The 57,671-nt window shown below is 39.7% G+C and carries 42 protein-coding genes; 19 read left to right on the top strand and 23 right to left on the bottom strand.

Going from position 1 to position 57,671, the window contains the following annotated elements; translation table 11 throughout:
- Positions 1–367: 367 nt before the first annotated feature.
- The 3 genes from QWY93_RS14445 to QWY93_RS14435 all read right to left on the bottom strand — a co-directional run bounded on the left by QWY93_RS14445 (position 368) and on the right by QWY93_RS14435 (position 6,436).
- The gene (locus QWY93_RS14445; protein ID WP_290249077.1) at positions 368–3,076 is read right to left on the bottom strand and encodes a cation-translocating P-type ATPase; all 2,709 of its coding nucleotides are present in this window, start codon (positions 3,074–3,076) and stop codon (positions 368–370) included.
- 218 nt (positions 3,077–3,294) lie between these two features.
- On the bottom strand, positions 3,295–3,612 hold the full coding sequence (locus QWY93_RS14440; RefSeq protein WP_290249076.1) for a hypothetical protein: 318 nt from the start codon (positions 3,610–3,612) through the stop codon (positions 3,295–3,297).
- A 349-nt stretch (positions 3,613–3,961) separates the two neighbouring features.
- Entirely contained in the window at positions 3,962–6,436 is a 2,475-nt protein-coding gene (locus tag QWY93_RS14435; protein ID WP_290249075.1) for a T9SS C-terminal target domain-containing protein, read from the bottom strand.
- A gap of 607 nt (positions 6,437–7,043) precedes the next feature.
- Here QWY93_RS14435 and QWY93_RS14430 point away from each other — a divergent pair.
- The 4 genes from QWY93_RS14430 to QWY93_RS14415 all read left to right on the top strand — a co-directional run bounded on the left by QWY93_RS14430 (position 7,044) and on the right by QWY93_RS14415 (position 12,500).
- Positions 7,044–8,306, top strand: coding sequence for a hypothetical protein (locus tag QWY93_RS14430; RefSeq protein ID WP_290249074.1), 1,263 nt, complete (start codon positions 7,044–7,046; stop codon positions 8,304–8,306).
- A 391-nt stretch (positions 8,307–8,697) separates the two neighbouring features.
- Positions 8,698–9,753 carry a sensor histidine kinase gene (locus tag QWY93_RS14425; protein WP_290249073.1) on the top strand — a complete coding sequence of 352 codons (1,056 nt, stop codon included), beginning with the start codon at positions 8,698–8,700 and terminating at the stop codon, positions 9,751–9,753.
- A 21-nt stretch (positions 9,754–9,774) separates the two neighbouring features.
- Positions 9,775–10,542, top strand: a complete 768-nt coding sequence (locus QWY93_RS14420; protein ID WP_290249072.1) for a LytR/AlgR family response regulator transcription factor — start codon at positions 9,775–9,777, stop codon at positions 10,540–10,542.
- Between the two features lie 239 nt (positions 10,543–10,781).
- Complete coding sequence (locus tag QWY93_RS14415; RefSeq protein WP_290249071.1) at positions 10,782–12,500, top strand: polysaccharide lyase; 1,719 nt, start codon at positions 10,782–10,784, stop codon at positions 12,498–12,500.
- Positions 12,501–12,714: 214 nt separating this feature from the next.
- Here the strand turns inward: QWY93_RS14415 and QWY93_RS14410 are convergent, their stop codons facing one another.
- The 3 genes from QWY93_RS14410 to QWY93_RS14400 all read right to left on the bottom strand — a co-directional run bounded on the left by QWY93_RS14410 (position 12,715) and on the right by QWY93_RS14400 (position 16,024).
- On the bottom strand, positions 12,715–13,713 hold the full coding sequence (locus QWY93_RS14410; protein WP_290249070.1) for a 4-hydroxyproline epimerase: 999 nt from the start codon (positions 13,711–13,713) through the stop codon (positions 12,715–12,717).
- A gap of 308 nt (positions 13,714–14,021) precedes the next feature.
- Positions 14,022–15,854 (bottom strand): glycoside hydrolase family 2 protein, encoded by a 1,833-nt coding sequence (locus tag QWY93_RS14405; RefSeq protein WP_290249069.1) that lies wholly within the window; start codon positions 15,852–15,854, stop codon positions 14,022–14,024.
- Between the two features lie 29 nt (positions 15,855–15,883).
- Positions 15,884–16,024, bottom strand: a complete 141-nt coding sequence (locus QWY93_RS14400) for a hypothetical protein (RefSeq protein ID WP_290249068.1) — start codon at positions 16,022–16,024, stop codon at positions 15,884–15,886.
- Positions 16,025–16,165: 141 nt separating this feature from the next.
- On the opposite strand from QWY93_RS14400, the gene QWY93_RS14395 reads away from it, so the two are divergent.
- The 5 genes from QWY93_RS14395 to QWY93_RS14375 all read left to right on the top strand — a co-directional run bounded on the left by QWY93_RS14395 (position 16,166) and on the right by QWY93_RS14375 (position 21,078).
- Complete coding sequence (locus QWY93_RS14395; RefSeq protein ID WP_290249067.1) at positions 16,166–17,596, top strand: circularly permuted type 2 ATP-grasp protein; 1,431 nt, start codon at positions 16,166–16,168, stop codon at positions 17,594–17,596.
- Between the two features lie 7 nt (positions 17,597–17,603).
- Positions 17,604–18,584, top strand: coding sequence for an alpha-E domain-containing protein (locus tag QWY93_RS14390; protein ID WP_290249066.1), 981 nt, complete (start codon positions 17,604–17,606; stop codon positions 18,582–18,584).
- A complete protein-coding gene (locus QWY93_RS14385; protein WP_290249065.1) occupies positions 18,581–19,324 on the top strand; it encodes a proteasome-type protease in 744 nt (247 codons plus the stop codon). Before QWY93_RS14390 ends, QWY93_RS14385 begins: the two co-directional genes overlap by 4 nt.
- Positions 19,314–20,192: a transglutaminase family protein gene (locus QWY93_RS14380; protein WP_290249064.1), complete on the top strand. Its 879-nt coding sequence runs from the start codon at positions 19,314–19,316 to the stop codon at positions 20,190–20,192. Before QWY93_RS14385 ends, QWY93_RS14380 begins: the two co-directional genes overlap by 11 nt.
- A 109-nt stretch (positions 20,193–20,301) precedes the next feature.
- A complete protein-coding gene (locus tag QWY93_RS14375) occupies positions 20,302–21,078 on the top strand; it encodes an endonuclease/exonuclease/phosphatase family protein (RefSeq protein ID WP_290249063.1) in 777 nt (258 codons plus the stop codon).
- 205 nt (positions 21,079–21,283) lie between these two features.
- Here QWY93_RS14375 and QWY93_RS14370 read toward each other — a convergent pair whose 3' ends face one another.
- Entirely contained in the window at positions 21,284–21,943 is a 660-nt protein-coding gene (locus QWY93_RS14370) for a metal-dependent transcriptional regulator (protein WP_290249062.1), read from the bottom strand.
- Positions 21,944–22,059: 116 nt separating this feature from the next.
- Here QWY93_RS14370 and QWY93_RS14365 point away from each other — a divergent pair, with 116 nt between their 5' ends.
- Both QWY93_RS14365 and QWY93_RS14360 read left to right on the top strand, forming a co-directional pair.
- A complete protein-coding gene (locus QWY93_RS14365; protein ID WP_290249061.1) occupies positions 22,060–24,327 on the top strand; it encodes a TonB-dependent receptor in 2,268 nt (755 codons plus the stop codon).
- Positions 24,328–24,336: 9 nt separating this feature from the next.
- On the top strand, positions 24,337–24,810 hold the full coding sequence (locus QWY93_RS14360) for a thioredoxin family protein (protein ID WP_290249059.1): 474 nt from the start codon (positions 24,337–24,339) through the stop codon (positions 24,808–24,810).
- Positions 24,811–24,978: 168 nt separating this feature from the next.
- On the opposite strand, the gene ygiD is transcribed toward QWY93_RS14360, so the two are convergent.
- On the bottom strand, positions 24,979–25,812 hold the full coding sequence (gene ygiD, locus QWY93_RS14355) for a 4,5-DOPA-extradiol-dioxygenase (protein ID WP_290249058.1): 834 nt from the start codon (positions 25,810–25,812) through the stop codon (positions 24,979–24,981).
- A 301-nt stretch (positions 25,813–26,113) separates the two neighbouring features.
- On the opposite strand from ygiD, the gene QWY93_RS14350 reads away from it, so the two are divergent.
- The 4 genes from QWY93_RS14350 (at position 26,114) to QWY93_RS14335 (ending at position 31,451) form a co-directional block, all read left to right on the top strand.
- Entirely contained in the window at positions 26,114–27,163 is a 1,050-nt protein-coding gene (locus QWY93_RS14350) for a hypothetical protein (protein ID WP_290249057.1), read from the top strand.
- 57 nt (positions 27,164–27,220) lie between these two features.
- The gene (locus tag QWY93_RS14345) at positions 27,221–27,904 is read left to right on the top strand and encodes a 2'-5' RNA ligase family protein (RefSeq protein ID WP_290249056.1); all 684 of its coding nucleotides are present in this window, start codon (positions 27,221–27,223) and stop codon (positions 27,902–27,904) included.
- Between the two features lie 26 nt (positions 27,905–27,930).
- Positions 27,931–28,362 (top strand): NUDIX domain-containing protein, encoded by a 432-nt coding sequence (locus QWY93_RS14340; RefSeq protein ID WP_290249055.1) that lies wholly within the window; start codon positions 27,931–27,933, stop codon positions 28,360–28,362.
- A 218-nt stretch (positions 28,363–28,580) separates the two neighbouring features.
- On the top strand, positions 28,581–31,451 hold the full coding sequence (locus QWY93_RS14335) for an FAD-dependent oxidoreductase (protein ID WP_290249054.1): 2,871 nt from the start codon (positions 28,581–28,583) through the stop codon (positions 31,449–31,451).
- A gap of 295 nt (positions 31,452–31,746) precedes the next feature.
- On the opposite strand, the gene QWY93_RS14330 is transcribed toward QWY93_RS14335, so the two are convergent.
- The 3 genes from QWY93_RS14330 to QWY93_RS14320 are packed head-to-tail and all read right to left on the bottom strand — an operon-like array spanning position 31,747 to position 33,476.
- Positions 31,747–32,799 carry a RagB/SusD family nutrient uptake outer membrane protein gene (locus tag QWY93_RS14330; protein ID WP_290249052.1) on the bottom strand — a complete coding sequence of 351 codons (1,053 nt, stop codon included), beginning with the start codon at positions 32,797–32,799 and terminating at the stop codon, positions 31,747–31,749.
- Positions 32,800–32,823: 24 nt separating this feature from the next.
- Positions 32,824–33,096 carry a RagB/SusD family nutrient uptake outer membrane protein gene (locus QWY93_RS14325; RefSeq protein ID WP_290249051.1) on the bottom strand — a complete coding sequence of 91 codons (273 nt, stop codon included), beginning with the start codon at positions 33,094–33,096 and terminating at the stop codon, positions 32,824–32,826.
- The gene (locus QWY93_RS14320) at positions 33,093–33,476 is read right to left on the bottom strand and encodes an RNA polymerase sigma factor (RefSeq protein WP_290249050.1); all 384 of its coding nucleotides are present in this window, start codon (positions 33,474–33,476) and stop codon (positions 33,093–33,095) included. The genes QWY93_RS14325 and QWY93_RS14320 overlap by 4 nt, the downstream gene beginning before the upstream one ends.
- A gap of 398 nt (positions 33,477–33,874) precedes the next feature.
- Here QWY93_RS14320 and QWY93_RS14315 point away from each other — a divergent pair, with 398 nt between their 5' ends.
- A complete protein-coding gene (locus QWY93_RS14315) occupies positions 33,875–34,951 on the top strand; it encodes a fatty acid desaturase family protein (RefSeq protein WP_290249049.1) in 1,077 nt (358 codons plus the stop codon).
- A gap of 162 nt (positions 34,952–35,113) precedes the next feature.
- On the opposite strand, the gene QWY93_RS14310 is transcribed toward QWY93_RS14315, so the two are convergent.
- The 7 genes from QWY93_RS14310 to QWY93_RS14280 all read right to left on the bottom strand — a co-directional run bounded on the left by QWY93_RS14310 (position 35,114) and on the right by QWY93_RS14280 (position 42,698).
- The gene (locus tag QWY93_RS14310; RefSeq protein ID WP_290249048.1) at positions 35,114–35,902 is read right to left on the bottom strand and encodes a gluconate 5-dehydrogenase; all 789 of its coding nucleotides are present in this window, start codon (positions 35,900–35,902) and stop codon (positions 35,114–35,116) included.
- Positions 35,903–36,145: 243 nt separating this feature from the next.
- Positions 36,146–36,985 (bottom strand): 5-dehydro-4-deoxy-D-glucuronate isomerase, encoded by an 840-nt coding sequence (kduI, locus tag QWY93_RS14305; RefSeq protein WP_290249047.1) that lies wholly within the window; start codon positions 36,983–36,985, stop codon positions 36,146–36,148.
- A gap of 417 nt (positions 36,986–37,402) precedes the next feature.
- A complete protein-coding gene (locus tag QWY93_RS14300) occupies positions 37,403–38,659 on the bottom strand; it encodes a BT3233 family polysaccharide utilization protein (RefSeq protein ID WP_290249046.1) in 1,257 nt (418 codons plus the stop codon).
- Between the two features lie 184 nt (positions 38,660–38,843).
- Positions 38,844–39,863: a LacI family DNA-binding transcriptional regulator gene (locus tag QWY93_RS14295; protein WP_290249045.1), complete on the bottom strand. Its 1,020-nt coding sequence runs from the start codon at positions 39,861–39,863 to the stop codon at positions 38,844–38,846.
- A 790-nt stretch (positions 39,864–40,653) separates the two neighbouring features.
- Entirely contained in the window at positions 40,654–40,851 is a 198-nt protein-coding gene (locus QWY93_RS14290; protein ID WP_290249044.1) for a hypothetical protein, read from the bottom strand.
- 96 nt (positions 40,852–40,947) lie between these two features.
- Positions 40,948–41,589 carry a carboxypeptidase-like regulatory domain-containing protein gene (locus QWY93_RS14285; protein WP_290249043.1) on the bottom strand — a complete coding sequence of 214 codons (642 nt, stop codon included), beginning with the start codon at positions 41,587–41,589 and terminating at the stop codon, positions 40,948–40,950.
- Between the two features lie 20 nt (positions 41,590–41,609).
- The gene (locus tag QWY93_RS14280) at positions 41,610–42,698 is read right to left on the bottom strand and encodes a phytase (protein ID WP_290249042.1); all 1,089 of its coding nucleotides are present in this window, start codon (positions 42,696–42,698) and stop codon (positions 41,610–41,612) included.
- A gap of 450 nt (positions 42,699–43,148) precedes the next feature.
- On the opposite strand from QWY93_RS14280, the gene QWY93_RS14275 reads away from it, so the two are divergent.
- Positions 43,149–43,487, top strand: coding sequence for a hypothetical protein (locus QWY93_RS14275; protein ID WP_290249041.1), 339 nt, complete (start codon positions 43,149–43,151; stop codon positions 43,485–43,487).
- A gap of 445 nt (positions 43,488–43,932) precedes the next feature.
- Here QWY93_RS14275 and QWY93_RS14270 read toward each other — a convergent pair whose 3' ends face one another.
- From QWY93_RS14270 to QWY93_RS14260, 3 genes are all read right to left on the bottom strand, one after another.
- Entirely contained in the window at positions 43,933–45,390 is a 1,458-nt protein-coding gene (locus tag QWY93_RS14270) for a DUF1593 domain-containing protein (RefSeq protein WP_290249040.1), read from the bottom strand.
- A 6-nt stretch (positions 45,391–45,396) separates the two neighbouring features.
- A complete protein-coding gene (locus QWY93_RS14265; protein ID WP_290249039.1) occupies positions 45,397–46,788 on the bottom strand; it encodes a pectate lyase family protein in 1,392 nt (463 codons plus the stop codon).
- A 190-nt stretch (positions 46,789–46,978) separates the two neighbouring features.
- On the bottom strand, positions 46,979–51,052 hold the full coding sequence (locus QWY93_RS14260) for a hybrid sensor histidine kinase/response regulator transcription factor (protein WP_290249038.1): 4,074 nt from the start codon (positions 51,050–51,052) through the stop codon (positions 46,979–46,981).
- Positions 51,053–51,308: 256 nt separating this feature from the next.
- Between QWY93_RS14260 and QWY93_RS14255 the strand changes: the two genes are divergently transcribed.
- Positions 51,309–52,142, top strand: coding sequence for a helix-turn-helix domain-containing protein (locus QWY93_RS14255; RefSeq protein WP_290249037.1), 834 nt, complete (start codon positions 51,309–51,311; stop codon positions 52,140–52,142).
- A gap of 127 nt (positions 52,143–52,269) precedes the next feature.
- A complete protein-coding gene (locus QWY93_RS14250) occupies positions 52,270–53,772 on the top strand; it encodes an aldehyde dehydrogenase family protein (protein WP_290249036.1) in 1,503 nt (500 codons plus the stop codon).
- Positions 53,773–53,921: 149 nt separating this feature from the next.
- Here QWY93_RS14250 and QWY93_RS14245 read toward each other — a convergent pair whose 3' ends face one another.
- Together QWY93_RS14245 and QWY93_RS14240 are read right to left on the bottom strand one after the other, a co-directional pair.
- Positions 53,922–55,502, bottom strand: coding sequence for a BCCT family transporter (locus QWY93_RS14245; RefSeq protein WP_290249035.1), 1,581 nt, complete (start codon positions 55,500–55,502; stop codon positions 53,922–53,924).
- A 419-nt stretch (positions 55,503–55,921) separates the two neighbouring features.
- Entirely contained in the window at positions 55,922–57,544 is a 1,623-nt protein-coding gene (locus tag QWY93_RS14240; protein ID WP_290249033.1) for an alpha-L-fucosidase, read from the bottom strand.
- Positions 57,545–57,671 lie beyond the last annotated feature (127 nt).

The raw sequence follows: 57,671 nt of genomic DNA, 5'->3' as shown, positions 1-57,671 counted from the left end.
GAAAATAACTTCCCTATTTTTTGATAAATTTCAAGCAAACGGGGCGATCAATTCAAAAGCAAGATCTTTTTATTTTATGATTTTTATCATAATACTAACTGTATAAAAAATTAGAGAAGCCTTAAAACCATAATTGTAGTTTTTAGATTTCTTGACATTGATACGGATAATAACCGAATGCTTTACTTAACATGTGAGAAGTTTAGGAATCTGGTTTTCTGCTCAACCGCCAGTTGAGTATAGAAAGGAAAAAACCATAAAAAATTGCTAAATTATTTAAAAACCTTTTTTATTCCCCAATATCCCCCTGTGGCTTCTAAGGTAGAAATTTTAGTCCCTAAATTCTTATTGTGGAAATTCTCATATCTTATGCCTGCAAATTTTCAGGCAGTTTGGTCTGTTTTTTTATCCAGGCTTTATAAATTTCCCCCATCCATAGGGCGGTGGAAGATAATATTACCAACACCGAAAATTCAGCAATATTTACTTTGGAAAAATCAAAAATCTCCTGAAAAAAGGGGATTTCAATGATCAGGATTTGGATTAATAAACTGAGTATAAAGGCAAAATTTATATACTTATTGGTAAAATACCCCATACTAATAGTGGCTTTCTTCAGAGACCTCATATTATACAAGTTATAAAGTTGGGTCATGGCCATGGTGATAAAAACTGCCGTTCTGGCTTTTTCTATACCCTGATCAATAAACCAAAAGAAAACTCCCAGACAAAGCAAACTCATGGAACTGACCATTATCAGTAAAAAAGGGAATATTTTCTTATTCAAAATATCCTCCCTTTTTTTCAGGGGCTTTTCCTTCAACATATCCCCATGGCCCTTTTCGGTGGCCAAGGCAATATTTCCTACACCATCAGTCACCAAGTTTAACCAAAGGATTTGAATGGCTGTTAAGGGCATGGGCTGCCCCATAGCAATCAGGATAACCAAGGTCACAATTTCCGCAAAATTGGTAGTCACCAAAAAAAAGCTGGTTTTTCGGGCATTGGAAAACACAATCCTACCCTCTTCTACCGCATTGACAATGGTGGCAAAATTATCATCTGCCAAAACCACCTTGGATGCAGCCCTTGCCACATCTGTTCCCATGATCCCCATAGAAACTCCTACATCTGCTTTTTTGAGCGCGGGTGCATCATTGACCCCATCCCCGGTCATGGCAACCAATTCCCCCTTTTCCTGAAGCCTGCTGGCTACTTTTAATTTCATTTCAGGGTTTAACCTGGCCAAAACCTGGACTTTCAAAATGGCCTGATCAAATTCTTCATCATCCATTTTTTCCAGTTCAGATTCAGTTAGGGCTTTTTTCGAGGAGGGCTTGTCTTTTTCCAGTATCCCTATGGCCTGACTGATAGCAATTGCTGTATTCACATGATCCCCGGTAGCCATTATTACCCGGATTCCTGCTTTTTTGCATTTCTCAACAGCTTCCCGGACCTCCTTCCTTGGCGGGTCGATCATCCCAACCAGACCTACAAAAACCAAATCACCAATGTCCACTTCCCTTATGGTATTATTTCCATTGTTGACCTCCTTATAAGCCAAGCCTATAACTCGCAGGGCTTCAGAGGACCACTCCTCCAATTTTGTTTCAATTTCTCTTTTTAAAGAATCATCCAAGGACTTTACCCCTTCTTTTGTCAGAATTTGATGGGAGATAGTCAAGAGTTTTTCCGGTGCACCTACCACCAACAATTCCTTTTTTTGGTGGTTTTGGCATAGGGTTGCTCTCAGTTTTAGCTTCGAATCAAATGGTTGATCATCAATTTTATTCCAGTTTTCAAAGGAGTCCAAAGCCCCGGATTTTTCAGCCAGGGTACGCAAAGCTCCTTCTGTTGGATCCCCAACCAATTCGTAATTTTCTTTTTCCTTGAAATAGCGGATTTCTGCATTGTTTGAAAAATGAGTAATGGCCATAACTTTGGCTAAAACTGGATGAGACTTCGGCTGCAATTCAATGTGGTTTTGTTGAAATTTTCCCTCTGGGGCCCAACCATTTCCGGACACTTCTATTTCGGGCTCACCCAGAACCATCATTTTGGTCACTGTCAACTTATTTTGGGTAAGCGTCCCGGTTTTATCCGTAATTATAGTAGTCACTGCTCCCAGTGTCTCCACTGATGTGATTTCCCTGATAATGGCATTTTTCTTGGACATCCGAAAGGAACCGATTGCCATCACAACAGAAAGTACAGCTGGCAAGCCCTCTGGAATAGCCGCCACCATTACTGCAATGGAAATCATCCATAGATCTTTTAAGGGGATGGCATCAGAGAGGTAACCGGCTACAAAAATCAATAAAGTACTTCCAAAGGCAATTAAAGCCATTTGCCTGGCCAAACGGTCTGTTTTCCGTTGAAAATTGGTCTTTTCTGGTTTGATTACTGAAAGTGATTCTGCCACCTTACCCAGTGCCGTATTTCTTCCGGTTTGGCAGACTACCGCTTCCCCATAACCCGCCACCACAAAGGTTCCCTTCCAAAGCATATTGGTCTGGTCTGCCAACGGGGTTTCTATGGGCAAAGGCTCCTCCTGCTTATTTTCAGGCACCGATTCACCGGTAAGAGATGATTCCACGGTCCTTAGGTTATTCGATTGGATTATTCTGGCATCCGCAGGTATTTGATTGCCTTCCTCCAAAATAATAACATCCCCAGGGACCAACTCCCGGATAGGAACCTTGAAGTCTTTCCCATCCCTAATTACACGACAATGTTGCACTAACATCTTTTGGAGGGCAATAACCGCATTTTGGGCCCTTATCTCTTGGGAAAAACCTATAAGGGCATTGGCCAATACTACAGCCAAAATCACATATACATCTATAAAATGTTGGGTCAAAAATGAAATCAACGCTGCAGCCAAAAGTATCATCACCATCAGGCTTTTGAATTGTCTAATAAAAATAACCAATTTGGATTTCCCCCTTTCCTTTGGCAATTCATTCCATCCAAATTGGCTTCGGTTTTTCTGGACCTGTTTTTCACCTAGACCATTTTTAGAACTTCCCAGTTCCTTCAGAATAGCTTCAACAGTTAATTGATGATACCCCCTCATACCAATAAAATTGCTACCAGAATCCTCAATAGCAAATGATAAATATCATGGGTAAAAAAGATAAAAAAAGGTTGGAATATTTTAAGGTTAAAAGATTTGAATCTTAAATTGTTTATAAGATGGGTTTTCCATTAATTGGAAAACTATCTTCCATAAGATCAAAAAAATGCACCAGACAGTTGCCTGGTGCTATTTTCACATTTTTAAAAAAAATTTGGTTAAACTGTTTCAACAATTTCATTCCCTTCTGCATCATATTTTTTAGATAAACCTTCTTCCTCAGTTCCAAATACCACTTTGTATTCCACATTTCCTGCTTCATCAGTAAGTTGAAAAGCTTTTGCAATGGTTTGGTCTTTGGTTTCATCTTTTTCAGCAATGGTATCTTTTACTGCTTGTGGAAGGTCTTCAGGTGCTATTTCATTTTCATCCTGAATCTCCTGTACAACAGTGAAATTAGAATTTACTACTGGGGCAGCTTGGATTCCAGCAAAGGAAAAAACTCCCAAAGCGAAGATTAATGCGATCTTTTTCATGATAAATTAATTTTTTAGGGTTTTGGTTAAGTTCTCAGGAAAACTTTGTTCACATGTTGTGCCAATCCCCAAAAACCGCCCTATTTCCCTTAAAAAGTAATTCACGCCTCCTATTTTTGATGTATTACTCCCCAAATTGTAGAAAAATCGGTAGTATTTTAATTTGGAGTAATTGGGCTGTTAAATGATTTATGATCTCTTAGGAATAGATCGAACTTTAACTTAGTGGAATAATTTCTCTGGGTAGTTCAAAAAGATTGTGAAGTCAACAAAAAAGCAAAAAAAAAAGCAGATGGAAGCCACATGGCCCCATCTGCATCCCAATTAACAATAACCCAAATTAATATTTTTAATCTATATAGATATTTACTTCTCTGGCCATTTTGCTTCCTTCATCGTCTTTGACCATCAGTTTAATGGTGTCCAAACCTTTGGAAGAAGCTTGGTAAATAACTTTACCATTTTGTTCGATTTCTATTTCTCCTTTTTCTACAGAAGAAACGTAATAAACCGGATTCTTCGTATATCCACGGAATAGTTTTTCAGCGTCCAATTCCAAGGTTTCCCCTTCTTTCAGGAAATAATGGGGCTCTGCCATCCAAGCCAGGTAATTATCCAATTGGGTAAAGCCATCTTTGTCTTTATCCTGGTTGGTTTCAGTAAAATCTCCCCTTTTGGAATCGGGGTTTAGACCATGTACAATTTCCCACCAGGTTGGCAATCCATCTTGGTCTCTATCCCAATCTGCTGACCTTTTTTCTTCAGGATAATTTTCCCAACCTCCCACATCTTGTTCAGTATCAGGCATTCCTGGAATTCCACTGATACTACCTTTATAAGTGAAAGTGCTATCCAAAGTCTCTTGAATGATCCTCTGATCATGTTCATCCAATTCAGGTTGGTTGGCTCCCACATCAGATAATACATTTTTATAAGCATCCCGGGCACTATGGGTATTCACATGGGAAGGGAAAAAAGGTTTTTCAACAAAAGTCTTATAATTTACTTTTTCATTATTAGAGATTCGACTCCTTTTCCCTTTTTCCTGATTTTCTGCATCAAAATGCCCTGGCATTACATTTCCTGAAAAATAGGCACGCTGGGACCCCAAACCAACACCCTCATGGTCCATGGTTAAAGCGTAAAACAAGGTTGTTCCTGCTCCAGGTTTATAATAATTATTGACAAAGTTCACCTCATGGGCACCACCATCAGTAGTTCTATGCCCCCAGTTATAAACGACATTGTTTCTGATATCCAATCTTCCTGTGTAATAACCATTGCCATCAAGACCACCACCCATGCTCCAGTTTCTTCCATAACAATGGGCCAACAAATTGTGGTGAAAACTTCCAATATCCCCGCCAATGGTAGCTGCATATCCATGCATTTTTCCTCCTTCATATTTGCCGTGATCTGCCACATTGAGAGCTTCAGCAATCAAGGTTCTTTGAAGGGTAATATTATGAGCTCCTCTGGAGCTAAAAGATTCATCTATGGTCCAACGGATAGAGCAGTGATCCATAATACTATGGTTGGCACCTGTTAATCCCATTCCATCAAATGTCCTTCCAGCACCAATTCCTACCCTTATAAAGCGGGCAATATTATCATTACCGGTCACTCCCAAAGGTGCCCTACTGATCAAGATGCCCTTCCCAGGGGCTGTCTGTCCAGCGATAGTCACATAAGGGTCGTTTATCACCAGTCTGGATTTTAATTCAATGGTTCCTGAAACATTGAATACAATGGTTCTTGGGCCAATATCATTGGTTACAGCTTCACGCAAACTTCCAGGACCATCATCATTAAGGTTGGTCACTGCTACAACTTTTCCTCCCCGACCTCCACGGGCATATCGACCATATCCTTCAGCACCTGGAAAAGCCAATTGGGCAGGCCGGAAATACCAAACATCTCCCTTGGTTACCTCACCGTCTTCACCAACCTCATCTACTCTCCAAAAATAGGTATCCATGCTGTAAAGTTCTCCTACCTGAAATTCATTACTTTTTATTTGGCCTTGATAAACAGTTGATTTTTTGTCAGCATTTTTCAAAGCTTCCCTATTCTTCCCAAAATAAACTTGATGAGAAACAGCATCTTTGGATGGAGTCCAATTGAGGGTCAATATCCCTTCCGTTTCCACGTGCTCATCACCATCTTCTGGAAAAGGGACTTTCGCTTGCAACTTCACATTGGGCGTATTGATTTCAAAACCATTCAATACCACTTCATTAATATCTGCATTGGAATCAGGGTCCGCTTCAATCCGAATTGAAACCGATTCTCCATTTTCCACTTCAAAAGTCAAATATCCACTTTCTCCTTCAATATTGCTTTCTGCTCGGACACTAGGTTGAAGGTTATCTATTACCTGTTTTCCATTTAGGTAAATGTCCAAAGGAGCAAAAGTATGATTTTCAGGATTGTCAAATGCATTATGAACAGTCAGCAAAGAATGCTTACCATTAGGCAATCCCTTAATGGTCATTTCCAGAGGACCGTCAGAAACCAAACCGTCATTGACCCATCGGGCATAATAGGGAGCTTGGACCCCCGCTTTGTACCAATTGGAACGGATGTTTCCTTTGACTTCAATCTCTACACCATCAAAATCCTGGCTTTGGACTTTATTCTCAGAAATTCTCCAAGGGAAATATCCTGGCTCGTTAACTTCAGATTCCCTTCTTCCTTCAAAATCAAAATCCGCCTTGATGATTGGCTGCTGGGCAAAACTAGATGTTACCTGAAAAATACAGCCCAGCAAAAGCAGGCTTCCCATTTGCTGGATCTTCTTAAAATTAAGCTTTACTGACTTCATAAAATTTCTATTGGTTATTTTGTTCAAAGTAAAGTATGGTCGGCGTCCTTATATTCATTAGGTCATACTTTAAGTAATATCATGTCCCATTTTGCAGGTTAATGACATAAATCGACCACAAGGTACTTTTTCTTCCTTCAACCATTAATTCAAATCTCCTAAAATAGGAAGAAAGCCTTCTGAACCGGGAAATAATCACCCCGAATTTTTTCCAACATTCTTTTTTTATCCAACCAATCCATAGGGTTAAGTTAGTAGGTTCGTAATTTGAAACCCAAGACATATCGCAGGTAGTACGTACAAAGATTATAATAAATAAGTATTTGGTCCTCCCTGGCTACATGGCATTTAAGAAAACGAATTTCCACCTTCTCAGTGCCCCTTGCTTTCAATGGTCATCTTTTTTAGAGAAGTACAAAATCCGTACAACTCAAGCCTCATTACTCACAGCTCAATACTTTATTTGAAATTGGAGCTGAAATATAACCCTATCCATCCTTTTCAAGGTAATCTTATCCCATTTCAGCCTCAAGACATCGGGATTAAATCTTTCTAGGTTGTTTTATGGCCATAAATAAGTTTATTTCATATTCTGAAAAATTACCCAATGAAATTCATATTATTTAAATATTTCTTTCTCCTTGTTATCCTCTTGGCTCCATTCGGCCATAAAGCCATGGCCCAGCAGGAAGGGTTTATTTTTGGAGAAATAGTTTTAAGGAACAACTCCCAATATAAAGGTAAAATAACCTGGAGCGCTGGGCAAAACATGTGGGTGGATATGCTTAGGGTTGAAAAAAAAGACAATCCTATGCTGAAGTACCTCACGGAAGAAGAATTACAAAAACTCAGTGAGGTAAAAAAAAACCAAACAGATTGGGGTTTTATGAACCTTTGGAAAAACCAATACCCCAACCGGAAATTAACCTTTCGTTGCCAATTTGGCAATATCACCAAAATCGAAGTAACCGGAGATGAGGAGGCCACCGTTTACTTAAAAAACGGTCAGGATATACGGGTTTTTATCAATGATGATATTGAATATAAAGATCAACTGGGCAACCCCATACTTATCCATACCATGGAAAATGAGCAAAATGAAATCGATTGGAATCAAATCCGGGAAGTTCAGTTTTTTCCAACTCCTACTCATTTGCCCCAATTTATGGAACTTCCATTATATGGAACCGTTCTCACCCGTTTTGATTTCACCTATACAGGAATGATCAAATGGGATTTGGATGAACATTTGTCCTCCCAATATCTGGATGGAATAACCATTGATGATAAAAGAGCCCGTTATCCCTTTTATGATGTCCAATCGATAAGGCCGAAAAATCAGGGGTCCATAGTCCAACTTGAATCCGGAAAGGAAATTTACCTCCATGAGCTTACCAATGTAACCAATAAGAACGCAGGAATTTTAATCCGAAACCCTAAATGGGGACAGGTAAACTTGAGGTGGGGAGGCTTTAAAAATGCCACTTTTATACCTTATCCTCCCGGTGCAGGGTTTGGTTATAATGATTTTCCCAAACCCAAAGAATTAAGAGGCACAATAACTACAAAGAATAATCAGGACATAAAAGGAAGCCTTGTTTTTGATTTGGATGAAAGGTGGGATATAGAAACCCTGGATGGTTGGGATCAGGGTGGCGGATTAAGACAAATCCCATTTCGTTTAATTGATCATATTTACCCGGTTAGCCAAACCCATTCTGCCATATTTTTGAGGGATGGAGAAAAAATCACCCTTGGAGACAGGAGTGATGTAAACCATCAAAATTGGGGGATTATGGTCAAAATGAATGAAGGGGAGTTTCAATACATCCCTTGGGAAGAGGTGCAATTGCTGCATTTAAGCCATTAGGATAGGCCTGTTCTTCTTCTTCTTCTTCTGCTTCTTCTGCTTCTTCTGCTTCTTCTGCTTTCCACTGGATTTCAGGGGTAAGATAAAATTTTGAAATTAAAAGAAGATTTGGGTGTACCAGGTATTAGGTAAAATACACCAGAATTCGTTGGGGGATGAAATTATTTGATCTTTCCTCTTTGGTCTTTCGCCTATTCTTACAGAAGAAAGTATGGATTCCTACTCCAATTGGTTTCATAAGGAATTAGGAAGAATTTGAATACCAAGAAACCTACACGTACTGTCCTGCTAGACCATTTTCAGCATCAAATGAAAACAAAAGAAAATTGTAACTTCGGGTTAGAAATCCTTATTCCAAAAGGTCCTAATTACCTAAAAGAAAAGATTAAAATTGAATAAATGGAAAAAATATAGCTTACCACTATTGGGAACAGCTTTTCTTATTTTGCTGATTCTAATGGCCTGGGCCATGGGTAATGAATATGCGGCGCCCCTACTTTGGATTGTGGCTGTTCTGGCATTGTTGATTTGGGGAAATCTCTTTATCCACAAAAAACTAAATGAACTCCGGCCTTGGACAGAGTTCCCTTTAAAAAGATTCCTGATTCAGTTTTTGATCAGCGGAGTTTACTCCTTGGCCTGTGTCAACTTTTGCTATTATTTTCTTAAAACCCTTTTCCTGGGCATGCCCCCTGATGGGGAACAGTTTTTTGTCCTAAATCTTTATGGACTTTTATTTATCATTCCTATCATTTCCATCAATTTCGGTATTTATTTTATGCAGCGGTGGAAAAAAGCATTTATCCAAAGTGAAAAATTGAAGGAAGAAAATATGCGCTCCCAGCTGGAGTCTTTAAAAACCCATATTGACCCTCATTTTCTTTTTAACAACCTCAATGTGTTGTCCTCACTGATCGACACAGACACGGAGGATGCTCATCGATTCCTGGGGAAATTTGCAGATGTTTACCGCTACGTTCTTCAACACAGGAATGAAGAATTGGTGGAATTGGATACTGAATTGGAATTCATCCAATCCTATATTTACCTATTTCAAAAACGGCTTAATCGGCAATTGAAAATTGAAATCCAATATCAACCTTTAAAAAAAGCTTATTTTCTGCCTCCACTTTCCATACAGATGTTGGTAGAAAACGCCATTAAACATAATATTGCAACAGCAAGCCATCCACTTCATGTCCAAATATTTACGGAGGAGGAAAAATGGTTGGTGGTTCGCAATTCTTTCCAGCCTAAAAACAAAAAGCCATCCACTTTACCCCAAACCGGACTGGAAAATATTTCAAAAAGAATTGCCTATTTTTCTGATGAAAAAGTAGTGGTGGATCAGGATGAGCAATATTTCACGGTAAAACTGCCTTTGCTAGAGGCAGATGATGATGACAATGTTTTGTTAGATCCAACCTTTAACCCCAAAGCCATTTAAAGTACCAAAAAAATCTAAGTAATGAAGGTATTAATAGTTGAGGATGAAAGTCTAGCAGCCGAGAAACTGGCCAAAATGCTAAAACAATATGATGATAAAATCGAAGTTTTGGACAACTTAACTTCAATTAAAGAAACCGTTGATTGGCTAGCTTCCAACCCTGCCCCTGACTTGATGATGTTGGATATCCGGATTGATGATGGACTTTCTTTTGAGATTTTTCACCAATCCCAGGTGGAATGCCCCGTCATTTTTACAACTGCCTATGATCAATATGCAATCCGAGCTTTTAAAGTCCACAGCATTGATTACCTTTTGAAACCTATTCAATATGAAAAATTGGCTTTCAGCCTGGATAAACTAAAAAATTTAAAAGCAACCTATAAATCCTCGTCCCCAGGCATTGATCTGGATCGGTTAATGGATGCCCTTCAGGAAAAGCAAAACCAGTATAAATCCCGCTTTTTGGTCAAGGCAGGAAATAAAATCCGGACAGTAAAAACCACAGACATAGCATACATCTATACCGACCGGAAACTCAATTTACTGGTAACTACTGCCGGGGACAAATACCCCTTAGACCAATCATTGGATGAACTAGTTCAGGTTTTAGACCCAGAAGTGTTTTTCAGGGCCAACCGGCAATTGATTCTTCATATAGATGCGGTTTCAGAAATCCACCCCTATTTCAAAGGAAGGGTTAAATTGGAGTTAAAACCTGCATTGGATACAGAAATCATCATTAGCAGCGAAAAGACACCTTCCTTTAAATCCTGGTTGGACCGATAATCAAACCTCCATTTTTTTCTTAAAAAAACACGAATTTTCCGGCAGGGAAATATCCCGGTTCAATCTTCTTTTGTCCCTTTTGATCCAAAACACCTTAATATTCCTTCCAACTCACTTTAAATTAAACTTCTGAAACAAAAGGGGAGTTTTATCAACCATTGAAGGATGATCCCTCCATAGATGAAACAATCTTTTTAGGCCTTTTTAATTTGAGGCCATAGAACACAATAAACCAAAGTATGATGAAGAATCACAAAAAAAGTATTTTATCATTTTTATTCGTATTTGCAGCTGCCACCAGTGCTTTTGCGCAGTACCCAGATGTATCATCTGAAGAAAGAGCAAAAGCAGACAGTATAAAGAAAACAGCTTTAAGACTTTCTGATGAGGCTTGGGAAGAAGCCCGGCACATCGTTTTTCAAGAAGAAGAAAAAGGAAAGCCATATATCCCTTGGGCTTTTAGACCAACTGATTTGCCACAGGCTGACATTCCAGCCTTCCCAGGTGCAGAGGGTGGTGGAATGTACTCTTTCGGAGGCCGCGGTGGAAAAGTTCTTACTGTAACCAGCTTAGCTGACCGAGGACCAGGTACCCTAAGGGAAGCATTGGAAACCGGTGGTGCCAGAATCATTGTTTTCAACGTGGCCGGGATCATTAAACTGGAAAGTCCATTGATTGTAAGGGCACCTTATGTGACCATTGCCGGACAAACTGCTCCAGGTGACGGGGTTTGTGTAGCAGGAGAAACTGTTTGGATTGATACTCATGATGTGGTGATCCGACACATGAGATTCAGAAGAGGTGAAACTTTTGTAGGAAGAAGGGATGATGCCATTGGGGGTAATCCAGTTGGAAATATCATGATCGACCACGTTTCCGCCAGCTGGGGTTTGGATGAAAACATGTCCATTTATAGACACATGTACAACCCGGGAGCTGATTATAAAGACGAAAAATTGCCAACCGTCAATGTAACCATCCAAAACAGTATTTTCTCTGAAGACTTGGATACTTATAACCACTCTTTGGGAAGTACATTGGGAGGTGAAAACTGCTCTTTTATGAGAAACCTTTGGGCCAACAATGCCGGAAGGAACCCTTCTATCGGATGGAATGGTATCTTTAACTTTGCCAATAATGTGATCTTTAACTGGAGCCATAGAACTACAGATGGTGGTGATTACAAAGCCAAATACAACATCATCAACAACTATTATAAACCAGGACCGATTACCGATCAATCAAGATCCGTAAGTTACAGGATTCTAAAACCAGAGTCTGGAAGAAGTGATTTGGACTCCATGGTATTTGGACGTGCTTATGTAAATGGAAATATTGTTGAAGGAAATGAAACCGTTACCCAGGACAACTGGAAAGGCGGCGTTCAGGTGGAAGGAAAAGATGGCCAGTTGATGGAATATGATGAAGCAAAAAGATTCTTCCCAAGAATGAAAGCCATCAAGCCATTCCCAATGCCTCATTTGACCATTCTCGAGAAGGAAAAAACTTTTGACCATGTAATGGTAAATGCTGGAGCTACTCTACCAAAAAGGGACCCTGTAGATGAAAGAATCATCAGAACCGTAAAAACTGGAGAGGCAGAATATGTAAAAGGCCTGGATCCAGATTCTTTTTATCAATTTGAACATAGAAGATTAGAACCAGATTCTTATAAAAAAGGTATCATCACAGACATCAGACAAGTAGGGGGATATCCTGAATACAATGGAACTCCATATGTTGATTCGGATAAGGATGGTATGCCTGATGAATGGGAGAAAAAACACGGATTGGATCCCAATAATGCAACTGATGCCAATGGCGATCTCAACGGTGACGGTTATACCAACATCGAAAAATATATCAACGGCATTAACCCTAAGCGACAGGTTGATTGGACTGACCTCTCCAATAACGAGGACACATTAGCAAAAAATGGGCTTTCTGTAGATAAATAAAGGTTAAATGGTTAATTAACTCAGTGTGCTCAGGTTTGTTCAAAAGCTCAGGGATTTCCCTGGGCTTTTCTTTTTTAGAGGATCGGTTAATAATTAATTTACCAATCACGTTATTTTATCGGATTTTAGATCAATGGAAATTAATTTTGGTCCACAGTCGACTGTCAACCATTTATCCCTCTTAATGACAATTTTTAAATAACAAATCACCTACCTACAACACCTGAAAACCAAACACATAAGGATCTTCATCATCCAAAAAAATTGTATTGTATCCCGTTATTATAGCCCACCCTTTAATACTTGGAATTATGGCCGGAAATTCACCCACCTGGCTTGTAGCCAGGATTTCCCCGGAAAATTTGGACCCAATATAGCTTTCATTGACAAAAGGTTCCCCCACTTTTAATTTGCCTTTTGAATGAAGTTGGGCCATTCTTGCAGAGGTACCTGTTCCACAAGGTGAACGGTCGATGGCCTTATCTCCATAAAAAACTGCATTTCTACCATTGGAGGATTTATCCAGTGGCCCCCCAATCCATTGGATATGACTTAGCCCCGAAATGTTGGAGTTTTCCGGATGCACAAAATCATAAGCTTCATTTATTCTTTTCCTTAACTTCCTGCTCATTGAAATCAATTGTTCTGCAGAAAAGTGCTGCAATCCAGGGAAATTTTCCTGGGGTTCAATTATGGCATAAAAATTTCCTCCAAAGGCGATATCAAAATTCAGTTCTCCCAACTCCTCACATTTAATCCTCAGATCTTGAGCCATTAAAAAACTGGCCACATTGGTTAACTTCACCGACTTAACTTTTTCAATTTTTTGCTGATAAGTCACCTTAACCAGTCCCGCAGGAGTTTCTAGGCGTAGTTTGCCTGATTCTTTGGGAATTACCAAGCCCTCTTCTATGGCAATGGTGACAATACCAATGGTACCATGACCGCACATGGGCAAACAACCACTGGTTTCGATAAACAATACAGCCAAATCATTTGCAGCATCATGGGGAGGAAAAAGCATGGCCCCGGACATCATATCATGACCCCGGGGCTCAAACATCAATCCCCTCCTGATCCAATCATAATGCTCCATAAAAAACAGCCGTTTTTCGGTTACACTTTCTCCCTTTAAAAATGGAACCCCTCCGATTACCAATCGCACCGGATTTCCACAGGTATGGGCATCAATACAGGAAAAAGTCTTTTTCATATTTCGGCTCAACTTGAATCAAATCAGTTAAAAAATAAAACTGTCATTAATTTATATGGATTATTTGAATAACCCTATAAGAAAGAATGGTTATATGTTAATTTGTTTACCGTTACACTTAGGCATTTTTAATAAAACTTAATATGCTTAAAACCAAAAAAGCCCTCAAGGAAAATGAGGGCTTTTGGAGGTTCGAAGTTAAATAAATTCAATTCGTGCTAATTGGTGTAAACTTGTCCGCTGAGGCGGTTTCGTGGATCTCATTTTTTTGAGATTTTTGAAAAATTGCCAATACCGATTAATTGAATTTATTTTGCCTGATAAAGTTTTTCATGTACTTTCTTTAAAAACTCTGGGGTCAGCTTGATCACTTTTCTATCATAGGTCATCAATCCATTGGTTTCTACTTCCACATCGGTGGTTTGAGTATAAACTGCTGCAGATAAACCTTTGGGAATAAGCTCAGCTATTTTCTCCATCATTTGGGCATAGCGATTTTGCAAGTCTTCAACAGTCTGGAAACTCTGATATCCCCAGTTGTTTTTATCCTGCCAGGTATGGCCTTCCACTGGTAAGCCAAGTCCGCCAAATTCACCCAAGGTCAAAACCATTTTATCCCCGAATAATTTCGGATCCGGCATAGCGGGATCCGGATAATTATGTAAGTCCATGATCTGACCTGCAGGGTGGAAATTTCCTCCACTGGCACCATTCACCAGTCTGGTTGGATCATAATTTACAGTCCAGTTTACGTTCTCAACAGTTTTGAACTGCCCCCAAGCCTCATTAAAAGGAACCCAAACGACAATAGATGGGAAATTATAATTGGCGTCGATAATTTCCTTCCACTCCTTTTTGTATATCGCCTCAGACTCTGGGCTTCTATCTCTTTCAGTTCCTACACCTATGATTCCAGGTCTTGGGTTCCATTGGTTTCCATGGTCGCCATTTGGCATATCCTGCCAAACCAGCATTCCCATTTTATCACAATGATAATACCATCTGGCAGGCTCCACTTTCACATGCTTTCGAATCATATTGAATCCCATTTCCTGGGTTTTGATAATATCAAAAACCAAGGCCTCCTCACTTGGAGCAGTATAAAGGCCATCAGGCCACCATCCCTGATCCAGAGGCCCATATTGAAAAACAAATTCATCATTTAACAACATGCGCAGAACGCCATTTTCATCTTTTTCCATGCTGACTTTTCGCATGGCTGCATAGCTTTCTATCTCATCAATTTTTCTGTTTCCTCTCACCAAACTCACTTCCAGATCATAAAGGAACGGGTTTCCAGGGCCCCAGAGTTGGGGATTTTTAATATTAAGTACAGCAGGTTCCCCTACTCCTACTTCTTTTTCAGCCACCACTTTTCCTTCTGCCAAAGCTTTCACCTTTACCTTTTGATTGCTTTGGGAATTGGCAACCTCTGTTTCAACAGTCAAAGTTTCGGCATCCACATTAGGAGTGTTTTTTGTGGCGACAATATGGCTTTCTGGAACCGTTTCAGTCCAAACTGTTTGCCATATCCCGGTTACCGGAGTATACCAAATTCCATTTGGATTGTTAACTTGCTTTCCCCTGGGTTGAGGCCCCTCGTCTGTAGGATCCCAAACCCTTACTACCAATTCATTGTTTCGTCTTCCTTTTAGCTTATCGGTAATGTCAAAGGAAAAAGGAGTATAGCCTCCTTTATGGATTCCAACTGATTCTCCATTGATAAACACTTCAGCTTCCCAGTCCACAGCACCAAAATGTAATACAACACGTTCTCTCCGAGAGGTTTTTACATCAAAACTGGTTCTGTACCATAGTTCATTTCCCTTTCCTACCCTTTTTCCAACACCTGAGAGTGCGGATTCCACTGCAAATGGAACCAAAATTTCTCCATCGTAATCAGAAGGATTTGCATTCCCTTTGGCTTGAATTTTAAACTTCCAAAGCCCGTTTAAATTTTGCCAATTGTCCTCACGGACCATTTGGGGCCGGGGGTACTCCTGATGAACCTTTTCAGGGTCAATTTCCTCCGCCCACTCAGTCATAATTTTCCCTTTGGCAGGCTCCCAGCCTCCATTTTGAGCCCAGACTACCGACTGGGTAAGGAGCAAAATTGCGCCAAGTATAAACGATTTTTTCATAATGGTTTAATTTAGTTTGATAGTTAAATTTATTGTTTTAATTCAGGAAAAACACTGATTTTCAACCTTGCTCCACCCATAGGGATCAATTCAACTTCTTCCACTGGTTGGTCAGAGTTTTTGGGTAAATCTTTGAGCTCTCCCCCAATCCATATTGGCCCAATTGCCATTCGGGTAATTTTAGTTTTGAGATACTTCAAAATCCAAAAAAACTGGCCCTACATTATATTTTTCACCCCCAACCTTCCAATAGTTCAAAATATATTATAAATTATAAGGATTCTCAATCACCATAAAATATTGAGTAAGCTATGGATTTAAGCAAATATCAAAATAATGGATTTTTTGATGAAATGTTTTTGGAGGATGGAAATTGCAGGCAACACTACAATTCCATTCAGGAATTTCTCCAAAACGTATCCAAAAAAAGGCTAAAACAGCTACAATTTTCAGCCAACAAAGCCCAGGTTTCCATGGGCATGACCTTTAATGTCTATCATGATAATCAAGGGCTGGAAAAAATATTGCATTTGGATGTGATTCCAAGAGTCATTTCCAATTCAGAATGGCAACATATTGAAGCAGGCCTTAAGCAAAGGACCCATGCACTAAATTTATTTATTCAAGACATTTATAATGAACAAAAAATCCTAAAAGACAAAATCATTCCTGAAGATTTGGTCCTTGGGAGTAAGGATTATTTGAAACCATGCATTGGACTGACTCCACCCAAAGGCATCTGGTGCCATATCACAGGTACAGACCTTATCCGGGACAATAAAGGAGAATATTATATTTTGGAAGACAACCTGAGATGTCCTTCAGGAGTAAGCTATATGCTTGAAAGTAGGGAAATCATCAAAAGGGCCTACCCTGACCTTTTCAATCATTTGGGGGTAAGACCCGTATCAAATTATCCCACCAAGCTGCTGAACATGTTGCAGTATTTGTCAGATAAGCCCAAACCAGTCGTTGGGGTGCTGACTCCTGGTATTTATAATTCTGCCTATTATGAACATTCCTATTTGGCTTTGCAAATGGGGGTAGAATTGGTGATTGGCCAGGATTTATTGGTTCAGGACAAAAAAGTTTATATGCAAACCACCAAAGGCTTGGAACAAATTGATGTGCTTTATCGAAGGATAGATGACACTTATTTGGACCCAATGGCTTTCAATCCTGATTCTGTTTTGGGAGTACCTGGATTATTTGATGCATATAGAGCTGGAAATATTGCCTTGGCCAATGCCCCAGGTACGGGAGTAGCGGATGACAAAGCAGTTTATGCTTTTATGCCGGATATTATTAAATACTATTTGGACGAAGCGCCCATACTCAACAATGTCCCTACTTACTTATGCCGAAAAGAGGAAGACCGGAAATATGTTTTGGAACATATTGACCAATTGGTAGTGAAAGAAACCAATGCTGCAGGAGGATACGGAATGTTAATCGGTCCAAAATCCAGCAAAGAAGACCATCAAAAATTCAAAAAATTAATAGAGAAAAACCCCAACAATTACATTGCTCAACCAACCCTTTCTTTATCTACTGTCCCTACTTTTACTGAAAATGGTTGTATTGAGGGAAGGCATGTGGACTTAAGGCCCTATATTTTGTTTGGGGAGGAAATCGAAGTAATTCCAGGGGCATTGACCCGGGTTGCCCTTAAAAAAGGCTCCTTGGTAGTCAATAGCTCCCAAGGGGGGGGTAGTAAAGATACTTGGGTTTTATATAACTAATCAGCCTATGCTAAGCCGCGTTGCAAATTCTATTTATTGGTTGGGTAGGTACCTGGAAAGGGCCGAAAATTATGCCCGATTTATTGATGTAAATTTCAACCTGATGCAAGATCTGCCATCGGACTTGAAAGAACAATGGGAGCCCTTGGTGCTTGCTTCTGGTGACCAGCCCATTTTCCAATCCAAATATTCAACTCCAAACCGGAAAAATGTCATTCACTTTCTGGGAATGGATAAGGACAACCCCAATTCTATCCTTTCTTCCGTGACCAAAGCCCGGGAAAATGCAAGGATTATCCGGGAAAACCTGACCAAAGAAACCTGGGAAAAAATCAATGAGCTTTACCATTTTGTTAAAAAAGGAATTGAAAAGGAAATCTGGGAAAAAGATGATCCCAGAAAATTTTTTAATGAAGTCAAAAATAGGGTAATTCTTTTGTATGGACTTGCTGAGGCCACCATTGCAAGGACAGAAGGTTGGTATTTTCGGCAATTGGGACTTTACCTGGAAAGGGCGGATAAAACCAGCAGGATCCTGGATGTAAAATACCATATTTTACTTCCTTCCCCCCAGGAGGTAGGAACTCCGCTTGACTACCTTCATTGGATGGCCCTATTGAAATCGGTAACGGGATTCAACACTTACCGAAGGTTGTATGGACATATACAACCTTCAAATGTAGTGGAATTTTTGACCCTCAATAAATACTTCCCCAGGTCCATATATTTTTGCATGAAAGAAGCAGAATTATGTTTACGCAAAATTTCAGAATCCCCTGAGGAGGGGTATATTAATCAGGCAGAAAAATCACTGGGAGGCCTTAGGTCCCAATTGGAATTTGGAGATGTAAACGATCTTATCAATACCGGTGTCCATGAATATATGGACAACCTTCAAAAAAAATTAAATAAACTCTCCATTGAAATTGAAAAACATTTCTTCCAGGTAAAAGAAAATATTAGCATTCAAAATCAGGAACAAGCATGACTTTTTGTTTAGGGATCAAAACCCAATTTGGCTTGATCGGCCTCTCCGATACCAGGATAACATCGGGTACAGAAACAACCACCTCCAAAAAGGTGTTTGTGGTCAATAAAGAAAAACACTCCTTCTTTATCATGACTTCTGGATTACGCTCGGTCAGGGATAAAGCCATTACTTACTTTACCGAAGTCATCGAACAGCAAGATGACAATTTCAATAAACTTTATAAAGCCGTCAATGAATTTGGCAGCCAAATACGACGAGTTGCTCGTGAAGATAAAGAAGCTTTGGAAGAATCCGGAATGACGTTTAACCTTCATTCAATAATTGGAGGGCAACTTCAAGAGGATGATGAACCAAGACTTTACCTGCTTTACCCACAAGGAAACTGGATCGAAATACGAAAGGGAACCCCCTTTGTGATCATTGGGAATTCGGGTTTTGGGAATCCTGTACTTAGAAGGTCGCTTTCTTATGAAGAATCATTGGATTTTGCCATGAAGACCGCATTTTTGGCTTTTGATGCTACCCGGATTTCTGTAAATGACGTGGATTTCCCCATTGACACTGTAATCTTGGAAAACGACCAATTTCATGTGGTGGAAAGAAGATTTGAACTGGATGAATTGATTCATATTTCCAATTTTTGGAATAACCGCTTAAAGGAATCCATTAACGATTTGCCTGCTGAAATTTTACAAAAAGCCTTTGTAGACCAAGAACCCCATAGCAATGATTTATAATCATAATCTCCAAATCAGGCATAAAACTGTCTATCATTACAGTAAGCCAGTGGAGCTGAACCCCCATCAGGTATTTTTAATTCCCTCCTTGCGAACCTATTTCCGGGTCAACCATTATGACATCAAAATATCTCCAAATCCTGCAGGTACCTTTGAAAGAATCAGTCTGGAAGGAAATCCTTTTCAACAATTTTGGTTTGACAAGCCCACTGAATCCCTTCAAATCAATGTGGATATAGAACTCTTTTATAGGACTTTTAACCCCTTTGGTTTTTTGTTGGATCCTGATTTTGGCCAATTGGATGATCAAGGGAATTTACAAGTCCAATATCCTGCCAGCGATCATGCCTATTTAAAAGCTTATCTTGTCCCCCATTCTTCTCCGGTATTAATGGCTTTTTCTCAAAAAGTCAAATCCCGTTGCCAAGATATATTAGGTTTTCTTATCCAATTGACTGCTGAAGTGCATGGCCATTGCAAGCATCTTATCCGTGAAGATGAAGGGATTTGGCCCCCGGAAAAATGCCTAAATGAAAAAAAGGGTTCTTGCAGGGACTTAAGTTGGCTCTTAATCCAGCTATTGAGGGGGGAGGGCATTGCCTGCAGGTTTGTTAGTGGGTATGCTTTTAATCCCGAACTGGAAGAAGGCCATGAACTGCATGCCTGGGTGGAAGCTTATTATCCCGGAGCGGGTTGGATCGGGCTGGATCCCAACCTTGGATTACTCACTGATCATTTATATTTTCCTTTAACGGCCAGTTTTGATCCTTCCCATACCTTGCCGGTCCAAGGAACTTATGGAGGAACTGCCGAATCCAAAATGGAAAGTTATGTAGAAATCAAATCCTTGCCCTTGAAAAAATCATAATAGTTAAAAATTCAATTCAATGAAATTTCGGAATTTCTCGCTGTGCTTTTTTTTATGGATGCTGCTTTGTCTTGCCTTTTCCACCAAATCACTAGCCCAAGCTAACATTATGAGAATCGCTACTTATAATATCCGCTTTGATAATCCTGGAGATGCACCCAACCATTGGGACAATCGAAAAGAAGTGGTTGCTAATTTAATCAAATTTCATGGTTTTGACATTTTTGGTACTCAGGAAGGCTTGCACCACCAAGTGGAATACCTTAAAAAACATTTGCCCCAATTTGAATATGTGGGAGTGGCTAGGGATGATGGCAGGCAAAAAGGAGAATATTCCGCCGTATTTTACAACAAGGAGAAATTCAAGCTTTTAGAAAGCAATACCTTTTGGCTCTCCACGGATACCAGCAAGCCTAACATAGGTTGGGACGCAGCATTGCCTAGAATCTGCACCTGGGCGAAATTGAAGGACATAAATAATGGCAATCAGTTTTTCGTTTTCAATACCCATTTTGACCATGTAGGTACTGCAGCACGCCAGAAAAGTGCTCAATTAATCCTGAATAAAATAAAGGAATACAGCCAAAATGGCCTTCCGGTAATGCTTTTAGGGGACTTCAATGTGGATCAGGAAAACCCCGCTTATTATTTATTGGAGAATTCTTCAGAATTGAAAGACTGCTTTAATGCAGCCCAACTTCGCTACGCCAATAATGGTACTTTCAACAGCTTCGATATTTCTAAAAGCTCCGACCGAAGAATTGACCATATTTTTGTCAGTGAATCCGTTAAAGTTAAAAAGTATGGCATTCTAACTGACACCTATCATAATCGGTACCCTTCGGACCATTTCCCAGTCATGGCTGAAATAGAATTGAGATATTAGATTTTAGACTTGAGATATTAGAGGTTAAATAAAAGAGAACGGATTGATTTAATTACGCTGGCTTCGAATCCACTCAGCCACCGTTAAAAATCAACCAACCTAAACCTAAACTATCGGAGCTGGTCAGAATTTGAAACCCCGACCAATTACTTATTGAAATTCAACTCCCTGAATAAAAAACCAACCTGGTTTTTCTCCAATTCTCCTAATCAGGATCTGATACCAAAAGCCTGTCACAAACTATATGACTTAAAGTTTCTTCCCTGCCTTTATCATAACGGATGGTCATGCTTTTATCGATGGATTCAATGGTCAAAATCTCAACAGTTGTTCCCAATGTCAAATCCCTTTTGTCCAAAAATTCCAGAAATTCACGGGAGGAATTGGAAACAGCAACTATTTTTACCGACTCCCCTGCACTACAATCACTTAATTTTTGATAATCCAATTTGATGATTTTTCCATTTTTATCTGGAATGGGAGAACCATGTGGATCGAACTTTGGGTAACCTAATAATTCATCCATTTTTTCAAAAAATTCCGGGGATCGAATATGCTCTATCTGTTCGGCAATATGATGAACCTTTTCCCAACCAAAACCCATTTTTTCCACCAAAAATATTTCAGTAAGGCGGTGTTTACGTACTATCAAAGAAGCTTCCCTTTCTCCCTCCTCCGTAAGTTGAATGGGTTTATAGCTCTCATAAATCACCAAACCTTTTTCTGCCAACTTTTTGATCATGCTATTGACAGTAGATTTTTTGATATCCAAACGCTTACTCAAACTATTTACTGTTGCTTCTCCGTGTTCCTGGGTCAAGGATAATAATGCTTTTAAATAATTCTCTTCAGTCTGTGAAAACATATAGTCTTTTGTCACTTTTCATAAAAACAGTTCAAATATAAAAAAATATCCCAAACTGTTTTGTTAGATCAATCTAACTTTATAATTTTGTTATTCAAATTTTATTATTAGAACATATGAACCAAAAAGTTTTACTACTAACATTTACTCTTGTATTTATATGCAACTTGATATTTGCCCAAAATGGCCAAATCACTGGTAGGGTCACCTCTTCCTCGGGTGAGGCCTTGGAATTAGTTAATGTGGGCATTTCTGAATTAAATCTGGGTGGCATTACAGATAACCAAGGAAATTTCAGAATAGAGCAGGTACCTGAGGGGACCTGGAAAGTGCAGGCTAGTTTTATTGGTTTTCAGCCCAAGCAAGAAGTGGCAAAAGTCCAAAATGGCGAAGAAATAAAATTGAATTTTGAGCTCAGCTCCACCGATACCCAAATGGACGAGGTAGTAGTAACCGGTACCATGACGGAAATCAGCAGGGCGGATAGTCCTGTTCCAGTGGAAGTAATTACCCCGGAACTATTCCGAAAAAACCCCACTCCCAGCCTTTTCGAATCCGTTGGAATGGTGAATGGGGTCCAACCTCAATTGAACTGTAATGTCTGTAACACAGGGGATATTCATATCAATGGTATGGAAGGTCCTTATACCATGATTTTAATTGACGGAATGCCTATTGTCAGTGCACTGTCTTCAGTCTATGGTCTTAGTGGAATCCCTAATAGCATGGTAGAAAGAATTGAAGTAGTGAAGGGCCCGGCTTCTTCTTTATATGGGTCTGAGGCAATGGGGGGAATTATTAATGTGATCACCAAAAGTCCCGTACGTGCCCCTTTGGTAAGTGCGGATGTATTTTCCACCACTTGGGGTGAGGTAAGTGCGGATGCCGCAATTCGGTTCAATGCTGGGGAAGCTACCAGTTTGTTTGGGGTTAATTATTTCAATTATGAAAATCCAATTGACAAAAACGGGGATAATTTCACCGATATGACCCTTCAGGACAGGATTTCCATTTTCAACAAATGGAATTTTTCCCGCAAAAACAACAGAGCATTTAGCTTGGCCGGAAGGTATGTGTATGAGGACCGTTGGGGTGGTGAAATGAACTGGGATAAACACCAACATCGTGGTGGAGACGAAGTTTATGGAGAAAGTATTTATACCAAAAGGGCAGAATTTATTGGTCTTTATCAATTGCCCGTAAAAGAGCGCATATTTACTCAATTTTCATACAATTGGCATCATCAGGATTCTTGGTACGGCGACACCCCGTATATGGCTAAGCAAGAGGTGGCGTTTTTACAAACCTATTGGGACAAAAAATGGGGAGAAAATCATAAGTTCTTACTGGGAACTTCCTTCCGCTATACAGTATATGATGACAATACCCCGGCCACAGCTACAGCTGATGGGGAGGCCAACCAACCTGCCAGAACACCCTTACCAGGTGTATTTGTTCAAGATGAATGGACAATGAACCCTAAGCAAAAATTGTTATTGGGTTATAGGTATGATTATGACAATCACCATGGTCATGTGCACTCACCCAGATTAGCTTACAAAGCCAGTCCAAGTGAAAATCATACCTTAAGAGCCAGCTTCGGTACCGGCTTCAGGGTAGTCAACATTTTTACTGAGGACCATGCAGCTTTGACCGGGGCAAGGGAGGTGGTGATCTCTGAGGAATTGAATCCCGAAAAATCATATAATGGGAATTTGAATTATGTATGGAGCATCCCCACAGATGATTTCTATTTGGAATTTGATGCGACTGGATTTTATTCCTATTTCACGAATAAAATCATTGCAGACCTTGACAGTGATCCCGATAAGATTTTTTATAACAATTTGAGGGGACATGCGATTTCCCAAGGAATATCATTGAATACCAATTTAACCTTTAATTTCCCATTGAAAATATTGGCTGGAATCTCTTACATGGATGTTTTCCAAAAAGAAAACACAGGTAATGACGGCGATCTTGAAAAAGTCCGTCAACTCCATGCCCCCAAATGGTCTGGAAATTACACCATAAGCTATGGTTTACCACAAGGATATTCAGTAGACTTTACCGGCAAATGGAATGGGCCTATGCGCTTACCTATTTTACCCAATGATTACAGGCCCGAATACAGCCCTTGGCACCTCATCGCCAATGTTCAATTATCCAAAAAATGGGACAATGGTCTAGAACTTTATGGTGGGGTTAAGAATCTTCTGAATTTTGTTCCCAAGGATCCCATCATGAGGCCTTTTGACCCCTTTGATGAAAATGTGGACGACCCCATCAATAATCCCAATGGGTACACTTTTGATCCAGCCTATAATTTTGCTTCCATGCAAGGGATAAGGGCTTTTGCTGGAATTAGATATAATTTGTATTAAACCAGAAATATGAAACGGAGGCTTTTTCATATTGTTTTCCTTGGCTTGCTTTTGGGAGCGATAAACAAGCCGGGTATGGCTCAAGATAGCCTTTCCCCGCTAAGTTTTCCTGCCTTGGAGGATAGTATGAATAATTCCCCAAAGCCTATCATATTAGAAATCACCACAGATTGGTGCAGGTATTGTAAATTGCAAAAAGCGCAGATCAAAAAGGATAAGATCTTACTTGACTTGTTAAAGGATTACTATTTTGTTGAATTGGATGCTGAAGGTAAAAGAAACATTGAATTTGACGGTAAAAATTACCAGTACCAATCTCAGGGGCTCTCGGGAGGTGTTCATGAACTGGCCATTCACCTGGCTGGAAATGAACATCTCTCCTACCCTACTTGGATATTTTTAAATGAACAATATCAAGTGGTTTACCGGTTTGGAGGAGTTTTAAAACCCAACGACCTTAAAACCATTATCCGCCATTTGTAAAGCCCAATTCCTATTAAATGAAAATCCTTTGTGCACATTAATAGAAAATTACTCCCCAAAATAATCACTTATGGACAATAGTTAATTAGTTTTTTTGGGTCGGGTTATTCTGTGGACCAATTAATATTATAACTTTTTACTTCAATAATCACCCCATAAACCAAAAACTCACCCCCATTTAACGGAAGTCATGGTCAATGAGCCTCCAACAGCTTTATCATTAAAAAAAGTTACTTCCTCTTTATTTTTGACCAAGCCCAGGGTATATAACAAAGGAAAATAATGATCAGGAGTGGGAATCGCCAAAATGGCCTCTTCACCTAATTTATCATATTGGATGAGGGCTTTATGATCACCATTGGCAATCAAAGATTTAAATTTATCATTGATGGTGTTAGCCCAATCAAAACCATAATCATTCGTACCTAACTTATCCCAGGCTACCATACGAAGATTGTGCACCATATTTCCACTTCCTATGATTAACACCCCTTTTTTTCTGAGGTGATAAAGTTCCTTGGCCAATTCATAATGGTATTGTGGACTTTGGTAATAATCAATACTTAACTGCAATACAGGGATATGGGCATTTGGGTACATATGTCTTACCACCGTCCAAGTGCCATGATCCAAGCCCCAATCATGGTCTAAGCCCACCTGGGTACTTTCTATCATTCCAGCCAAATGCCTGGCCAAGGTTGGATGACCAGGTGCTGGATATTCCACTTCAGATAAAGCCTTTGGAAACCCTGCAAAATCATGAATAGTTCTAGGTTGTTCCATAGCAGTCACATGGGTGCCCCTACTCAACCAGTGGGCAGAGATTACCAAAACTGCATTGGGTTCCGGTATTTCTTTTCCCAATTTTTCCCAATACCGGGAAAACAGGTTATTCTCAATACCATTCATAGGAGAACCATGTCCAACAAATAAAACAGGCATCAAGTCCCCTCTTTCGGGAAACTCCTCTGTCATCTTTCGAAAATCCGCCAAATTATTCATATACTATTCCTTTTGTTCGATAATAAATGTATATACAAACAATTTACATCTCCTCCAAAGTTCCCTTCCAACTTTCCCATAATTACCAATTTATAATCACATATGAAAAGGTTCCAGACCAATTCAAACACTTTTTGAGGATGCAAAACATTTCAAAGATGTCTGAAAATCAGTATATTTAATTAATATAACAGGTTTTTCCATATTCGTTAAAAGGTACCCTCCACCCATTTAACTTTAGAAAAGGGTCTTTCCAATCGTGTTTCGTTTTTTACATCACCCATCCAACATAAAATTCAATATGAAAAATAAGGAAGAACGGTCTACTATATTGGCAGAGATCAGCAATTGGTTGAAATTATTGGGTTTGGTAGTCTTGGTTGCCGAAGGGGTAATCATTCTCGCCATGAACTTGACGCCAGCAGAACATCCCATATCAACTTGGTATCCAGTATTTATGTTATTATTTCTAATCATTATTGTGGTCGGGATTTTTATGGACCGGTTTCACAAAAGAAATGTGGAGTCCTCAAATCTTAAACTTGAATTGGGGTCCAGAGAATTAAGCATCCAAACGGGAAAAAAATTAGAAAAACAACGTCAAGATGTTAATCAGGCAGATTTTATTGATAACAAATTGGGCTTTGCGCTGACCAGGCCACAAATGAAATACTGGAAACCCCCAGAGTACCTAAACCATAAAGATTATTTAATTAAAACAGGATTGATACAAGAGGAACATTGGCAAAATATAGTAGCTGCAGCCCAAGTTATGCCTTTTGGCAAAATGCTTACTGAGTCAGAAACAGTTTTATTTCAATATGGAGAGTCAATAAAAATCAATTTCACCGAAAATAGCACTACTGAACTAATTGATAAACACCTGGAACGTTTGTCCAATTTTTATGTTTCCCATGGGGAAAAACCCCTATCTGAAGAAGAAGCAAAAAAATTGCGTGAAGACCTTTTTTATGGACAATTGGACCTGAGCAAAATGGTATTTTCCAATAGTTTTGTGGTCCAGGTACTCGACAAAAATTTGGCTTTAAAATCCCCCATTGAACCAAATCTGCCGAATTTATTTGCTGCCATCCAAAGAACAATTTTTGAACCCCTGGACCAATTGATTTCCAACAAAGCTTCTATCCTTTGGGGGTCTACCAACAAAATCAAACACATCAAAATCGAGGAGGAAGAACAGGACATCACTATTTACCGGATGAACCGAATGTTGGAAAATGAAGGGAACTTTTACCAATTACAAATTCAGTGGTCCCCTGAATCCAAAGCAGCTATTAGCATTTGGGAAGAACTGAAAAAAATGTTTGAAACATTTAAATTGATTCATTAAACCAAAGACTTTAAATTCAGGGTTAATAATCAACCATACAAGCTTCTAATTTCTTTCATGAATTTGGAAAAACATTACACGCACCTTTATGAGGAGGCAATTCATAAAATAACATTGGATCAAAATTTTAAAGACTCTTGGCTTGACAATCCAAATGACAACCGATATGGCATTACCTTGCTTGCCAGGCCTGACCCCAATTGTATACAATCCATTCAATCTTTTCTAAATCAACTAAGAATAATCGAACCAGAACAATATTATTATCCTTCCTCTGACATTCACCTTACTGTCATGTCATTGATATCCTGCTATCCAGGTTTTGAATTGGAAAGGGTGAATGTTTCAGATTATGTAAAACTCGTTGGGGAAAGCCTTAAAGGGATTAAACCATTTAACATTAAGTTGGAAGGTATCACTGCCTCCCCGTCCTGCATTATGGTCCAAGGATTTCCTTCCAATGGAAGATTAAAACAAATCAGAGATCAATTAAGGCAACAATTTAATAATGGAAATTTAGAACATACCATTGATAAACGTTATTCTCTCCAAACAGCTCATAACACTGTAACGAGGTTTAAGTCTACCATTCAAAATAAAGGTGAATTTCTGGATTTACTCCATCGATACAGGTATTTTGATTTTGGGACTTTTGAAATCAATTCGATGGAGTTAGTATTCAATGATTGGTACCAACTAAAAAACAAGGTCAAAGTGCTTCATCGATATTCCTTGGATTAATTTTTATTAACTAAACCAAACTAATAATGAGTTATACATACAAGTATCCCCATTTTGCATTGACTGTTGATATGGTTATTTTTTCTGAGGACCTAAAACAGCTGCTTTTGATTCAAAGGAAAAACCCTCCCTTTAAAGATTGTTGGGCGTTTCCGGGTGGTTTTGTTGAAATAAATGAATTGATTGTACATGCGGCCCACCGGGAATTAAAGGAAGAAACGGGACTATCTAATATCGAACTGAAAAATTTTGGTTTTTTTGATGCCGTACACCGGGACCCTAGGGAGAGGGTAGTGTCTTTTGCTTTCACTGGAAAGACCCCGGTTTCCAAGCCTATCAAAGCCAAGGATGACGCAAAAAATGTACAATGGTTTCCTGTGGGAAATCTTCCTAATTTGGCATTTGACCATTTGGAAATTCTATTAAAGGCCATTAAAGCTAACCAAAACCCTAAATAAATTTTAATACCCGGGCTAATTGACCTTCATTCATAGTACAATTAACTTTATTTACTATATTATTCACTTGAAGTTACCATTTTAACAAGAGCGGCAGAATCTGACATTTTTATTTAGCCTAATTTAATTTTCATTTTCTGCATTTGGATTTTGATTTTTAGAATGACACAACTTTTACAGGCAATAAACCTATCATTTTATTTTAAATCTATTTTACCATGAAAGATTCTTACGACATTATCATTATTGGCGGTGGAGCCATGGGACTCTCCTCCGCTGCAGCTCTTGCCAATACCGAAAAAAAAGTATTGGTGTTGGAGCAATTTGGTTTTTTCAATCAAAAAGGGAGTTCTGCAGGGATGTCCCGGCAATTCCGGGTCCAATATGCCCAAAAATATATGGCTCAATTGGCCTTGGATGCCATTCCCTATTGGGAGGAATTACAGAAACACAGTGGGGACACCTTGGTGGACAAAGTGGGCTCATTATGGTTTGGGGATCCTTCTATTAGTTCACAGGAAGGAGGAATCCAGGCAGCAGAGGAAGTGATGAAGGAATTGGACATTCCTTTTACTCCCATGAATGCCAAGGAAATTGAAGCTAAATTTCCATTTAAAAATCTTCCTGAAGATTATACCGGTTTTTTTCAAAAAGATGGGGGCATCATCAACCTTTCGGCAACTTTGCAGACCCTTTTCAACATCGCCAATAAAGCCTCAAATATTGACCTGATAGAATATAATCCAGTCACCAATATTGACTCCAGAAAAAAAGGAAACATAAAAGTATTTACTGAAAAAAACATATTCACTGCTGAAAAACTCATCCTCACCCCAGGTTCCTATATCAACGACGTATTAAAACATTTTGGACTATCGGTCAATGTTGACATTTGGGAAATGTCATCCGCATACTATAAAAACACCGGAAACGTCCAGTTGCCCACTTGGTTTGTATTTCAGAAGCCTCAAAGCAAAAGCCTTTTCTATGGTTTCCCTGAGGTGAATTGGTCTCACCCAGGTTATATTCGAGTGGCACCTGATATTCCGGACCAAATCATCAATGATCCTTCTGATAGGACGGGTATTCCCAGTATTAAAAGTTTGGGATACAATTCCGAATGGGTAATGAAACATATGGAAGGCTTAGAGCCCAATCCAGAGTTCACCTCCACCTGCCTGATTACTCTGAACAATAATAATAAAGAGCTCATGGTTGACACCCTTCCCGAATGGGTGCATAACCATGAAGACATTGTGGTTTACACAGGAGGTTGGGCAGCAAAGTTTATTCCCTTGCTGGGTAATATCCTGGCAGACCTTGCGGTAACTGGAAAAACTAAATACGACCTTAGCCATTTCAAAATTGAATGGCCATTGGTAAGGGGGGAAATCAGCAACCGCTTTGATACCAAGGTAGCCAAAAACCTGAAATTGGATGTGGCAATTGTAGGGGCTGGTGCTTCTGGTCTTTATTCGGGTTACCGGCTCAAAAACGGTAAAGACCAAAATGGGAATTCATTGGATTTGGATATCAATATTTTTGAAATGAGTGACCGGGTGGGTGGCCGTCTGGAATCCATCAAATTACCGGGCATGAATGTAGTCGGGGAAATTGGAGGCATGCGGTATATGACTTCCCAAAAAATTGTCACATCGCTTATTGAGGATGTTTTTGCCACTCAGTATGCTCTTGACCCTATCCCTTTCCCCATGGGTGATCCCGATCACCATCTGTATTACTTGAGGAAGCAGCGCTTTTTTGCCAACAGGTTCAGCCAGGCTAAAATCACAGGAGAAAATTTCAAAACCCACTATGAAGTAGGAGAGAAATTCCAGGGTAAAAGCTCTGATGAAATTTTTAGGACCATCATCAAAAAAGTCTTAAAAAAAGGAGGACATTCCCTAAAAAAAATCCAAAACAGTCCCTCTCCTAGAAGAGAATGGAATAAGGTAAAAAAAGAACTTAAATATGAATTTAAGGGACCATATAAGGGGAAATATGTCTATGAAATTGGATTTTGGAACATGCTCAAGGACCAATCCTCCCAGGAATGTTATGAATTTTTGGCCCAGGCAGGCGGCTATTATTCCAACACCATCAACTGGAATGCTGCTGAGGCCATGCCTTATATGGTTGGGGATTTTGCTAGTGATTCGGTGGAATACAAAACCATTGATGGAGGATATGATCAAATTTTGACCTGTTTGGCAGATGATTTCCTTCAAAATGGCGGTAAAATCCGAACCAAAAACAGGTTGGCCAGTTTTGAAAAAAATCCAGATACTACCAGTGTATACAAATACATTCTGACTTTTTACAATATGGAAAGTAAGGAATACTGGAAGGTGGATGCCAAGGATATTATCCTAAGTATGCCCAGGAGGTCCCTGGAACTTTTGGACCAGGATAATTTCTTCTTTAACCGGGACAAGCAAAAAGCCTTGCAGCACAACTTGAAGTCGGTAATAATGGAGCCTTCCTGCAAAATCCTTTTGGGATTTGAGGAGCCTTGGTGGAAGGAAACTTTGGGTGCTCAGGCAGGGGAATCCATTACTGATCTTCCCATGCGGCAATGCTATTATTTCGGGGTAGACCCCAAAAACTCCCACTCCCTGTTTCTTTCCAGTTACAATGATATGAGAACAGTCCAGTTTTGGAAAGCATTGGACAATGGTGAAAAATTCCAGACCAAAACCACCAAACTGGTAAAAGGAAAAAATTTCCTTTACCCCCACTATGAGCATGCCAGTAAAATGATGGTAGAAGAAGTAATTAAGCAAGTTAGAGATTTGCATGGCCCTTCGATATCTGTTCCCGATCCATACACCTCTGCTTTCAAAGACTGGACCCTTGATCCTTACGGAGGAGGATATCATGCATGGAAAAACCACTACAAAGTCTGGGAAATCATGCCTTACATCCGTCAGCCTCATGAAGAGGAGCGGGTATTTATCACGGGAGAAGCCTATTCCGATCAACAAGGATGGGTGGAAGGAGCTTTTTGCGTGGCAGAACATGTGATGCGAGAAAAATATAATTTGGCCTGCCCGGATTGGCTGAATGAGGATTATTATTTAGGTTGGTAAAAACAAAGCCCTTCCACTTAACGGGGAGGGTTTTCCTTCTAAGCTATCCACTTGCCTACTAAATAAAAATAGAAGGTATCAATCCCTTATAGAAATAAATGATACCTGGTATTGGGTGAATACTCAAAAAAGATTTCCCCAGCCAAAAATGCCTGGGGAAAAACCAAATTAATAAACCCAATTAAACTCAATTATCTTAATTGGGAAGTATGCAAAAAAACAATTGCTTCCCGGCCACTTTTTTAAGCAGTTGTATTTTTGAATGATAATGATAGAAAGATTAAGATTATCTTATTTAGGAAAAGGAGAAAAGGCCATATTCATGGCCTTTTCCTTTTGATTCACTACTAGTTCCAACCGGGGTTTTGTTGAAATTCTTCTCTATTGGTGATCCATCAAGGTGAGACTGGGGAATAGGCCTTAACCTATGGAAATCCATGATATTATCATCTGCATCTGTATTATACATTCTTACATATTCAATGAGCTTGCCTGTTCTTTTCAGGTCAAACCAACGTAGCAATTCGCCACCCAGCTCACGTCCTCTTTCTTCAAGAATAAAGTCCATGTCCATATCAGCAGCAGATATTTCCATTTGGGTTTCAAAGCCGTCCTTAGCCCTGTTTCTCCTTAGCATATTCATATATTCAACTGCCTCCGTCATATTACCAGCCTGCATGGCCGCCTCAGCCACGATCATGTACATCTCAGCAATCCGGATCACAAAGGCATCCCTTTTACTTCTGAACTCAAAGATAGCATCCCTATCCGTGGTACTGTTGTGCTTGTGCATTTCAATAAAGTTCCTGAAATCTGTCAATGAACCATCCGGATTGTAAAGGTCATTAATATCCATCACCTCATATTTGGTGGCTTTGCTGGCTTTAAATTCTTCAGATAGATCCTTATAGCTCCAATAAATGGCCGTATCTCCCTGAACCATATCAACATATTGGCCTACATCACCACCATTGGCATACCAAACCTCTTTAAAGGTTCCTTGGTAGCGTTGGTCAATGTCACTGTTAAACAGCTCCAAATACCTTCTCGTGCAGGCATAACGCTGAAAACCGATACTGTTGATTATATCCAGTACCATCCCTGAATGGAAATCGTATCTTGGAGTAAACATCAGGTGAAGCTGGTTACCACCTTCCTGACGGAAAGCATTGGCTTCAGTATTGCCATCAAATTCATCGTCAGAAGTATTGATGAGGTTATTCTCTGAATAGTTGACATAATAGATCATTTCAGAATTGGTAGAACCTTCACTATTATCAATATGCCAAAGGGCTGTATAGTCATCGAACAATTCGAAATCATAATCATCGATCACTTTTTTGGCCAATTCAGCAGCTTCGCTGTACCTTTCTCATGTAAGCAACATTCTTGCTTTGAAGGCTTCTGCAGCAGGTTTTGTAACTCTTCCTCCCTCATGGGCAATTCGGCCATCCAGGTTGGCTATGGCAATATCCAAATCAGAGAAAATCACATCATAGAAATCCTGAACCGGACTTCGGGTAGAAGTGGTTTCAACTCCTATTGTTGGCTCTGTGGTCAGGTGAACCCCACCCCAGGTTTCCACAATCAACCAGTAATACAAAGCCCTTAGGTAATGCACCTCCCCAAGCCTAATTTGTTTCATTTCATCAGACAAAGGCGATTGAGGAATCTCCTCAATTGCAGATGAAGGTGAGGTTCAAAATTTTCAGTAACTTCCTTCCTTTTCCACTTTTTTTCCTTTTTGATTTCCCGAAACATTTTATAGGATAAGGATTTAAAAAGATATACCTTTACATTATCTGCCTTTTGAAGGTTTTTATGGTATTTCCATAGGTCAATAAAAACTTCCTGAATACAGTCCTGGACTATATTCTGATCTGGTTTCAATGATAAACCATAGCGAAAAAGATCTTTGGAAAAATGTTTGTATAATCCTTCCAATCCCTTACGGTCTCCCTGCCTCAACTGATGCCACAGACCATTGGGATCTTCCAATTCAGTATGATGATATACTTCTTTCACGGGGTTTATTTTGGGTATTTGTCAAATGACACAACAAAGTAGGCAAAATTATCTTTATCAACAACACAAAAATCCATTTAATAACAATCAGACAAATTTCAATATATTTTACAGTAATTCCCTTAAATAATTTTGGACGCAGACCAGAAAATCAATTAAAGTTTCCTTCTTTATTACCCTAACTAAAAAACATTGAATTTTCTATTCAACCTAAGGTTATAAAATAAAATCAATTATTTTTAATACTGGTAGGAAAATCCCAATATCTCCACTTAATTCGTAAAAATTTAATTAAAATAATCTCCCAATAATCAGTCAGGGAAATTATTTCAACAATAAAACGTTGTATTTATAGAGGTTAGATAGAATCTAAGCCTAAATTCACTTAACCCCCATTTATGGACCGTTCCATCAAATTTGTTGATACGGGTAAATCCCTTTTCTTCGCAACAATTAGAAAAAGAATCGACGAGTATTTCAATAATCAAAATATTTCTAAAAACGCCAATAGCTCCATGGTTTTCAAAACTTTGATCTACCTTGGGCTGTTTGTCGGCTTATATTTTCTGATCGTACTGGATATTTTCCCATTATATATTACATTAATATTGGCTATTGGCTTAGGCATTACTATGGCTTGCATAGGGTTTAATATATGCCATGATGCTCTACATGGGGCTTATTCCTCAAAACCTGCCATCAATAAATCTCTTGGATTTCTGTTTCATTTGATTGGGGCCAGTGTTTATGTTTGGAAAATTACCCATAACAAAGTCCACCATACTTACACCAATATAATTGGCCATGATGGTGACCTGGAAGTAGCTCCAGGGATAATCAGGATCTCCCAGGAAGAAAGAGTCAAAAAAGCCCATCGCTACCAGCATATATATGCCTTTATGCTTTACAGCCTAACTTCTTTATCCTGGTTTTTCAGGAAGGATTATATAAAATTCTTCAAAAAAGAAATTGGGGCTCACAAAAACAAACATCCCAAAATCGAATATTTTAATCTATTCTTTTACAAGGCATTGTATTACATCATATTTATCATTACTCCATTGGTGCTCATGGATATAACCTGGTGGCAATTTCTTATTGGTTTTATTTTAATGAATGTGGCTGAAGGATTGGTTCTTGGATTAGTATTCCAACTGGCCCATCTGGTAGAGGAAACAGAAATGCCCCACCCTAGCACTTATGAAAATATTGAGGAATCCTGGGCAGAACATCAAATGAAAACAACCGCGAATTTTGCCCGGAAAAGTAAAATCGCCACATTTCTTTGCGGTGGGCTCAATTTCCAGATAGAACACCACTTATTTCCCAAGGTTTGTCATATTCATTACCCAGCCATATCAGAAATTGTGAAAAGTACCGCACTGGAATTTGGATTGCCTTACCATGAGAACAAGACTTTCTTTTCAGCTTTACAATCCCATTACAGGTTCCTAAAAAAAGCAGGAAGAGCTTAGTGATTGGTTATTAGGTTATTTAGTTCAAAGCTCAACCTTTGTTCTATCAATTTATCAATTAACCAGTCAACCTTTTTTATCTTTTATTACACCTGAATCAAAAAAAAACACCCTCAAATTAAGTTTTGAGGGTGTTTTTTTATTATGAATTTAAGGAAAAATTTATTCCTCACCATGTGGTTTTCCGATGGTTGCTAAAATACCTCCATCTACATAGACAATTTGCCCATTTACAAAGTCACTGGCTTTACTGGCCAAGAAAACAGTGGTTCCCTGCAAATCCTCTGGATTACCCCATCTGCCGGCAGGAGTTCTATTGATAATAAAGTCATTGAATGGATGGCCATCTACCCGGATCGGAGCAGTTTGACTGGTTGCAAAATAACCAGGTCCTATGCCATTAACATTAATGTTGTATTTGGCCCATTCAGTAGCCAAGTTTCTGGTCAACATTTTCAGACCACCTTTTCCTGCAGCATATGCCGAAACGGAATTACGGCCAAGTTCACTCATCATGGAGCAGATGTTAATAATTTTTCCGCCCCCATTTTCTTTCATACTTTTTCCCACTCGCTGGGACATGATAAATGGAGAAATAAGATCTACCTCCACTACTTTTCTGAAGTCTTCAGGATCCATTTCTAAAGCCGGTACCCTCATGATGATCCCTGCATTGTTAACCAGAATATTAATAGGGCCAAACTTCTTCTCAATGGTCGTAACATGCTCATCTACCGCTTTGGCATCCGTAACATCAAACAAATATCCATGAGCTTCAATACCATTGCCTGCATATTCTTTGGTGGCATTGTCAATTTTTTCCTGGTTGATGTCATTGAAAATTAAAGTAGCCCCACTTTTGGCCAATGCTGTGGCCATGGCCATTCCCAGTCCGTGTGTTGCACCTGTCACTAAGGCAACTTTGCCGGACAGATCAAATAGTTCTTTCATAGTTTAGGTTTTTTTATTGTTTTTATTGGATTTTTAAGGCCTGATTCAAATTCTTTCCAAACATTTCATGCCCCTTAAATTGGGGACAAAATGTCCTTCAGTGCTTTTGAATCTTTTTATAGTGGTTAGGGTATTAATTTCTTATAGAAGCTAAATATTGCTTCAATTTTTAAAAGTTGATCGGTAAGAAAAAGGAATAACCGGCACAGTACTAAAATTCTGAACTCTGCCGGTCTTCTTTAATTATTTCATATCTACAGGAGCTACTTTATCCATATCACCATAATCAAGGTTCTCCCCTGCCATACCCCAGATAAAGGTATAATTGGAAGTCCCCGATCCTGCATGTATGGACCAAGCAGGAGAAATCACCGCCTGGTGTTTTTTCATCCAAATGTGTCTCGTTTCATCCGGTTGCCCCATGTAGTGACAAACCACGGCATCATCATCCAAATCAAAATAGAAATAGGCTTCCATTCTTCGGTCATGGGTATGGGCAGGCATGGTATTCCATACACTTCCGGGTTTCAATTCTGTCATACCCATTTGAAGCTGACAAGTATCTACAACACTATTTACCAATAGCTTATTGATCACCCTGTGGTTGGAATTTTCCAAGGATCCTAATTCCACTTTTTCTGCATCATCCAAACCTACTTTTTTGGTAGGGTAATCTGTATGGGCTGGAGCAGAATTAAAGTAAAGTACAGCTTGCCCCTCAGCAGATGGATGGAAAATCACCTCTTTGGTTCCCTTGCCAATGTACAAAGCTTCTTTTCTTCCCAATTTATGATCCGTGCCATCAACAGTAACCAAAGTGGAATCTCCAACATTGATCACTCCGAACTCCCTGCGCTCAAGGAAATAGTCAGACTTAAGCTGATCTACTGTTTCCAGTTCCAAAGATTTGGTTACTGGATAGATCCCACCTACGATTAAGCGGTCAAAGGTACTATATACCCCGTTAATCTGATCCTTTTGAAAAATATCCTCTAAAAGAAAATGATCACGGAGTTTTTGGGTATCGTACCCTTTTACATCTTCCGGATGCGATGCATGTCTCGTTACGATGTTAGTATGCATTTTTTTATTGTTTGTTTTAGTGAATTTATTTTAGTGCAATCGATTACTTTATTATTTCTCTTTTTCTACCCATGGGCCAAATCCCAAGGAATTTAGGATTACCCATTTTTCATTGTTTACAAAAAAAAAGGAATCTAAAAAGGGAAAGTTTCTTCAAGTTACGGTTTTTTCTCCCCCTCCCCATAAGGGAGAGGGAGTTTTATCCCGAATTATTCCCTTCTGGATGTCTCCAGAGAAAGACAAAACTAGTAAATATACCAAATAAGTAAAACTTCGAAAGCATTGTCTTTACGATAAGGCGACCTGAATTATTCCGCAATAGACTCTTTGTGTCTTTACCTCAATGAAATAATTGGCAATGCGGACATTCCGGTTTCCTTTGGGTTCTTAGCGGTTAGTTATATTAAATTTTTCGGTTTATTTTTTTTTGCCTTTAACCTTAACTTTTAAGGGGTTAGACAACTTGTTTTTAAATTGTTCAAGATAGGCATCCCATTCTGCTTTGTTTTCAATTTGACCACTTTTATCCCAGCCAAATCCAGCATAATAAGTCAGTTTATTATTGCTTGGATCTGTCATGATCAGCAATTGGCTACCATCTTTATATTCCACCCGGTGGTCTTTAAATCCCTGGACCAATTCTGGATCAATAACCACCCCTAATCCCAAATGATGGCCATCCATGGGTTCCCAATACCTAAAAATACCTTTTTCTTCATTTGCTTTCACCTCTCCCTCTTTTTCATGAAGGGTAATGCCTATGGTGGGATTTGGAATTTCATTTTCACTGGTAAATGTAGATTCAAACCTGGAGAGGTTACTTCCTAAATCAAGACTAATCCTTTTTGTTTCCTCAACCATTTTTCCATTTACCTCCCAAGGAGCATACTTTAATTCAAAAACTGTACGGATGGGTCCAGTAGCTCTGGTTTTATACTCCACAAAATTTTTTGAAGTAAATAAGGAATCATCTTCCCAAAAGCCTACCCCACCAATTCCCCTGCTGGATCCTACATGGTAAGGATCATATCCTTCTCCGGAATCAATATGATAAGCACCGGGGTTTTCCTCATTCTTTTTGTACCATTTATCAATAATGGGATATTCAACACTTTTTAGCCAGGCATCGATTCCACTGGAAAGCGTCCCACCAGGTTCCCCCTCTTCAATTCGCCTTTGAGCTTCCGGCCCATAAGTCCGGAAAGCCACTTTGTCATTTTCCCATGTGTAATCATCGGTTCTTTCTGGCACAAACCTGGAAAAGGTGGTCAATTCTGACTCTGGCTGCTGCTCCCTCTCTTCCAAAGATCTCAAAATAAATTCCTGAGAATTATTGCCCGGGATATCCACTTGAAAAATTAATTGGTCCAGAGAATTATCCCCATCCAGATCTATCCACTGGCTCACCAAAAGATTTTCTGTGTCTGGATTTTCAATTACAAGATTGTTTGCCCCAAATTTTTCCAAAAGAGGTTTTACCTTTTCAACAGCAATTTCTATGGTTTCAGATTTTCGCTCATAGTTTTGGGTGTTTTCAACCACAATAATCAGTTCATAGGTTTTTTCAGTTTTGCAGGCACTGAATATTCCTATACCGGCAAAAGTCAGTAAACAAAATCGATTTAATAGACTTGTTTTAAATAATTGATTAAAAGGCATTTTAGATTTCTTCATTTTGTAAACCTTTAAATATTAGATTTTTCATTTCATATAAAACTAGTTGACCAATTAGATAAAAAACATTTTTTGCATTTCAAATCTATATTGCTCCCTATTTTTTCCTTTAATCGGCATCAATCCTGTTTTGAATAAAAAGGAATATCTATTCACAGGCAGTAGATTAACTCCAATAAAAAAACTACTTATGACTTGACTCTCTTACTATCAGACTACCTGGTAATTCCGCATGTATAATCTTGTTCCTTCCTTTTATATTAGTCAATTGTTTGAGCATTATTTCCATTAACTTATCTGCAATGGATTCAATAGGTTGAGACAAGGATGTAATGGTAGGGGTATATAACTCAAAAACATCACTATCATCGAAACTAACCACCCCGATTTGTTCCGGAATCTTTACCCCTTTCTTTTTCAAAACTTTCAATCCACTCTTAGCCAGGTAATTAGTTGCAAAAAACAATGCATCCAATTGTGGATTTTCTTTTAAATAGGTTTCCACTAATTCATCAGAACGGTGAGCTTTAAAATCTTTAAAAGAAACTTTAAAAATACTTTTTGGAAGATCATAAAGGTCAATGGCTTTTTCATAACCGGATAAACGGTCTTTCATCTGCGACTGGTTGGACTCCAAGGTAACATAGCCAATATTCCTAAAACCTCCTTCAACCAGATTTTTAACCGAATTGAAGGCACTTTCCTGGTTGTTAATAATCACATGGCTGACATCCAATTCCTCAAAGTAACGGTCAAACAAAACTACTGGAAAATCCTCCTCCAACAGCTCATGGATTTCCTGTTCAAAATCTGCCGGTGGGGTAATAATGTAACCATCCACCTGGCGGTCCTTGAACAATCGAATCAAATCCCTGGCTTTGTCTTTGTCATTTTCGGTGCTACAAAAAATAAGTTTATAACCATTATCATAGGCTTTCCCTTCCATTAACCTGGCAATACTGGAAAAAAAGGCATCAGAAATATCTTCAACCATAAAAACGATGATCTTGGATTTTCCTGTCCTTAAACCCTGGGCTAATTGGTTAGGTTGATAACCAACTTTTTTTACATAATCTTGCACTTTTTTAATAACCTCATCACTGATCCGGTTTTTGGCTTTATTATTTAAAATAAAGGACACTGTGGTGATAGAAACATTTAATTCCTTGGCTATATCAGTTATTGAAATCTTTTTCTTTCCCATAATGCTTTAAAGTTAAGAATTAAATCGTTTTCCTATAGCATCACCTCTACATGACTTAATCTTTTAAGGAAAAATTATTGTAACCCAAAGTGAGTTTCCCATTTCTTTCAATAAAAAAATTTTTCATTTTGTTCTAACATTTTTTCCAGGGATGAATAATTTAAATCATTATAGAATAAAAATCCAAAGTTTGTAAAATGCCAAACGATTTAAAATAAAAAACATGAATTTAAGGGATGAAAAATTCATGTTTGTAAATTTATTGCTTTTTATTTTTCACCCACCTCCCACCCATATTTTTAAAGCAGGGAGTTCGACAATCCCAAAAAATATCCATTAGAATAAACAATTAGATTCCCTTATTCCAAAACTCACCTTTTAATATAATTATGGCTGTCCTATCATTTAGAAGGTTTTATTTGCCTTTAAAGGTCCAAGGTTTATTCCCGGAAACGATTTCCAAATCCTCCTTTCTAGATTGGCTTCCTATTTTGAACAGTGATAAAAAAATGATATTAATTTATTTGGAGTTAATGGGTCAAACAAAGCATTTCCCCCACAGGGATACTTTTTATTTAACATAATATAATCAAAAAAAATCAGGAATATAAGAAATGCTTATTCCTGATTTTGTTGTTTAATTTTCAATTATTTTATGAAAAATTAAATTTATCCCAAAAACAATTGTCATCTTTATTTTATTCAAAAACGTCAAATTTCAAACCTATATTAAACCGGGCATTGTAAAATTCCTCCTGCATTGTACTGGAACTGATACCCTGATAATATCTTAATGGTTGATTGGTAAGGTTATTCCCCTCAAAGAAAACACGCCATTTTGGGGTAAAGCATAAGAAGCATTTACATCCAGGAAGCTTTGCCTATCATAATACCGGTCTTCAAAAGTTTCTCCACCCAATTCATCCAAATAATTGCTGGCATAGTTCCAGGAAGCCCTTACCACCAATTTTTTTGTTTCATAAGACAAGAAAGCATTGAACCCGAAATCCTTAAACCATTCGGAGCTTTTCTGGTCACCAGGTTCACGGATCCACCAATAGCATCCGCATCAATCCTGCCTTGTTCACCTCAATAGTTTTGACATATCAGAGGGAATCAGGTCCATTTGTACCATCCTGTTTTCCGCCTCTGATGAAGGAATTCTTTCCCCATTCAGGGTTACCGAATTCAATTGTGGGGCCATCCCCCGGAATATAATATCCCTGGCTTCTCCCTGGTCATTTTGTATGGTAATTCCTGGTATCCGCTTAAGCGCATCCCCAATATTAGCATCAGGAAAACGACCGATCTGGTCAGATGAAACAATATTGGTAATATTGGAATTGGTTTTCTGCTGGTTCAAAGCCTTTGCCTGACCTTTTAGCCGATCCCCAAAAACTACAAACTCTCTTCCTTCCAACATCCCTGGCTGCATTTCAAATACCAATTCTTCAGTTTGGCCATTTTTAACCTCTACCCATTGATTTAGGGTATTATAGCCCAGGTAGCCCACTTCCAATTGGTATTGCCCGGCAGGTAAACCCACCAGCAAAAACTTTCCCTCCTGATCGGTAACGGCCATTTTTTGGCTACCAACCAAGGTAATATTGGCCCCGGGTAAAGAAAGGTTTTGATTGTCTTTCACCTTCCCTTTGATGACACCCTGAGCAAAAGCAACTTGCAAAGATCCCAAAAACAGGATCAAAATCAGTAGATGATTTTTCATAAAAAACTAAGTTTGTATGGTTATTTGATTGTTTTTAAAGTGTCAGCAGCCATGTCCTCCCACTTGTAATACTGAAAGGTTTTGTCATCAGACATGGCTACAAAAAGTCCCTTGGTAAAAGTGGAATCCAACTTCACACTGACCAATTCGGATCCATCACTGCTGAGTGTACGGGTTTTGATTTTGGTCAAAAGTTTGTGTTGATGCGGATTATTTTCACTTCCTTCCCGTGGGAACACATGGAATTGATTGGCTTCCTGATCAGAAACCAGGATATACCCTGTCAAACTATCCAATTCATAAATGCTGATGCCTTCATGGTCTTTGGTAAATCCCTCTTGGGCAAAAAGTGCCAATTCCTCATTTCCTTTTTCCGGCTGGGCATGGTATTTCCTCACCCCAACACCTTCATCAGAATAATAGACATAGCCCAATTTTTGGTCCACTGCAATGGCTTCTATTTCTTTTTTCCCACTGAACTGACCAAATTTCCTGACTAAATCAAGGGATAGTTTTCCATCCTTGTTTTGGATTTCATATTGCCATAGGTAAGTACCATCTGTTGGGCCATTTTTTCTTCCCGCAATGACATAATGTTTCCCGCTTTTGGAATCATGGTAAAGGGCTATTCCCATTAAATCCCGGTATTCCTCCCCTTTTTCTCCTTTAAAAATTTCAATTCCTCCCTTATGGATTTCTTTCATATCGGGAAGGGAATAAAATCTCAACTTGGAAGTCAACCGCTCACCAGTTACAGCAAAATCCACCAAGCTGTCCCCAAGCTTCAGTCCATATCCCACATCTACATTATTGGGTCTTTGGATGCCTTTGGCCATCAGGGAATCAATAATGTTTCCTTTCAAGTCAAAAACATAAAGGGCACCATCCTTATCCTTATCGGTCCCGATCACCAAACTTTTGGCAGGGTTGGATTTATTGACCCAAATGGCTGGGTCATCAGAATCATGTTTGACTTTTCCAGTCACATAAACAGGCTGGACTACTTCCTCAGTATAAATCGCTTTATCATTATTGGCAGGTGCTTGACATGCACTTACCTGGACTAGGGCCATCAAGGCCCCGGTTAGGGTTTGTAAAAAGTTTCTCATTACAATAGCTCATTTTGTTTGAGCTGCAATTATAGGAGGTCCCTCAAAAAAACTCACTTAAAAGGCCGTTATCAAAAGAATAAGAATGGGGTGGTTGCTTCTAACAAAAAAGTAATATTGGAGGTATTGGGTCGCCTGGATATTGACGCACCACAACTGTCAATAAAACAGAACCGAATTCAGATATTAAAAATTGGAAATGGAGAATTTAGAATGATGAATTGTCTTTTCCAAGATGCCTGAATCACATTGACTGATACCAAATACTACATTATTCAAATGCCAGATACCGTTTTCCGATATTCTCAAAATGAGCATTTCCCTTCGAATTCCCTAAAAAGTACAAAGTAAAAAGCTGGTTCTATCAAGGATAAATCTTAAATTGAATTAGATAAATTAACCATTTACCCAAAGCATTATTTAACCTCAAAAATCAAAAGAATTTAGGATATGGTACCCATTAACAAATCGATAACATTTTCCGGACTCAAAAATTTGGAATTGGCATTTATGGCCGAGGTCAACAATCCAAGGGAAAATATTCTTTCACTGACTTTTATAGACACCAAGAAGGAATCAGGGAAAACTTTTAAGCTTGGTTTTGAATTTGAAATGTCTCCAAAACAGGTAACAAGGTGGTTTTGTAAAGGAGAATTCGACAATGGGAAAATTGATAAAAAGACCATGGAAAGAGAAAAAAATGTTGACCCAATTTCCCTGGAAGAGCTTTATGACCAAATCATTGATGAGGTTGAGGAAATTTATTCAAAATGGTTGGAGGATGAATGAATGGGCATAGAGCTTCTTTTGCCCAAATTATTTCCTCTGATCACTTCAATTATTCGAATTTATTTCTAGAAATTTCCCAATAGATATTTGGGGTGAAGTTTACCACTCCACCCCAAATATTAAGGCCAATCTAAAATTAATTTTACTCAGAATTTACTAAAATAATTAAATAAATTCGTGCTAATCCGTGTAATTAGTGGACCATCTGGATTAGTGGAATAATTTCGCCTCCTATTTTTATCATTCTATACTATTTAAATACTTCTCCAACATAGTGCACCCATCCTGAGCCAGGTTATTCCTATCTTCTGGATTATCCTTGTTCAGTCCATTTTCAATTTCCCATTTATCTGGCATGCCATCATGGTCTGAATCCTTTATTTACTATGAAACAATATTTCTATTTTTTAAAATTAATCCAATCAAACCTGGAAAATAGAGATAATCAATCTACTGTAATAATTACCCGGCGATACCGGGTCAATTGGGGTGTCCCATTGTCCTTCACCTCGCAAATCACATGAATTTTCGCTCCAGTTTCGGCATTTCCTGGGACTTTAAAGAATGCCTTCTGTTGGTCGGCATTTTCAATATTAATTTCTCTATTAAAACTGCTGGCCTCCTTGTAATACCACCATTGATAAAAAAGCTGATCATCGTCGGGGTCAAAAGTACCTTCCGCACTTAATTGCAACTCTTTTCCGGGTTTAGAAACTAAATTTTCGGCATGGTTTAACCTTACTACAGGAGGGTGGTTGGCCTCCTCAAAGGATTTTACACACCAATCGGCACGGGCAGCAAAATCATTTTGTAATGCGTCCATCCATCTGGTCATCGGTTTGAAATATTCCCTCATTAAATCCTGATTCTCCGGATACTGTTCCCGCATATACATTCTTCCCCATGCAGAACCGGTGTACCATCTGCCTTCTGGATACTCATAACCTGAAACAGGCACAGAATCGAGATAAGTATTGTCGCGAACGTTCACATAACGACCGCCCCAACCACCATAGTCGGGCGATTCCATATTTCGCAATCCAGTAGGGATGGTATGGATAAATGCAGGTGAATCTCCTTCTGAACGGAAAGAGCCCTTCTGTTTAGGATTGCCTGCCCCCCATCCTTCATTATCATCCCCACCTTGGTATGCCATATATAGAGAGCAAAGTGGCCCATGGTTTTCAAGGATATTAGATTTCATCCAATCAACTTTAAAGTAGTCGATTTTTTTGTCGGGTATGATTTTATCCCATTGGTAAGCGATTGCCCAGAATTGGTCACTTATTATGGTCAAAATATTGTATTTGCCCCAATGTGGACGGATATATGATTGGTAGGTCGAATCCTGTTCCCAAATGAAAAAGAACCGGAGTTTATTGGCAATATATTCCATCTTGTCAGGGTATTCTTCCTCTATGGTTTTTAAAGCCCTGGCAATTGTATTTGTGCCTCCCCATGCCTGTAGCCAAATTGGACGATCATCTGTTTCGTCCAATAAAGCTTTTACGATTAATTCAGAGCCTGCCGTTTTCTCTTCCATTTCCCCTTCAACCTTTACATTCCCCAAGACTGTCCGCTTCCGAAGGTATTCAGGCGTGGGATAATCGGGATCGTGTTTAATTAGATTCGGATAGACCTGCCCATAAGCTTCCAGATAAGGATCTGCCCAGTCATCACCAGCCCAACGGTGCCCATGCGAGTGGTACTGCGAACTCGAAGAAATAATCCCTTCAACATCCCATTCGTTGGCATACAATAAGAACCTAACCAGAGAACATTGATCGTCTATTTCGGCATCTGAAGTGACGATGACCCGGGTTTTTGCATTGTTGTCCTGAGCAAGTGCTCCTCCTGTAAAAACCAGAAATAAGAGACCTATTATTACAAATTGCTTATTCATGATGATTTACTTAATACTGTTAATATATTTTTCCAACATCGTGTATCCATCTTCTCCCACCTTATTTCTGTCTGATGCATCGTTTGGGTTCAGGCTGTTCTTCTTTTCCCACTTATCCGGCATGCCGTCGTGATCGGTATCTTTAGGAGCAGGAGCGCTTTTCAGGACTGGCCAGCCACCTACATCGTCTTGTGAATCAATGATACCGGTTTTCTTAGAAGGATCCGTTACTTCGGCAATAGCTTTGTAACCATCCCCTTCAAAAGTTGCATAGCCACCCCGGGTTTCCTTAATGATCCTGGTGTCTATCTCATCTCTTTTTGGCAAACAAGCACCAGCATGTTCCAGTACCAGTTTATAAGCTTCTTTTGCTGATTGTTCATTGATAGGCATTGATTCCCATGGTTGGTCAAGTTTGATCTTTTCAAAGGAGATACCTGTTTGCACCCCTCCGTCCCAATTATCATTTGAAACAGTAACATTACCCTCCATCATATTATCAGCTATATACCATTTTCCAAAATCTGTTTCGCTTCTATAGCTTGGGTTGGCAATTCTGTAAGCTACTTCTCCAGGTTTAGTGGCCGGCCCCGGTTTGTAATAGTTGTTGACGATATTAAATGTTGAAAAATTAAATTTATCATTTCCAACCTGTTGTTTTTCACCACCATAACAGCTGTTGTACCCCCAGTTATAAATCACATTATTCCTGTAATCGGTATAACCGGACCCCGATGCCATCCGGGGATTTCGACTGGTATGATGTGCTAATAAATTGTGGTGGTAAGTTCCATGATTCGAACCCCATATCCCCCCAAATCCATGAGAACCCTTAGCATGATTTGATCCGCTCAGACTTTCAGAAATTAAAGACCATTGGACGGTAATACTGTCGCAATGATAGATCGACATGCATTCATCAATACTCCAGCTTGCTGATATGTGATCCAATATAATGTGATTGGTGTACCTGCTTGATACCGCATCGTAATCTTTTCCGGACACATCACCGGGACGGACCCTGATATACCGTACGATCACATGGTCTGCATCAATACCAAGGGGATGGTTCTTAAGGCAAATCCCATCACCCGGAGCGGTTTGTCCTGCGATAGTGATATACGGATTTTTGATATTTATCGGGCTTTCGAGCTCTATATTGCCGGAAACCCTGAAAATGACCGTTCTGGGCCCTTCCGCCTCCACAGCAGCCCTCAGGCTGCCTTCCCCGCTATCGTTGAGGTTGGTGACTTCATATACCACACCGCCCCGACCTCCCTTGGCGTATTTGCCATAGCCTTCGGCTGTTGGAAAGGCAAGTTGTTGGGCATGAATTTCAGAAATGAACAGGATTTGGAGCGCCAGTACCTGAAGCGCTAGTGATAATAGCTTTTTCATAATTTTGTTTCTATTGATATTTAAATCATCGTTTAGGACATGCTATGTAACGGGACATAATGATGTGCCATCGGTACATGGAAATCATTTGGGGCTTTCATACCCAAATGATCGTAGAAACAAATATGGAGTTTTGTATTTGAAGAGTGATTTACAAGCGTTCCAAAAACAATAACGGAGGGTTCAGGCACTAGATTTCGCCTTTGTTTTCAATAAATTCCCTGGGAGAAACCTTAAAATGCTTTTTGAAAGTATTGCTGAATGAGCTTGGCGTAGAAAAACCTGTCTCATAAGCTACTTCTGAAACGGTAAACTTCCCGGATTTCAACAGTTCTGAAGCCCGCTTCAGGCGAATGGAATAAATCAGCTCGGAAGCAGATACGCCTACCAGGTATTTCAGTTTTCTAAATAACTGGGTCCTGCTCAAACCGGCTTCCCTCGCCAGATTTTCTACGCTGAAATCCTGATCCTGAATGTTTTCCTCAATGATCCTGACACAACGAGTCAACAATTCCTTATCCGGATCGGGAATATCGATTTCAGACGGATTTAATTGGGCTTCCCTGGCAAACCGTTTCTTTAGCAGTTTTTGGTTTTTCAGAAGATTATCCACTTTGGCTATGAGTACCTTGGGGTAAAAGGGCTTTGTGACATAGGCGTTTGCTCCGGATCCAAGACCCTCCAGTTCATCAGAAATGGAGCTTTTGGCCGTGAGCAGAAGTACTGGAATATGGCTTGTTTTGAAATTTTTCTTGATCACGGTACACAATTCATATCCGTTCATTTCAGGCATAAGCACATCACTGATGATCAGGTTGGGCTGAGGGTACTCCAAGGCTTTTTCCATTCCTTCCAGACCATTTTTCGCAACGGTTAACCGATGGTTTTTGGAAAACAATTCCTGGAGCATGGACAGTATTTCAGCATCATCTTCTACGATTAGGATATGGTCTTCTGTCTGCTCGTGGAAGTCATCCTGGAATCCATTTTCGGACCCAAAGGTCGGATCAATATCAGGTTCAGTATCCATCAGGTTGTGAACAGGCTTTTGTACAGGCAGTTTCACAGTGAAATGGCTTCCTTTGCCTTTATCACTTTCTACATCAATGGTACCATGATGCAATGCGACCAGGTTTTTTACCAGGTCGAGCCCTATCCCTGTTCCTCTGGCAAAACCTGAACCCTGTTCGGTCCGGTAAAACCGGTCAAAAATATGTACCTTGTCGACTTCTGATATCCCAATACCATTGTCAATAACATCAATTCTCAGATCGGCCAGTGAATCGGGAACAGTTTTTTCCATACTGATCTTAACCTGGACACGACCTGACTTTGGGGTGTATTTGATGGCATTAAAGATCAGGTTTTTCAGCACTTTTTCGAAGATCTTCTGATCGATCCAGAGCTCTTTTTCTATATCTTCAATTTTGAGGTCATAGTCAATATTCTTTTCTTCGGCAGCTGGGTCCAGGTCATCAAATATCCGGGAAGATAGGTTCCCAATATTAGTTTTGCCAGGAGCAAACTTATGAGCACCTTCTTCTATCCGTTTAAACTGGATCAGTTCGTCTACCAGCGAAAACAATGCATTGGCAGAACGCTTGATTATATTCCCGTGCTTGGCCAGCTCTTCTCCAGACAATGACTGGCTTCCAGAGATTTTCTCAGCGGAAGGTATCATGACCGTAAGAGGGGTCCGTAGCTCATGGGAGATATTGGTGAAGAACCTCAGTTTGTGTTGAGTGAGAAGTTCTGACTGCTCCTTTTCATAGGTTAGTTTTTTGAGTTCCCTTCTTTTCTTTGACCTGAAGGCCAGGATCTGGTAGGTGGTATAACCGAGAGCGATGGCTGCAAGTAGATAACCGATCTTGGCCCAGACCGTGAGCCACCAGGGGGCCAGTACAGTAAAATCAATGGTCGCCACATTTTCTGACCAGGTGCCCGAGGCATCTGCTCCTTTTACCATGAATGTGTAGTGACCGGGGCTCAGGTTAGCGTAGGAAACCCTTTGGTTTTGACCGGGCTGTGACCAATCTTTGTCTATATTGGTCAACTGGTAGGTGTAAATGTTTTCTTCGGGCGAAGCGTAATCATCAATAAAGAATTCGAAAGTCAATGGTTTGCGGAATGAAAACTGATAGTTGTTTTCCTCTCCCTCTTTACCTGACCCTGCGGGTCGTGTGATTGATTTAACGCTAACCTTTGATGGAGATCTTTTTCCTAATTGGTCGTTGGGGCCATAGGATAGGACCCTATGATCTCCACCGAAAAGCAACGTGCCTTCTTTGGTTTTTAATGCGGTATGTATTCCGTAAAGACCGTATTCCTTCCCGAATTTCGATAGTTCACCTGTAGCTGGACCAAGCCGAAAAATATTCCTGTGTGTCACCAGCCAAAGGTTGTTCAGATCATCCACTGTCATTCCCCGGATACTGCCATCAAACATTTTGTATGGATACGGCTCAAAATTATTTTCTCCATTTCTGAACATATATAACCCGCTTTCCCTGGTACCGACCCAAATATTGCCTTTGGCGTCTTCGGTGATGGATCTTATTTGTGTCGGTGTAAAGCGTATGCCTTCATTGGAACTCACATTATTGATCCATTCGGTATGGTTATTTTTTATATCGTGCCTAAAGAGACCGTGGTCACGCGTTCCGATCCATAAGCGTTGCATGCTGTCTAAATAAATGACGGTGACCCATTCACCTTTCGGGTATTCAAGATGTTTGGCCATTAAAGGCTTTTGTGCGTCATTTATGCTTTCCTGGTAAAACACTCCATCGGAAGTCCCTGCCCAGATGATCCCCTTTTGGTCAACTTCCAGGAACCAAACCGCAGAGGTATGATGATTTGTAAATGTGCCTTTGGCAGGATTAAACAGACTAATCCCTTCAATGGTACCTATTAGAATCTCCTCTTCGGATTTTACTTTGATAGTATGGATCCGGTTGGTGCTGATGGCAGATTTATCTTGCGGGTGATGACTGAAGGTTTTGAAACGCCTTTTGTCCGAATTATAGCTGGCCAATCCGGAGGACCTGGAACCGAAATAGACATTTCCCTTTTCATCCTCAGCTATGGCCAGAATACTGTTGTCGCTGGATTGGCTGGGAGGGGCGTCAAAAGGTACAATCAGATCAATTCCCTCATTTTCGCTATCATATACATTCAGGCCCTTGCTTTTTGCAGTAACCCAAATGAAACCCATCCGATCTTCGTAAATGTCACGTATCTGGTCTCCCCGAAACCCTCCTGCTAAAAGATCCTGGAAGTCCCTCAATTCATAACCTGCCCCTTTTACTGAGCAGACAAAGGCCCCTGAGGATATGGTGCCTATCCAAACCCTTCCCCGCCTGTCGGTCAGCAACCTGTAGGTATCATTTGCCATAAATGGCTCCTTTGGATTCAGGTAGGCATTGATTGAGTTGAATGTGTGAGTGGAAGGATCGAAAAGGTAGAGTTCTCCTGCACTTATCCAGATAAGCCCGTTTGGGCCCTCTGTTATGGCAGAGATATCCAAAGCTTTGTCTAAAGATATCCTGTTCCAGTGCGACAACAAATGATAACTTGAGTCCAAAAGAAACAGTCCTTGATTGGTGCCCACATAAATGTTTCCGGAGCGGGCCTGGCAGATCGCCCCTATCTCCAACTCATCATAAATTCCCAGCCTGATCCGTTCAAAAATCCGCTTTTCACGATATACACAGAGACCTTTGGCTGTACCGATCAATAGATCTGAATTACTGGTCAGGAAGAGGTCAGTGATCCTGTTATCCGGCAGATCATTGGCTTGTGATGATGCAAAAAATTTCTCGAAACGATTGTCCTTATAATTTGCAGGGTCAACTTTTTTCCTGTTGAGACCATGATCCGTCCCTATCCACAGGTTATTTTGAGCATCAGCCTGAATGCACCAAATACGATTACTGGATAGAGAGGTTGAATCCTCCGGATCATGGCTGAAAACCTCAAAGTTCCGGCCGTCGAAGGAAACCAGTCCTTCGCCTTCATCACCGAACCACATCAGGCCGTTTTGATCCTGGGAAATTGCTAAAACAAACCCGGCAGGCAAACCACTACTCATATTATAATTTTTAAACCTCAGCGTGCTGGGAAGGGTATGCCCGGAAGACAAAGAATCGGGCCGTTCGATGGCTGTGCTGGATTTTGGATGTACCTGGGGAAGGAAGGTGGTCATAATACAAACCCAGGCAATAAAATATTTAAGCACTGTAAAATTCAACTGAAGTTTTTTCATTCTTCCTAAAATTAATAACCGGAAAGTAATTCAGGTAAGATTTACCGTGAAGATTTACAGATGTACCCATGATTATTCAATTTGGAACATTGGTTCAAACGATGATCCGCTTTCCCCCGATTTAGACTTCGAGACAAGGATTTTTTATTTATTTTTGAAGCTGACTATACGATTTCTTGCCTGTTAACTAGGGTTCTCACAACTTTCCCACACAGCATGGCGTAAAAATATGCTAAGTTCGCAAAATTATACCCTAATGCTCATAGAAAATATACCTGATCTTTTTTTATCCAACCTAGAGAAAATACCAGAGGTATTTATCCATGATTTTAGGATGACCTCTGATATTGTAAAAAGCAAAATCAATCTTAGAATGAATATGTTCAGCTTTTTACAGGTTGGGAAAAAACATGTTCACTTTGGGGGTTCTTCAGTTAAGGTGGACAAGAGCCAGTCCTTGCTGATAAAAAAGGGGAATTGCCTTTGGACTGAATTGCTGGACACGGAAAAAATCTATTATTGTAAACTGCTTTTCTTTTCTGAAAAAATATTGAAAACATTTCTAGAAAAGCATGTGTCCAAAGCCCAAAACGACAAAAAGGAAATTCCTTTTTTCACCATTGAAAATGATCATTATATCACCAATTTTTTAAATTCCCTTAGCGCCATCAACGAGCATCCTTCGCTTCTTTCAGATGATTTTCTTTCCATCAAATTTGAAGAAATCATGCTTTATCTCTGCTGTAAATATGGCAGTAATTTTAAAAGTTATTTACAATCATTGGTGGTAGAGGAAACTTCCCCTTTTAAAGAAATTGTGGAAAGAAATGTTTATTCCAATTTGAGGCTGGAAGAAATAGCTTTCCTATGCAATATGAGCTTATCCACTTTCAAACGTCATTTTATCAATGAATACAAAGCCTCTCCGGGAAAATGGCTGCAGGAAAAAAGACTGGAAAAAGCCAAAACCCTATTGGAACAAGGTCATTCCAAAGCCTCTGACATCTATTTGGAGATAGGATATAACAACCTGTCCAACTTTAGCTCCGCCTTCAAAAACAAGTTCGGTTTTAGCCCAAAAGACACTTAATTCATTAAAATCGATTGCTTTTTTAACACTTTGACCTTTTTTCATAACTAAGTGACTTGTTTTGATAAACTCGCATCGCGGCAGTCACTTTACATTTGCATCAAGTTCAAACTAAAAAAAAGCAATTATGGCAAATGTAACTAAGCCCACTTTTAAAGAGCAATATGGGAATTTCATCAACGGTGAATTTATCCCTCCAGTAAAAGGCGAGTATTTTGACAATGTCTCCCCAATTGACGGGAAAGTATTTACAAAAGCCGCAAGATCCTCTGAAGAGGATGTTAACCTGGCTTTGGATGCAGCACACCAGGCTTTTCCTGGATGGAGCAAAACTTCAGCAACCGATCGAAGTAATATGTTGTTGAAAATTGCCCAGATAATGGAGGACAATTTTGAGTATTTGGCCACTTTGGAAACCATTGACAATGGAAAACCCATCCGTGAATCCAGAGCTGCAGATATTCCTTATTGCATTGACCATTTCAGGTATTTTGCAGGGGTCATCAGAGCGGATGAAGGAACCGTTTCTGAACACGATAAAGATACGGTCAGTATGGTGCTTCACGAACCTGTTGGAGTTGTGGGAGAAATTATACCTTGGAATTTCCCATTGCTGATGTTGACCTGGAAAATCGCACCGGCTCTGGCAGCAGGCTGTACAGCGGTAGTAAAACCAGCAGAGCAAACCCCAACCAGTGTTATGTGCTTGATGGAGTTGATTGCTGATGTATTGCCAAAAGGTGTATTGAATATTGTTACAGGTTTCGGCAACGAAACAGGTCAGGCTTTGGCCACTTCTGATCGTGTGGCCAAACTATCCTTTACGGGTTCCACAGATACAGGACGAAAAGTACTGCATAATGCTGCAGAAAATGTAATTCCAGTAACCATGGAGCTGGGAGGTAAATCCCCAAATATTTTCCTTCCATCTGTAGCGGACAAAGACGATGAGTTTTTTGATAAGGCTATTGAAGGAGCATTGATGTTTGCATTAAACCAAGGAGAAATCTGCACCTCCCCTTCCCGGATTTTAGTGCATGAGGATATCGCTGATGTTTTTGTCGAAAAAATGAAAAAACGGTTGAAGGAGGTTAAAACCGGAAACCCATTGGACCCTGAGACCATGATCGGCTCACAGGTTTCCAAAGCCCAGTTCGAAAAAATCCTAAGCTACATTAAAATAGGCAAAGAAGAAGGTGCCACTGTCCTTGCTGGTGGGGAAGCTGGAAACTATGAGGGAGAAATTTCTGATGGTTATTATATCCAGCCTACCGTATTGAAAGGCGATAATAAGATGCGCGTATTCCAGGAAGAAATTTTCGGTCCAGTAGTTTCATTGACCACCTTTAGCTCTACTGAGGAAGCCATAGAAATAGCCAATGACACTTCTTATGGCCTTGGCGCAGGAGTTTGGAGTAGAGATGCCCATGAACTTTATCAAGTCCCTCGAGCCATCCAAGCCGGAAGGGTTTGGGTCAACCAATACCATACCTATCCTGCCCATGCACCATTTGGTGGGGTTAAAGAATCAGGATTTGGAAGAGAAAATCATAAAATCGCCCTGGATCACTACCGGGTAGTTAAAAACATGTTGATTTCTTACGACAAATCTCCTGTAGGATTGTTCTAAAACCAATTAAAAACCCCAGGTCAAGCTGGGGTTTTGTTTTTTTTCAAAGGGACTATTTTTAGGTCAAATTAGTCCTATTTAGAGTAATTCGTGGACCACTTTTCTTTTTTGTATTACTGGAAAATTACTGATTTACAATTCCACAAGAATCAATCTTCCTCTTCCTCAAGGTATTTATCCATTTTAGTAGAATGGATCCGTTTTTTTCTCTTCACACGGCTTCTTAGTTGCTTTACACGTTCTTTTTTAAGGCCCTTAAAAAGGGAATAAACCATAACAATTAAAATAATAGCAAAAGGAAGCGCAGCTAACATAACCGCCGTTTGTAAGGTGCTCAATCCTCCTCCAACCAGTAGTGAGATGGCCAATCCTCCTTCGACCATTGCCCAAAAAACCCTTGTTCCCACAGGAGCATCCAACTTTCCGCCCGTGGTGATAAAATCCACAACCAAAGAACCACTATCACTTGAGGTCACAAAGAAGCTAATGATAAGAATGATTCCTATGACACTCATGAAAATGCTCCAGGGATAATTATTCAACATCTCAAACAAGGCCGTTGATTTATCAAGTTTTACTGCTCCTGCAATATCTGCAAGTTTATGTAGCTCAAGGTACAAGGCGGATGAACCAAAAACAGTGAACCAAATAAATGAAAACAGAACAGGCAAGATGATAACCCCAGTAAGAAACTCCCTTATCGTTCTACCCCTTGAAACCCGGGCTATAAAAATCCCCACAAAGGGACTCCAGGCAATCCACCAGGCCCAATAAAAAACAGTCCAATTGTTTTGCCATTTGGTTTCAGCATATACTTCTGTATAAGTTCCCAATTCTAAAAAACCCTGGAAATAAAGCCCAATATTTTCAATAATGGAATCAAACAAAAATACGGTTGGTCCTAATATAAACATCAAAAGTAAAAATAGGAGTGCCATCCTGATATTGAGTACACTCAATACTTTCACACCTTTGTCCAAACCTGAAACAATGGAGATAGTAGCCAATGAGGTAGTTATTGCAATAAAAATCACTTGAAGAGTTAAGGTATTTTCCCAGCCAAAGAGAAAGTACAGCCCTGCTCCAACCTGCTGGGCTCCAAAACCCAAGGTTGTTGCCAACCCAAAAAGACAGGCAATCACAGCCATTACATCCACAACATGGCCAATAAACCCATGGATTTTTTGACCAAGTAAAGGATAAAATAAAGACCGTACCGATAAAGGCAGATTTCTGTTAAAAGTAAAAAATGCAAATGCCAGGGCTATCATTCCATACACAGCCCAGGGATGAAATCCATAGTGTAAAAAGGTAAATTTAAAAGCTTGCTTGGTTGCATTTATTTCACCATCAACCGGAATGGGAGGTATGGCAAAATGCTGTACGGGTTCTGCAACTCCATAATATATCAAACCAATTCCCATCCCAGCTGAAAACAACATGGAATACCATGAAAAATTATTAAAATCAGGTTGGGCATTGGGCCCTCCCAATTTGATTTTACCGAATTTGCTGAAGGTGAAAAATATGGCTGCGACCAATAGGAGGTTCATAGTAAGCACAAAAAATCCCCCAACACTATCGTAAAGCTGATTTCTTAAATCAAGGAAATACTCCTTAACAGGTTCCCCAAAAATAATGGCAACAGAAACAAATAAAAGGGTAATTAAAGCAGCTGGTATAAATACTGGTAAATGAAAATCAAAAACCTTCTTTTTGGACTTACCCATAATCTCCTTTCAATTCATTTAGGAACCAGTTAAAATATTCAAACGGTTCCTTTTTTCTATCAATTTAATCGTTCAAAGCTATAATTTACTTTTTTCAATGACAATGCTGTCCTAAATAATTTTTGAATGGGTAATTATTATGTATTTCCGTGCAAATTGGGGGCATTTTAAGTTGAGTTTGGAAACAGGCCCCATGTAACGAATCCTTCGGAGGCCTGTGAGACTCAACAAATGTGCTTTCGTGCCATTTTTTCAGTTCGATTTTAACAAAGATGTTAAGCCAGATAAATACGACCAGGTTAGAGAGGTGACATCCAAATTTAGCTTTTACCTACATTACCTTGAGCAACAGGATGGTGATCAATAGTCTTATTTATATTCTTATAAAATGTTTTTTCAGGTCTACTATATAGCAAGATTCAATAAATTTTGAGCACAAGAGGTGCATCCATATCCTTTTTGGCTGGGAGTTTAACGACTAACCCCTCTTCATCAAATTTGTATGAAACCAGTTTATCTCCCAACATCTCCACTTCATTTAAATTTTCACTGTAGTACGGACTCCCAGGTGCTAACGATTTAACGACTACTTCTTCATTATTTTCAGGCCATTCCATCACCACAGCATAAAGAACATCACCATTTTTGGTAAAACGAATATCTTTGGAAGTATAGGGAGCGCCTTTACCCTCATTAAAACCTTGTGCCTGAATGGGTGCGGCATTATCCACTTTGGGTCCTTCCCCATAGACATGCCATGGTCGGGTTTCATAAATGCATTCACTGTTGATCTCCATCCACTTAGCAATATCTTCCACCACAGCCAATTCTTTTTCATCTATCGAACCATCTCCCCTAATTGGTACATTAAGCAGAAGATTTCCATTCTTGCTCACAATATCCACCAACATCTGCATCACCGTTTTGGCAGATTTGTACCCATCCCTATCGTACACACTCCTATCATAATGCCAGCCTCCTAAACAGGTACAGGACTGCCAGGGTTGGTCCTGGATTTCATTGGGTGCCCCACGTTCCACATCCCATACCAAAGCGTCTTTTTGACCCTCAGTAAGGATTTTTCCAAACAATACTGCTTCCAGGTCACCGTCATGACGTAGCATATTCTTATTGTAATAATGGGCCGCAATCTCCAAGCCTACATGGCTCACTGGCCATAGCGGAAGTGCCGTATCATCAAAATATACCAGATCCGGTTCGTATTTGTTGATCATGTCCACCGTCCGGTTATAAAAATTAGTACTGTATTCCTTGGATGGGGGGACAGCTCCATTTTCCCAACCCCACTGGCCATGGATTGCGCCCAGATCTTCGCTGTTTTCACTTAGCGGATGGTTTTGGGCATAAAGATCCTGGGGATCAAGGCCTTCCCACCATGTACCTTTACCATCTGCTTTGGTCAAGGTTCCATCATAGGGTACCCCGGCATAGTCACCGGTTTTATCTGCCAACTGGCTGGTTTCGTACCACCGCCAGGCATGGGCGGAATGGATACTGACCCCAAAAGGCAAACCATTTTCCTTGGCGGCCTTTGCCCAGCCCGCCAAAATATCTTTTTTTGGACCCAAGTTCACAGAGTTCCACTTCTGATAATGACTGTCCCAAAGATCCATATTGTCATGGTGATTCCCCATGGCAAAGAAATATTTCGCCCCTGCCTTTTTATAAAGGGCCACCAGTTTTTCAGGATCCCACTTTTCCGCCTTCCACTCATGGATCACGTCCTTAAAGCCGAATACCGAAGGATGCCCATAATGTTCAGTATGGTGATTATATTGCCCATGGCCTTCGGAGTACATGTGCCTGGCATACCAATCCCCAGCCTCCGGCTGGCACTGCGGACCCCAATGCGCCCAAATACCAAATTTGGCATCCCGAAACCATTCCGGTACTTCATACTGCCTCAATGACTCCCATGTAGGTTCAAACTTACCTGATTGGAGAGGTTCCTTTTCTTGCTCCTGACCTACCGCCAAATGGCAGATCGCAACAAACATCAACAATGTGGCTTTTAATTTCATATTGGATAAATTGTTAATTGGGTTATTTTTTTACTGTTCATCGGTTCTCTTCATTTCAAAACCAGGATTTTCTTTCCCCTTTACCAAAAATAAAATGCCATTGCTCATACTCTTGGATCAGTTTTTC

This window comes from Echinicola jeungdonensis, assembly GCF_030409905.1.
GTDB classification, from domain to species: domain Bacteria; phylum Bacteroidota; class Bacteroidia; order Cytophagales; family Cyclobacteriaceae; genus Echinicola; species Echinicola jeungdonensis.
The sequence above is the reverse complement of the archived record's forward strand: the minus strand, read 5'-3'. Positions and strand labels throughout refer to the sequence as shown.

Bases quoted from the DNA above. Each gene is read 5' to 3' on its own strand.
- QWY93_RS14445 (WP_290249077.1), bottom strand. From the start codon at position 3,076: ATGAGGGGGTATCATCAATTAACTGTTGAAGCTATTCTGAAGGAACTG.
- QWY93_RS14440 (WP_290249076.1), bottom strand. From the start codon at position 3,612: ATGAAAAAGATCGCATTAATCTTCGCTTTGGGAGTTTTTTCCTTTGCT.
- QWY93_RS14435 (WP_290249075.1), bottom strand. From the start codon at position 6,436: ATGAAGTCAGTAAAGCTTAATTTTAAGAAGATCCAGCAAATGGGAAGC.
- QWY93_RS14430 (WP_290249074.1), top strand. From the start codon at position 7,044: ATGAAATTCATATTATTTAAATATTTCTTTCTCCTTGTTATCCTCTTG.
- QWY93_RS14420 (WP_290249072.1), top strand. From the start codon at position 9,775: ATGAAGGTATTAATAGTTGAGGATGAAAGTCTAGCAGCCGAGAAACTG.
- QWY93_RS14415 (WP_290249071.1), top strand. From the start codon at position 10,782: ATGATGAAGAATCACAAAAAAAGTATTTTATCATTTTTATTCGTATTT.
- QWY93_RS14410 (WP_290249070.1), bottom strand. From the start codon at position 13,713: ATGAAAAAGACTTTTTCCTGTATTGATGCCCATACCTGTGGAAATCCG.
- QWY93_RS14405 (WP_290249069.1), bottom strand. From the start codon at position 15,854: ATGAAAAAATCGTTTATACTTGGCGCAATTTTGCTCCTTACCCAGTCG.
- QWY93_RS14400 (WP_290249068.1), bottom strand. From the start codon at position 16,024: ATGGCAATTGGGCCAATATGGATTGGGGGAGAGCTCAAAGATTTACCC.
- QWY93_RS14395 (WP_290249067.1), top strand. From the start codon at position 16,166: ATGGATTTAAGCAAATATCAAAATAATGGATTTTTTGATGAAATGTTT.
- QWY93_RS14390 (WP_290249066.1), top strand. From the start codon at position 17,604: ATGCTAAGCCGCGTTGCAAATTCTATTTATTGGTTGGGTAGGTACCTG.
- QWY93_RS14385 (WP_290249065.1), top strand. From the start codon at position 18,581: ATGACTTTTTGTTTAGGGATCAAAACCCAATTTGGCTTGATCGGCCTC.
- QWY93_RS14380 (WP_290249064.1), top strand. From the start codon at position 19,314: ATGATTTATAATCATAATCTCCAAATCAGGCATAAAACTGTCTATCAT.
- QWY93_RS14375 (WP_290249063.1), top strand. From the start codon at position 20,302: ATGAGAATCGCTACTTATAATATCCGCTTTGATAATCCTGGAGATGCA.
- QWY93_RS14370 (WP_290249062.1), bottom strand. From the start codon at position 21,943: ATGTTTTCACAGACTGAAGAGAATTATTTAAAAGCATTATTATCCTTG.
- QWY93_RS14365 (WP_290249061.1), top strand. From the start codon at position 22,060: ATGAACCAAAAAGTTTTACTACTAACATTTACTCTTGTATTTATATGC.
- QWY93_RS14360 (WP_290249059.1), top strand. From the start codon at position 24,337: ATGAAACGGAGGCTTTTTCATATTGTTTTCCTTGGCTTGCTTTTGGGA.
- ygiD (WP_290249058.1), bottom strand. From the start codon at position 25,812: ATGAATAATTTGGCGGATTTTCGAAAGATGACAGAGGAGTTTCCCGAA.
- QWY93_RS14350 (WP_290249057.1), top strand. From the start codon at position 26,114: ATGAAAAATAAGGAAGAACGGTCTACTATATTGGCAGAGATCAGCAAT.
- QWY93_RS14345 (WP_290249056.1), top strand. From the start codon at position 27,221: ATGAATTTGGAAAAACATTACACGCACCTTTATGAGGAGGCAATTCAT.
- QWY93_RS14340 (WP_290249055.1), top strand. From the start codon at position 27,931: ATGAGTTATACATACAAGTATCCCCATTTTGCATTGACTGTTGATATG.
- QWY93_RS14335 (WP_290249054.1), top strand. From the start codon at position 28,581: ATGAAAGATTCTTACGACATTATCATTATTGGCGGTGGAGCCATGGGA.
- QWY93_RS14325 (WP_290249051.1), bottom strand. From the start codon at position 33,096: ATGAAACAAATTAGGCTTGGGGAGGTGCATTACCTAAGGGCTTTGTAT.
- QWY93_RS14315 (WP_290249049.1), top strand. From the start codon at position 33,875: ATGGACCGTTCCATCAAATTTGTTGATACGGGTAAATCCCTTTTCTTC.
- QWY93_RS14310 (WP_290249048.1), bottom strand. From the start codon at position 35,902: ATGAAAGAACTATTTGATCTGTCCGGCAAAGTTGCCTTAGTGACAGGT.
- kduI (WP_290249047.1), bottom strand. From the start codon at position 36,985: ATGCATACTAACATCGTAACGAGACATGCATCGCATCCGGAAGATGTA.
- QWY93_RS14300 (WP_290249046.1), bottom strand. From the start codon at position 38,659: ATGAAGAAATCTAAAATGCCTTTTAATCAATTATTTAAAACAAGTCTA.
- QWY93_RS14295 (WP_290249045.1), bottom strand. From the start codon at position 39,863: ATGGGAAAGAAAAAGATTTCAATAACTGATATAGCCAAGGAATTAAAT.
- QWY93_RS14285 (WP_290249043.1), bottom strand. From the start codon at position 41,589: ATGAAAAATCATCTACTGATTTTGATCCTGTTTTTGGGATCTTTGCAA.
- QWY93_RS14280 (WP_290249042.1), bottom strand. From the start codon at position 42,698: ATGAGAAACTTTTTACAAACCCTAACCGGGGCCTTGATGGCCCTAGTC.
- QWY93_RS14275 (WP_290249041.1), top strand. From the start codon at position 43,149: ATGGTACCCATTAACAAATCGATAACATTTTCCGGACTCAAAAATTTG.
- QWY93_RS14270 (WP_290249040.1), bottom strand. From the start codon at position 45,390: ATGAATAAGCAATTTGTAATAATAGGTCTCTTATTTCTGGTTTTTACA.
- QWY93_RS14265 (WP_290249039.1), bottom strand. From the start codon at position 46,788: ATGAAAAAGCTATTATCACTAGCGCTTCAGGTACTGGCGCTCCAAATC.
- QWY93_RS14260 (WP_290249038.1), bottom strand. From the start codon at position 51,052: ATGAAAAAACTTCAGTTGAATTTTACAGTGCTTAAATATTTTATTGCC.
- QWY93_RS14255 (WP_290249037.1), top strand. From the start codon at position 51,309: ATGCTCATAGAAAATATACCTGATCTTTTTTTATCCAACCTAGAGAAA.
- QWY93_RS14250 (WP_290249036.1), top strand. From the start codon at position 52,270: ATGGCAAATGTAACTAAGCCCACTTTTAAAGAGCAATATGGGAATTTC.
- QWY93_RS14245 (WP_290249035.1), bottom strand. From the start codon at position 55,502: ATGGGTAAGTCCAAAAAGAAGGTTTTTGATTTTCATTTACCAGTATTT.
- QWY93_RS14240 (WP_290249033.1), bottom strand. From the start codon at position 57,544: ATGAAATTAAAAGCCACATTGTTGATGTTTGTTGCGATCTGCCATTTG.